We start from the raw sequence: 57,671 nt of genomic DNA on the forward strand, positions 1-57,671 counted from the left end.
CGTTAAAATGAGTTGTACCTACTTTTCCCTAGAGTTCTACACACCTATATCCACAGAAAAAGTGAATAAAATGTCGTGCGTAGCCCTGGGGGTGTTCATAACTTTGCTTATATCTGTGAGTTATCCCCGAGTTATCAGGTTTAGCTGGCTGATAAGCAGTGGTTTACCGCCTGTTGCTAGTGTGAAACAATCAGAGCATCTTTGAGTTTTAAGCTTATCGAGGTAGTCCGGTGATCGATGATGATGGCTACCGCCCGAACGTGGGTATCGTAATTTGTAATCGGCAGGGAGAAGTGTTGTGGGCCAGGCGTTACGGTCAGCACTCTTGGCAGTTCCCACAAGGGGGGATAAACCCCGGTGAAACACCAGAGCAGGCAATGTATCGCGAACTTTTTGAAGAGGTAGGACTTAACAAAAAGGATGTCCGAATTCTGGCTTCAACCCGTAACTGGTTACGTTACAAATTACCAAAGCGTTTGGTGCGTTGGGATACAAAGCCGGTGTGCATCGGCCAAAAACAACGATGGTTTCTACTACAGTTAATGTGTAATGAAGCCGATATCAACATGCAACGTAGCAGTACCCCGGAGTTTGATGGCTGGCGCTGGGTCAGTTATTGGTATCCGGTGCGTCAGGTGGTCTCTTTTAAACGTGATGTTTATCGTCGTGTGATGAAAGAATTTGCTGCAACCGTAATGCCTGTGCAGGAGGTTATTCCACCACGGGTACCGCCCGCTTATCGCCGTAAAAGAGGTTAAGTTAAGCCGATCATGCTCATGCGTTTGCGAGAAATAGTTGAGAAAGTGGCGATGGCAACCAGCCTGACGGATGCGTTAGAGCTGTTGGTCAATGAAACCTGTCTGGCGATGGACACGGAAGTCTGCTCGATATATCTGGCAGATAATGACCGCCGTTGTTACTACCTGATGGCGACACGGGGTTTGAAAAAGCCCCGTGGTCGCACCATTACGCTGGCTTTTGACGAAGGTATCGTCGGGCTGGTGGGGCGCTTGGCCGAACCCATTAACCTGGCCGATGCTCAGAGTCATCCCAGTTTTAAATATGTACCACAAGTTAAAGAGGATCGCTTCCGGGCGTTTCTCGGGGTACCTATTATTTATCGTCGGCAGTTGTTGGGTGTGTTGGTGGTACAGCAGCGCGAGCATCGTCAGTTTGATGAGAGCGAAGAGTCGTTCATGGTTACGCTGGCCACGCAACTGGCGGGGATCCTCTCCCAATCGCAACTGAATGCGATTTTTGGCCAATATCGTCAAACACGAATCCGCGCGCTGGCGGCGGCTCCTGGCGTGGCAGTGGCAGAAGGTTGGCAGGATACTTCACAACCGTCCCTTGATTTGGTTTATGAGGCCTCAACGCTCGATACTGTTCAGGAGCGTGAACGCCTGACTCAAGCATTGGAAGAGGCTGCGGCAGAATTCCGTCGCTTCAGTAAGCGTTTTGCTGCCAGCTCACAAAAAGAGAGCGCGGCAATTTTCGATCTCTATTCGCATCTGTTAAATGATGCCCGCCTGAAGCGTGAGCTTTTTGCGCAAATTGACGCCGGTTCGGTGGCTGAATGGGCCGTTAAACAAGTGGTTGAACAATTTGCCGCCCAATTTGCCAGCCTGCAAGACACCTATATGCGTGAGCGAGCCAGTGACCTGCGGGCATTAGGTCAGCGCTTGTTGTTCCACCTCGATGATAGCACCTCTGGGGCCAGCCAATGGCCTGAGCGTTTTATCCTGGTTGCCGATGAGTTAACCGCCACTCTATTAGCCGAGGTGCCACAAGATCGTCTGGCGGGGGTGGTGGTGCGTGATGGTGCCGCTAACTCGCATGCCGCGATTTTAGTGCGCGCCATGGGCATCCCAACGGTGATGGGCGCTGATATCCAGCCGGCTTTGCTGAACCAGCGGCTATTGATTGTTGATGGTTACCGTGGTGAGGTGCTGGTTGATCCCGAACCGGTACTGGTCAAAGAGTATCAGCGGCTGGTTACTGAAGAGATTGAGCTCAGCAAGCTGGCTGAAGACGATGTCGAACAACCTGCGGCCCTGAAAAGTGGTGAGCGGATTCAGGTGATGCTGAATGCGGGTCTTAGCCCGGAACATGAACAATTGCTGGGTGGGCGGGTTGATGGTGTTGGTCTATACCGCACTGAAATCCCTTTTATGTTGCAAAGCGGCTTCCCGTCGGAAGAGGAACAAGTTGCGCAATATCAAGGCATGTTACAGCTTTATCCCAACAAACCCGTCACGTTACGTACCTTGGATATCGGTGCCGATAAACAGTTGCCCTACATGCCCATCAGCGAAGAAAACCCATGCCTGGGTTGGCGCGGGATCCGTGTAACGCTCGATCAGCCAGAGATCTTCTTGATCCAGGTTCGAGCGATGCTGCGTGCCAATGCCGGAACCGGTAATTTGGGTATTCTATTGCCAATGATCACCAGCCTGGAAGAAGTCGATGAAGCTAAACGCCTGATCGATCGTGCCGGGCGTGAGGTTCAAGAAGTCTTGGGCTATAAATTGCCACAGCCTAAATTGGGGGTAATGATAGAAGTACCCGCGATGATCTTTATGCTGCCCTACCTCAAGTCGCGAGTAGATTTTATCTCAGTTGGCACCAACGATCTGACCCAATATTTGCTGGCAGTAGATCGCAATAATACTCGCGTTGCATCGCTGTATGACAGCCTGCATCCGGCGATGCTACAGGTGCTTAGCCATATTTTGACGCAGGCGACACAAGCGGGTTTGCAGGTGAGCCTTTGTGGTGAAATGGCGGGTGACCCGATGGGCGCGTTGTTGCTGGTCGGGCTGGGTTATCGCAATCTCAGTATGAACGGTCGCAGTGTGGCACGAATTAAATATCTGCTGCGCAATATCGATTTAACGGATGCAGCAGCATTGGCCGAACGGGTATTGAGCGCCCAAATGACCACTGATGTGCGTCATTTAACAGCAGCGTTTATGGAACGCAGGGGCTTAGGCGGCTTGATCCGCGGCGGGAAGTAAGCGTATCCCGTTGGCCCTTGGCGCTATAGCGTTGTTAGTGTCAGTCACTGGCGACTATTCCAAGGCTTTTTGGTTTGTTTGCGAGTGACATTCACTTTCTGGGGTTGCGCTGTTTACAGAACTTTTCTGTTTGGTGCAGCCCAGACCGGCCTAAGCCTATGCTATTATGCGCAACCTGTAGCCCTAACCGGGCAAGAACATTAATTTTCTCAAAATATGAGACATTTCGTGGTGATAGATGAGCAATAGCTATCTGGCGTTTCCTAAATTTGATCCGGTCATTTTTTCCATTGGCCCCGTTTCCCTTCATTGGTACGGTTTAATGTATCTGGTGGGTTTTGTCTTCGCTATGTGGTTGGCGGTTCGTCGGGCAAATAAACCGGGTAGTGGCTGGACCAAAGAAGAAGTCGAAAACCTGCTGTATGCGGGATTCCTCGGGGTATTTGTCGGTGGTCGTGTCGGTTATGTGCTGTTTTATAACCTGCCGATGTTCCTCGATAATCCACTGTACCTGTTTAAGGTATGGGATGGCGGTATGTCATTCCATGGCGGTTTGATTGGTGTCATTTGTGTGATGTTGTGGTTTGCCCGCCGCACTAAACGCAATTTCTTCCAGGTCGCTGACTTTATTGCTCCCCTTATTCCATTTGGTTTAGGCGCGGGCCGGCTCGGTAATTTTATCAACGGCGAGTTATGGGGCCGTGTGACTACCGATACCCCGTGGGCGATGTTATTCCCCACCTCTCGTGGCGAAGATATCGCCATCGTTGCTGCTGACCCGGCGAAATGGCAGGCGATATTCAATCAATACGGTGTACTGCCGCGTCATCCTTCGCAACTGTATGAAATGATTCTTGAAGGGGTGGTGTTATTTATCATCCTGAACCTATTTATCCGTAAGCCGCGTCCTATGGGCAGTGTTTCTGGCCTATTCCTGATTGGTTATGGTGCGTTCCGTATTATTGTGGAGTGTTTCCGCCAGCCAGATGCTCAACTCGGCTTGTTCGATGGCGTGATCAGCATGGGGCAGATACTCTCTGTACCTATGATTCTGGCCGGTATCATTATGATGATTTGGGCGTATCGTCGTCCTGCGCAACAACTTTCGTGAGGTAACATGAAACAGTATCTGGATTTGATGAAAAAAGTGCTGGAAGAAGGCACTCCAAAAGCTGACCGTACCGGTACCGGTACTGTGTCGATTTTCGGGCATCAGATGCGTTTCAATTTACAAGACGGTTTCCCACTGGTAACCACTAAGCGCTGCCATTTGCGCTCCATCATCCATGAGCTGTTATGGTTCCTCAATGGCGATACTAATATTGGCTATTTGAAGGAAAATAATGTCTCAATCTGGGATGAATGGGCTGACGAAAACGGCGACCTTGGCCCGGTTTACGGCAAGCAATGGCGGGCTTGGGGGGCTGCAGATGGTCGTAAGATTGACCAACTCAGCAACGTGGTAAAACAGCTTAAGCAGGATCCCGATTCACGCCGTATCATCGTCTCAGCATGGAATGTGGGTGAACTGGAGCAAATGGCACTGGCGCCGTGCCATGCTTTCTTCCAGTTCTACGTGGCAGATGGCAAGCTTTCTTGTCAACTGTATCAGCGTTCTTGTGATGTATTCCTCGGCTTGCCATTTAACATTGCCAGCTATGCTTTACTGGTGCATATGATGGCGCAGCAATGCGATTTGGACGTGGGTGATTTTGTCTGGACAGGGGGGGATACACACTTGTACAGCAACCATATTGAGCAGACAAATCTGCAATTAAGCCGTGAGCCACGGGCATTGCCGAAACTGATTATCAAACGGAAACCTGACTCTTTGTTTGATTACCGTTTTGAGGATTTTGAAATTGAGGGGTACGATCCTCACCCAGGAATTAAAGCACCGATTGCTATCTAATCTTTAGACCGGAGCCGCAATGGCTCCGGTTTTATACCCGTCACCTTTCAAGTTTCAGGGTGGCTGCTCCTGTTTACTCGGTCCATCCCCATATCCAGCCCTCGCCTCTGCTTGTTGCCTCCCTGCATCTGGAAAGCTATTGGGTATATTTTCGTCAAACCCTTTTCTTTGCTACCAGCATCCTTCCTGCAATAAAAATGCGAGCTGTGCCGCACTCTTTTCTGCATTTATGTCGTCGTAGATAAAATTTTGCGCACCGTTTCCAGCCCTGATAATTCGTCACTCGACCTCAAATTTCAGCCACGTAAACTTACGCCATGGACACCAATATAAGATTAACGAAAACTTACCTGACTCGTAGAAATTATCTTAAAAAACAAAAAGGTATCAGCCTGATTGAATTGCTGCTGGTGATTGTATTAGTGGGTATAACAGCACTTTGGGGGGCGCAAAGTTGGCATCATTACCGGCAGCGGGAACGGCTCGCAGACAGTGCTCGTCAGTTACTCGCCTTCTTAACACACTTACAAGCACAGGCTAATCGTCGCAATGACACAGAATTGCTGTGGATACAGCAGAATGGCCAGGGGTGCCTGGGAAGTGGTGATAAACCTACGGCTCGCTGTTCAGCACTTACCGACGGCGTGTTTATTCCACCTTACCCAGATGTCGCTATTGCGACTTCATTGCAAAAAGAGATGGGCTTCTTTGGTGTGAGGAATACGGCACAGGCAGGAAATATCATGCTCAGTAACCCGGCAGGGTCTATCCGGTTAGTTATTTCCAGTAGAGGGCGCTTAAGACTGTGTAGTGAGGGCCAGCCAATGTCAGGTATTCATATATGCTAATAATGGTCAAAAATATGCCAGCATCGCTCTGTTCTGGGCGGAAACGTATAACAGGTTTTACGCTACCGGAAATGATGTTGGCATTGAGCATTGGTAGTTTGATTATGCTTGGTGCTGCAGAGGTTTTCCCTAAGCTACGCGAACAAATATCAACCTTGCAGCAGCGCTATTATCTGGAGTTGGCACTGAGTCAGGTTATGGTTGTGCTAGAAAAAGATCTGCGGCGTGCAGGATTTTGCCATGGCGAGTGTCAGGGAAAAGCGGTTACAACCCATCATTATCCCGCAGAAGCGACAAATTCGTGTCTGATAGTTGCTTACGATCTCAATCGAAATGGTCGATGGGAAGGGGAGAAACATCAGGAGTCCGAATACTTTGGCTACCGCCTGCGTAAAAAAGCATTAGAGGGCCAACGTGGTGAACTGAATTGCGCTGGCAGTGGGTGGGAAAAGCTGCTTGATCCACAAGAGATAACGATAACCCATTTTTCTATTAGTCGGTTACCTCAGCAAACATCAAATCAGGTTTATCGGGTGCAATTAGCGGGGCAAAAAACAGGTAATCCGGTCATCCATCATCAGCTTACTTATACGATACGCGGGAACAATCTATGAAGCTGAATCATCAACGGGGGACCAGCACATTGGCAGCCGTCGCTACACTTTTCGCTCTTGGTTTATTTCTGCTGTCAGCACTACACCGTCAATTGGATAATATTCAACAGATTACATCTGAAGAACAGCACTATTTACGTGCTTTTAATCAGGCAACATCATCACTGAACTGGGGGATAAGTCAGGATTGGTCATTCAGTTTGCCATGGCGGGCAGGTTCAACATGGTATTGCATTCAGCAGCAATATGGCTTAAAGGCCTGTGTTAAACCAGCATCACTAAGCGGTTTTTTTATTCTCAGAGGGGAGAGTTACCCCCTCGGTTCGCAGCCACCCTTGATGCTTTATCAACGGGTCATGCTGAATATTGGCAAAGGGTATATGGGTCACTATCAACTGGTTAAGGCAGCTCATGGCTGGTTGGATTTCTGTCCTGATAAGGATGCACAGTTTTGCGATTACTAAAATGCTGCAATAGGTGCTTGTTGATGAAACGGAGTGACCAATACCATCCTCGCAACCAACGAGGGTTTAGCCTGCCTGAAGCCTTAATTGCGGCACTGTTTTTCTCTGTCTCGTTACTGGGGTTGTTGCAATACCATCAGGCTCTTTTACAGGGTTTCTCTTCTGTGTGGCAACAGCGTCAGGCATGGTTTCTGCTTCATCAACATATTGATAGTGCAGGGGAGGATAGACCTGATAGGGGATTTATATCGGGAATGAAGCCTAACTGGTTATATCGTCAGTCTATTAGCCGAATTGAAGGGGAATGCACCGAGCTTAATTTCACTCTTGCGGTACGGAAAAACCTGTCAGCAGAGTTAACCCGATGGTTTTGCTCTACGAATGGAAGTGGCTAACGGCATAGTTATCCCCCATAGATGCGACGTTGCTGAGGCGACAAACAAGGGGATCCTGATTGATGAACCGCCGAGGTATACAGATGAGCAACTATATCGGTCTTATAATAGAGATAACCTATTGCGCTCATTCATTATCAAGTTAGAGTATTAAGCCTCAGGATTTACCCACAAGTGATAATAAACTGGTTTAATCACTTATGGCTATTTTCCATAGTGCCTTAAGGGAGTAATCATGTTCACGGTTTATCATTCTAATCAATTAGATTTACTCAAAGCGCTAACGACTGCGCTGATAGAACGAGAGCCGTTGGATAACCCTTTCCAGCAAGAAGTGGTGCTAGTTCAAAGCCCAGGAATGGCACAATGGTTACAAATGCAACTGGCACAACAATTTAGTATTGCAGCTAATATTGAGTTTCCGCTGCCCGCAACCTTTATCTGGGATATGTTTACCCGTGTTTTGCCCGGAATCCCAAAAGAAAGCGCATTTAGCAAAGACGCCATGACATGGAAACTTATGTGGTTGCTGCCAGATTTACTGGAAAGCCCGGTATTTTCTCCCATGAAACGCTATTTAAGTGACGATAATGATAAGCGCAAAATCCATCAACTTGCAGCACGGGTTGCTGACCTTTTCGACCAATATTTAGTATATCGTCCTGAATGGCTTGCCAGTTGGGAACAGGGCCAACTCATTGACAATCTGGACGATGCTCAACTGTGGCAAGCCAAGTTGTGGGTGGAACTGACCAATTATACCCGCCAATTGGAACAGCCCGAATGGCACCGTGCCAATCTCTACCAGCGGTTTATCCGCACCCTGCTTGAAGCGGATGTCTGCCCCGCTGGGTTACCCAAGCGGGTATTTATTTGCGGCATATCGGCATTACCTCCTATCTATTTACAAGCCCTGCAAGCGCTGGGTAAACATATTGATATTCATCTGATGTTTACGAATCCTTGCCGCTATTTTTGGGGCGATATTCAGGATTATGCTTTTTTGGCTAAATTACAAAGCCGCAAACGTAGACATTATCGCGAATCAATTGAAGTCAATCTGTTCCGCCAGCCAGAGCAGGCTGAACAGCTCTTTAATACGAATGGTGAACAAGAACTCAGTAACCCATTATTAGCCTCGTGGGGGCGGCTCGGGCGGGATCATATGTATTTATTATCTCAGGTTGATGATATTCAAGAGGTCCACGCTTTTGTCGATATTGACCCTGATAATCTACTACATGGTATTCAGCACGATATGTTGGAGCTGGAAGACCACGCAATTATTGGCACCACGGCAGAATCCTTAGCGCGTAGCGACCAAAAGCGTCGATTAGATCTCAGTGATCGATCTCTTAGCCTGCATGTTTGCCATAGTCCTCAGCGAGAAGTTGAGGTTTTGCAAGATAACCTATTGAATTTATTCTCAACTAATCCTGAACTTACTCCACGCGATGTCATTGTGATGGTTGCCGATATTGACAGCTATACCCCTTATATTCAGGCCACATTTGGTAATGCGACAGGGAACCGCTATCTGCCGTTTGCGATTTCTGACCGTAAAGCCAGTCAGGCCCATCCGGCGCTACAGGCTTTTATTACCTTACTTGACCTCCCTCAAAGCCGTTTCACCTCTGAGCAAGTGTTGGCGCTGTTGGAGGTCCCTGCTTTAGCCAGTAAGTTTGGTATTACTGAAGATGGCTTGCGCCGCTTACGGCAATGGGTGGGGGAATCGGGTATTCGTTGGGGGCTGGATGATGACAATGTACGGGAACTCTCCTTACCCGCGACGGGTCAGCATACCTGGCACTTTGGTATAACCCGCATGTTGCTGGGTTATGCCATGGATAGCACCGCCGGAGATTGGCAGGGTGTTCTGCCATATGATGAGTCGAGTGGCTTAGCTGCGGAACTCGCTGGGCAATTGGCAGATATGTTGATGCAACTAAGCCAATGGCGGCAGCAATTAAGTGAACCCCGAGCACTCAGCGAATGGTTACCCCTGTGCCGCCAATTATTGGATACCTTCTTTGAACCCGATAATGACACTGAAGCGGTGTTGGTGCTGATTGAACAACAGTGGCAGAAGGTTATCAGCTACGGTATTGCCGCCCAATATCCCGATGTGGTGCCACTTAATCTGTTACGGGATGAACTGGCTTCGCGCTTGGATAATGAGCGCATCAGCCAGCGTTTCCTTGCCGGGCCAATCAACTTCTGTACTCTAATGCCTATGCGCTCGATCCCATTTAAAGTTGTTTGCTTATTGGGGATGAACGATGGCGTTTACCCACGAACGCTGCCGCCGCTGGGATTTGATTTGATGGCAAAGCAGGTTCGCCGTGGTGACCGTAGCCGCCGTGACGATGACCGCTATCTGTTCCTCGAAGCGCTACTTTCGGCTCAGCAACAGCTCTATATCAGCTATATCGGGCGCTCTATCCAGGATAACAGTAAGCGTTATCCATCAGTGCTGGTCAGTGAACTGATTGAATATATCTCACAAAGTTATCATTTACCGGGTGACGAAATGCTCAATGCTGATGAGAGCGCTCAGCGGGTGATTCAGCACTTACTCTGCTGGCATGCGCGGATGCCGTTTGCGGCAGAAAATTTTATTCAGCATAGCGAGTTACAGAGTTACGCTGCTGAATGGCTACCCTCTGCTGAGTCCAAAGGGCGACCGCATCCAGAGTTTAATCAGCCATTATCGCCTGAATCTTTATCTGAAATTACATTGGATGAGTTAATCCGTTTCTATCGCCACCCTGTGAGGGCATTCTTCCAGCTCCGGCTAGGAGTGAATTTTGTTATTGAAGAAACAGAATTACCTGATGAAGAGCCATTTACTTTAGATAACCTCAACCGCTATCAGTTTAATACTCAGTTACTGAATGCGTTGATAGATGAGGGAGACATCAATAGCGTGTTTACCCGAGCTCGAGCGGCCGGTAGCCTGCCTTATGGATCGTTCGGTGAGCTTTATTGGGAAAGCCAGCAAGAGGAAATGGTGCCATTAGCTGAACAGATTCGTAGCGAGCGCCTTGAGCATCATAGCATTGAGCTAAATATCGAATTGGGTGACATCACCCTTACAGGTTGGATTCATCAGGTTCAGGAAGATGGATTAATTCGTTGGCGTCCCGCGGCATTAACGGCGATAGACGGGCTTTTATTATGGATTGAACATCTGGTCTATTGTGCTGGTGGAGGTGAGGGGCAAAGCCGGATGTATGGTCGTAAAGGAACTGCATGGCGCTATGATTCTTTGGTCCGTGATGAGGCTCATCACTATTTACAACAGTTAATCAGTGGGTATCAGCAAGGAATGTGTGAACCACTGTTATTGCTGAGCAAAAGTGGTTGGGCATGGCTGAGCCAGTGCTTTGAACGCGAGTCAGGTCAGATTTTGTGGGATGAAGAAACACAAACTAAAGCCCGCATGAAACTTTTACAAGTTTGGCAGGGTGATCAGCGAGTTGCAGGTGAAGGTGAGGATAGCTATGTGCAAAGGGTGTTCCGCCTGATGGATAATCCACATCTCGACAAGATATTACATGAAACGGAACGTTATTTATTACCGATTGCCCGCCATAATAAGGCGTGAGAACTGCTGATGGCCAAACCAGGCTTTCATACATATCAATACCAGAAAGTTGGCTGCGGCTTTAAGCGGTAATTTTTAAGGGGTTAGGGGAGAAACGGAATGCATAAACAGTTTGCCCGCATCATGGGTATATTTTTCTTATTAGGTTTGCTGGCACCTCTTAGTTGGGCTGCTGCGCCTGCGTGGCAACCTCTGGCAGAAGCCATTCACAAAAGTGAACATGACCTGCGTAAATATCAGGCAATAAAGTTGCCTAATGGTATGACGGTATTGCTAGTTTCTGATGCGCAAGCACCTAAATCCCTGGCAGCACTGGCGTTGCCTGTCGGATCATTGGAAGATCCCAATAACCAGTTGGGCTTAGCTCATTATCTGGAACACATGTTATTGATGGGTTCTACGCGTTTTCCTGAACCAGGCAGTTTTGCCGAGTTTCTGAAAAAGCATGGCGGTAGCCATAATGCGAGTACGGCTTCTTATCGAACCGCCTTTTATTTTGAAATTGAAAATGATGCATTAGCTCCGGCAGTTGAGCGTTTAGCCGATGCTATTGCACAGCCTTTGTTAGACCCTATCAATGCTGATCGTGAACGTAATGCGGTCAATGCTGAATTGACGATGGCCCGCTCGCGCGATGGGATGCGCATGGCGCAAGTTAATGCTGAAACGCTTAATCCAGCACATCCTAGTGCGCGTTTTTCGGGGGGTAATCTTGATACGCTGAAAGACAAGCCTGATGGCAAATTACATGATGAGCTGCTGAGTTTTTATCATCGTTACTATTCTGCCAATTTGATGGTGGGGGTGCTGTATAGCAATCAGTCTCTGGAGCAGTTGGCACAATTAGCGGCTGATACCTTTGGCCGGATTCCGAATCGGGAGGCAAAAGTTCCTCCAATCACGGTACCTGCTGTAACACCGGACCAAACCGGTATTATTATTCATTATGTTCCAGCCCAACCACGTAAACAGTTAAAAATAGACTTTCGCATTGAGAACAATAGCGCAGAATTTCGCAGCAAAACAGATACCTATGTTAGCTATTTGATTGGTAATCGCAGTAAAGATACGTTGTCCGACTGGCTACAAAAACAGGGGCTGGCAGATGCTATTAATGCCGGTGCCGACCCAATGGTAGACCGTAATGGTGGGGTGTTCTCTATTTCGGTATCACTTACGGATAAAGGTCTGGCCAAACGTGACGTCGTGGTGGCCGCTATCTTTGATTACATCAAAATGTTGCAAAAAGACGGCATTAAACAGAGCTATTTCGATGAGATAGCCCATGTTTTAAATCTGGATTTCCGTTATCCCTCAATCACGCGGGATATGGATTACATCGAGTGGCTGGTGGATATGATGTTGCGAGTACCTGTCGCACATGTGCTTGATGCGCCCTATCTGGCGGATCATTATGATCCCAAAGCCATTGCTGCCCGGTTGGCTGAAATGACGCCAGAGAATGCGCGGATCTGGTTTGTCAGCCCTGAAGAGCCTCACAATAAAGTGGCCTATTTTGTTGATGCCCCTTATCAGGTCAATAAAATTAGCCCACAAGAGATGAAAGACTGGCAACAACTTGGGGAGAATATCACTCTGAGCCTACCGGCACTTAACCCCTACATCCCAGATGACTTTACGCTGATCAAAGCAGATAAAAATATCATCCGGCCACAGAATGTTGTGGAACAACCGGGGTTACGGGTGTTTTACATGCCAAGTCAGTATTTTGCTGATGAACCGAAAGCCGATATCGCGCTGGCTTTCCGCAATCCTCATGCGTTGGATACCGCCCGCCATCAGGTACTCTTCGCCCTGACTGATTATCTGGCCGGCCTTTCACTGGATGAACTGAGCTATCAGGCTTCGATCGGCGGAATCAGCTTCTCAACCGCCCCTAACAACGGTTTATATGTCAGTGCTAATGGCTTCACACAGCGGATGCCACAATTGCTAACCACGCTGGTTGAAGGTTATTCCAGCTTCACGCCAACAGAAGATCAATTAGTGCAGGCTAAATCTTGGTATCGCGAGCAGTTGGACGTGGCTGAGAAAGGCAAAGCTTATGAACTGGCGATTCAGCCAGCGAAATTGCTGTCTCATGTTCCTTATTCTGAACGCAGCGAACGGCGCAAATTGCTTGATACTATCAGCGTGCAAGATGTGCTGACTTATCGTGATAGCTTGCTGAAGCAATCTGCGCTGGAAGTATTGGCAGTGGGTAATATGACCACCCAGCAAGTTACCGCTCTGGCTGAATCGTTGAGAAAACAATTGGCTTTGACGGGAACCACTTGGTGGACCGGCGAGGATGTTGTTGTTGATAAGGCTCAACTGGCCAATATGGAGCGGCTTGGCAGCAGTTCTGATGCTGCGCTGGCGGCAGTCTATGTTCCAACCGGCTATACGGAAATTGATGGTATGGCGCGTAGTGCTTTGCTGGGGCAAATTGTTCAACCGTGGTTCTATGATCAATTACGAACCGAAGAGCAGCTCGGCTATGCGGTATTTGCCTTCCCGATGTCGGTTGGCCGCCAGTGGGGCTTGGGGTTCTTGCTGCAAAGTAACAGCAAGCAACCTGATTACCTTTATCAACGCTATCTTGCTTTCTATCCACAGGCAGAAAAGCGCCTGCGTGAAATGAAACCTGCTGATTTTGAACAATATAAACAAGGGTTAATTAACCAATTACTGCAACGACCACAAACTCTGGATGAAGAGGCTAGTCGTTACAGTAATGATTTCAATCGTAATAATTTTGCGTTTGATAGTCGCGAAAAAATGATTGCTCAGGTGAAGCAACTTAATAGCACTGTATTAGCTGATTTCTTCCAGCAAGCGGTTATTAAACCGCAAGGTCTGGCACTGCTTTCTCAAGTTAAAGGTCAGGGGCAAACGGCTGGCGGATATGCGGTGCTTAAAGGATGGACGACCTATCCGACAACATCTGCCTTGCAGGCTACCCTGCCGCAGAAGGTATTAGCTCCATGACATCAATGACTCCCCAGCGGCTGGAGCCGCTGACGCTCCCCTTATACGGTGAGAGGCTGATTGAAGCCTCTGCCGGTACTGGTAAGACTTTTACCATTGGGGTTCTTTATCTGCGATTGCTGCTTGGTTTGGGAGGGGAGGCAGCATTCAGTCGCCCCCTGACAGTAGAGGAAATCCTGGTGGTGACCTTTACTGAGGCGGCAACTGAAGAGTTGAGGGGGCGAATTCGCGACAATATCCATGGGTTGCGTATTGCTTGCGTACGGGGAGTCAGTGATGACCTAATGCATCAGGCTTTATTAACTGAAATTAGTGATCTGGGCGAGGCGGCAGCACAGTTACTTACTGCTGAGCGTCAGATGGATGAAGCCGCAATTTATACCATTCACGGTTTTTGTCAGAGAATGCTGACGAACAATGCTTTTGAATCTGGCATCTTGTTTGAACAAACATTGGTTCAGGATGAACAGCCCTTACGCAGACAGGCCTGTGCCGATTTTTGGCGGCGTCACTGCTATCCGCTTCCATTGGCTGTTGCACGCGCAGTCAGCCAGGAATGGAGCGGGCCGGAGGCATTGCTCAAAGACCTTGCTGCTTATTTACAAGGTGAAACACCAAAATTTCGGCAAGCACCTGGTGATGATGAAACGATACTCAGTCGGCATCAGCAAATAGTTGTGCAAATTGATACTGTCAAAGCGCAATGGCGTGCGGTGGCTCATGAGTTGGAAGCTTTAATTAGTGCATCTGGCGTTGATAAGCGCAGCTACAGCAGCCGATACTTACCTAACTGGCTAGAAAAGGTCGCTATATGGGCAGAGCAGGAAACCGGTGATTATCAGTTACCTAAAGAGCTGGAAAAGTTTCGCCAATCGATATTATCTGAGAAAACCAAAAAAGGTGCGATCCCCCAACACTCGGTGTTCAGTGCGATAGACCGCATCTTCGAACAACCTTTGACACTAAGAGATTTGATTTTAGCCCGTGCAATTAGCGAGATACGAACTTCCGTCCAGCAGGAGAAACAGCAGCGGGCAGAATTGGGTTTTGATGACTTGCTCAGTAAATTGGATGTGGCATTACAGCAGCCAGGTGGTGAGTTGTTAGCTCAATCTATTCGTACCCGTTATCCAGTTGCAATGATTGATGAGTTTCAGGATACCGATCCTCAGCAATACCGTATTTTCCACACGCTTTATGGTAACCAAGGTGAGTGTGGTTTATTACTGATTGGCGACCCTAAACAGGCTATTTATGCTTTCCGTGGCGCAGATATCTTTACCTATATTCGTGCTCGTTCAGAAGTAAGTGCCCACTACACGTTAGAGACCAATTGGCGTTCCTCTTTCCCGATGGTTCAATCAGTAAACAGGCTTTTTAGTTCGGTTGAGGTTCCTTTTCTGTTTGAACAAATCCCCTTTATCAAGGTGGCGGCGGCTGAAAAAAATAGCTGTCTATCTTTTGAAATTAAAGGGAAAAAACAACCAGCCATCTCTTTTTGGCTGCAACCGGGTGAAGGAGTTGGGGTTAGTGAATACCAGCAATTGATGGCCAGGCAGTGTGCCAGTCAAATCCGTGACTGGCTGGTGGATGGGCAGAATGGGCTGGCGCAATTAGTGACAACGACAGGCTCAAGGCCGGTTCAGGCATCTGATATTACTATTTTGGTTCGTAGCCGGGCAGAGGCTGCGCTGGTTCGAGATGCACTGAGTGCCTTAGCTATTCCATCGGTTTACTTATCCAATCGCGACAGTGTTTTTGATACTGCAGAAGCCAAAGATCTATTGTGGTTATTGCAAGCTGCATTGGCCCCTGAGCAGGAAAGAGCCTTACGCAGTGCGATGGCTACCGGGATGCTAGGGTTGGATGCACAGATGCTGGATGCATTGAATCACGATGAACGGGCTTGGGATTCTCTGGTCGATGAATTCGATGGCTATCGCCAACATTGGCAGCGCCGTGGTGTGCTTCCTATGCTGCGGGAAATAATGGCACAGCGCCATTTAGCTGAAAACTTGTTGGCGACCCCTGGTGGGGTGCGTCGGCTGACAGACTTACTGCATTTGGGAGAGTTATTACAAGAGGCCGCATCACAGCTTGATAGTGAGCACGCACTAATCCGTTGGCTGGCACAACAAATAGCACAACCAAATCATCAGTCAGATAATCAACAATTGCGTTTGGAAAGTGATCGCCATTTGGTACAGGTGATTACAATTCATAAATCAAAAGGGTTGGAGTATCCGTTGGTTTGGCTCCCTTTTGTCGGCAATTTCCGTCAGCAGCAGGACGTGCTATATCACGATCGTCATAGCTTTGAGGCTCTGCTTGATCTGAATGCTGATGAAGAGAGCCAGGCTTTGGCGGAAGAAGAGCGGTTGGCAGAAGACTTACGGTTACTCTACGTTGCGCTGACCCGCGCGGTTTATCATTGTAGTATCGGTATTGCGCCGCTAATTAAAGGCGGGCGGAAAAAACAGGGCGAAAGCGACATGCACCTTAGCGCTTTAGGCTATTTGGTTCAACATGGACAAGCTGGCGACGCGCAATATCTGGCGGATAAGTTGGCGGAGCTAACCACATTTTCGGGCGGTGATATTTCGGTCTCACTGGCGGAACGTCCTGACGCTACAGCTTGGCAGCCACGGCCTGAAGTTTTGCCAGAACTCGCCGCGCGCCAGTTTAACCGACAAATGCACGACTTTTGGCGGGTTACCAGTTATTCCGGCCTACAGCAGCATGGTGCCAAATCGCAGGTTCTGAATCTCCCTTTACAGGAGCTATTGCCACGGCTAGATAGTGATGCCGTCGGTGAGCAGGCACTCATCACCGCAGCCGATTTAACGCCCCATACCTTCCCGCGGGGGGCGGCACCGGGGACTTTCCTGCATGATTTACTTGAGCCATTAGATTTTAGCCAACCTATTGAGCCAGACTGGCTGGCGCAGCAACTACAGCAACAGGGCTTTGGTGAACAATGGTCGCCAATGTTGTATCAATGGCTAAGTGACATTATGCACGTCCCCCTTAACGATGCGGGCGTAACTCTGGCGGGATTGACGCCGGAGAGTAAGCAGGCGGAATTACAGTTTTATTTGCCTATCGATACTTTGTTACGCGCTAATCAATTAGATGCCTTAATCAAGCATTATGACCCGCTCTCACGTCAGTGTCCGGTGTTAGATTTTCAGCAAGTCAGAGGGATGCTTAAGGGCTTTATTGACTTGGTTTTCTGCTGGCAGGGTAAGTATTACTTATTAGATTACAAATCTAACTGGCTGGGGGAAGACAGTAGTGCTTATACCGCACAATTGATGGCCCAAGCGATGGCTGAGCATCGTTATGATCTGCAATATCAGCTTTATACCTTGGCTTTACACCGCTATTTACGTCATCGCTTGGGCGATTATGACTATCAACGGGACTTCGGGGGTGTCATTTATCTCTTCTTGCGTGGTGTCGATAAACAACATCCGGGTAACGGTATCTTTAGTTGTCGCCCTGAACAGGAGCTGATTGAAGGAATGGATTGTTTATTCAGTGGCAATGAGGTCGTTCTACTTTCAGGTCATGAAAGTGGTACAGCTCAGGCAGATGAGGATTCATCAAGATGATGGTTCTACTGGACCAAGCGGTTCGTGACCACTTACTACGCCCTCTGGATGTTCAATTTTCTCGCATGATTGCAGGGGATGATGACCCTATGCTGCAATTGGCGGCGGCTATTCTCAGCGCCGAGGCGGGAGCCGGGCATGTGTGCCTGCCATTAAGTTATCTGCAACCAGAACAACTGTTTGGTGGGCGGCAGGCTGGGTTATCTCAAGCATTATGGCTGGCTGCTGGTGCTCCAGAGCTGTCGCGTTGGATACAAGGATTAAATAATTCTCCAGCGGTCAGTGATGGCTCATTGCCAACGCCGTTGGTGTTGCAAAATGAACGTTTGTATCTCCAACGGATGTGGCAGTACGAAGGTGATGTGGTGCGGTTTATTGCCAGTGACAATACCGCTTTATTCGTTAATGAGGCCAGGGGGATTAACGAAAGCCTATTAACAGAGACACTGGACCGCCTATTTGGTCGGTCAGACACGGAGATTGACTGGCAAAAGGTGGCCGCCGCAGTAGCCGCTACTCGCCGTATCTCGGTGATTTCTGGTGGGCCGGGAACGGGGAAAACCACCACAGTAGCCAAGCTATTAACTGCGCTGATACAGCTTAGCCAAGGGCAGCGTTTACGTATCCAGCTTGCTGCCCCAACGGGTAAAGCCGCTGCGCGGCTGACTGAGTCATTGGGGAATGCCATCCGCCAACTCACACTTACAGATGCCGAGCGCAAGTTATTCCCAGATCAAGCATCCACTCTGCACCGTTTATTAGGTGCTCAACCAAACAGTCAACGTTTGCGTTATCACCGAGGTAATCCACTAAATCTTGATGTGCTGGTGGTAGATGAAGCGTCTATGGTGGATTTACCCATGATGGCGCGGCTAATTGCCGCTTTGCCCGCTAAAGCTCAAGTCATTTTCCTCGGGGACCGAGATCAGTTAGCTTCGGTTGAGGCCGGGGCGGTATTGGGGGATATTTGTCGCTTTGCTGAGTTGGGTTATAGCAAGGCTCGTGCAGAACAGTTAGCACGGCTGACAGGATGCACATTGGCCGGAAATATACCGATTGGAGCAGTCTCTACGGATACGGTCAATGTGCGTGATAGCTTGTGTTTATTGCGTAAGAGCTATCGGTTTGATGAGAAATCGGGTATCGGGCAGCTCGCTTTAGCGGTTAATGCAGGCAAGTATCGGGATGCATTATCAGTATTAAAGGGGGCCTATTCAGATATTGAACATTTTTCTCTGACGGATTCAGATGACTACCAACGGTTGCTGGAGGATTGCGTTGCGGGCTATCAGCATTACCTCCAATTGGCAGCTACAGGTGCGCATGCTGTGGATGTGCTGGCGGCATTTGGTCGTTATCAATTGTTGTGTGCATTGCGAAGTGGGCCATTTGGCGTCAGTGGCTTGAATGAGCGTATTGAGCAGTTGTTGCATCGCAAGAGGTTAATTGAGCGTGCACCTGGTCCATCTGGGCGTTGGTATGCCGGTCGGCCGGTGATGATCGGGCTTAATGACAGTGCGTTAGGTCTTTTTAATGGCGATATTGGTATCGCGTTATATGACGATGAAGGAGAGCTACGGGTGCATTTCCAGTTGCCGGATGGCAACATAAAATCGGTGCAACCCAGCCGTCTTCCCAGCCATGAAACGGCTTATGCCATGACAGTTCATAAGTCGCAAGGATCGGAGTTTGAACATACCGCCCTGGTATTACCGAATACTTTTATGCCGGTATTAACGCGCGAATTGGTTTATACCGCGATCACTCGCGCCCGCCAGCGTTTAACTCTGTATTGTAGCGATACGATATTGGGCAATGCGATATGCACACCGACTCTTCGTCTGAGTGGGTTAGTGGATCGTTTGAATGCATTGACGTGAGTTATACGTTTGCTGCTTGAAGCCACAAGGAACACGTTACGCGGACCATTCCTTGGTCTGGCAAGGGGGGCCGCTGCTTGCGGCCTCCCTGTAACGCTAATTATGTTGGGAATAAATTAAATAAAACCCTGATAAAGCATTTGGTCGCAATATTTATAATCAATACGGCTACAAATCAACCAACAGAATCTTTGAGCGCCGCTGATAGTTATACAGTTCCTGCTTCTGAATCGGTAAAACCTCTACTTCGGCAGGTGTAAAACCGCGTTCTTGGAACCAGTGAATACTGCGGGTGGTGAGTACAAACAGCTTTTTAAGCCCCATCTGCCGCGCTTGATTAGCAACGCGTTTTAATAGCATTTCTCCCCGAGAAGAGCTGCGATAGTCAGGATGTACTGCCACGCAGGCCATCTCACCTATTTGTTCTTCAGGGAACGGATAGAGCGCTGCACAGGCAATCGTCAAATTATCCCGTTCAATAATCGTGAATTTGTCGATTTCCATTTCAAGCTGCTCCCGCGAACGACGCACCAGAATGCCTTGTTGTTCCAGCGGGCGAATCAATTCAAGTATGCCACCAATATCATTGATGGTAGCGCGGCGCACTTGTTCAGCACTCTCCATAACAATCTGTGTACCGATACCATCGCGGGAGAATAGCTCTTGGACTAGCGCTCCATCCTCCTGATAACTCAGTAAATGGCTCCGGCGTACACCGCTACGGCAAGCTTTCACTGCACCACGTAGGAAGCGTACCGTGCCGGAGTTGTAATCACCCTCTTGTTCCAGATCTTCAATCCGTTTTTGAGCATCATTCGGGAACAGCTCTGAAATAATGTCACCTTCACTGTCAGTCACCCCTTGGGATGAACAGAAACCGATCATCTTTTCTGCTTTCAGTTTGATAGCCAACTGGGTGGCAACTTCTTCTGATGTGAGATTAAAGCTCTCGCCGGTCACCGATACAGCAACCGGGCCTAGTAACACGATTGCGCCATTATCTAATTGACGGTGAATTGCCTCTTCATCGATACGACGAATACGCCCGCTATGACAATAATCGACACCATCATCCACACCCAGCGGCTGAGCAATAATGAAGTTGCCACTGACTACATTAATATGCGCGCCTTGTAGCGGGGTATTATTGAGACTCATTGATAGTCTTGCAGTGATATCCAACTGCAATAGGCCGGCTGCTTGTTTCACCATTTCCAGAGTTCGGGCATCTGTTACCCTGGTATGCTTGTGATAAATAGGTTCGTAATGATGCTGTGCCAAATTGCTGTCGATCTGTGGGCGTGCACCGTATACCACGACCAACCTGATCCCAAGGCTATGCAACAAACCGATATCATTGACGATATTCGCGAAGTTTTCATGCTCAATCGCCTCGCCACCCAACATGACAACGAATGTCTTGCCACGGTGCGCGTTGATATAGGGAACTGAGTGGCGAAATCCCTGGACCAGTTCAGTACTACGTTCCTTCACGGCAGACCCTCTTTGAATTTTTATTCGGTATTTTTGTATTTTTATTCTTTTTTGACCAAGATGGCAAGCACCAAATTACTATCAAATGCATATGTATGGCGTATCTGTATTAATAAATTGAATAACATAAAAATGTTTTTCTAATGACAGCGTGGGATTGATTCGTTAAAGTTTTTGCACATAAATTTTTTTGTGCGCTTTTTATTCATATTTTGGTAGTTACTTTGGAGTTACATGGCAGATTCAAATCATAATCCTGGGCGTCGTCGTCTGTTGCAAGGTGCTGCGAGCGCCTGGATGCTGAGTGTTAGTCGAGTTGGATTTGCTGCTTCCTCACATATTATTGCAGTCCGGGTTTGGCCCTCTTCAACCTATACCCGAGTCACGCTGGAATCCAATACTCCGCTGAAGTATCGTCAGTTCGCTCTTACCAATCCTGATCGTATTGTGGTTGATATTGAAGGGGTACATTTAAATAGCGTCCTGAAACAGATAGCTAATCAGGTTCAGTCCGGTGACCCTTATCTGAAGCAAGCCCGAGTAGGGCAGTTTGATAAAAATACCGTCCGTTTGGTTTTGGAGTTGAAGCAAAGCATCAGCCCCCAGCTATTTACTCTAAAACCTTTTGCTGAATTTCGAAATCGTTTAGTGGTGGATTTATATCCCGCTCAGGGCAACAGCTCTGCTGAGGACGATCCATTGTTGGCATTATTGGAAGATTATAATAAAGGCGACGTGGAGCGTAGCTTACCCGCAGAGACACCAAAAGCAGGCAAAGCAGGGCGCGATAGACCGATAGTTATCATGTTGGATCCTGGTCACGGCGGGGAAGATCCTGGTGCTATTGGTAGAAATAAAACCCGTGAAAAAGACATTGTGCTACAAATTGCCCGTCGGTTACGGGCGTTAATTCAAAAAGAAGCCAATATGCGGGTGTTTATGACACGTAATGAAGATGTTTTTATCCCGTTGAAAGTGCGGGTAGCGAAGGCGCGCAAACTGCGGGCAGATTTATTCATTTCAATTCATGCGGATGCATTTACCAGTCAGGCGGCCAGAGGTTCCTCCGTTTTTGCGCTATCAACCAAGGGCGCAACCAGTACCGCCGCGCGTTTCCTGGCCCAGACACAGAATGAGGCCGACCAGATTGGGGGGGTTAGCAAAAGTGGTGATCGCTATCTGGACCATACCATGATTGATTTACTGCAAACGGCGACTATTAATGACAGCCTGAAGTTTGGTAAAGAAGTGCTGAATCGCATGGGGAAAATTAATACGCTGCATAAGAACCGTGTCGATCAGGCGGGGTTTGCTGTATTGAAAGCACCTGATATTCCTTCAATTTTGGTTGAAACAGCATTTATCAGTAATCTGGAAGAAGAGCGCAAACTACGTACCAGCCGTTTTCAGCAACAAGTCGCAGAATCTATTTTTGCTGGCATCAAAGCCTATTTTGCTAATGGTGGGGCGATGGCCCGACTTTAACGCGTAGGGCATTGTTATTGATTGAGAGATATACCCTAAATAATTCGAGTTGCAGGAAGGTGGCAACTGAGATAATCCCGATGAGTTGACGTTAGTCAATGATTCGGGTGAACGAAAGCAGCCAACACACATGCGGCTTGAAGTATGACGGGTATAAAGCCAGAAACAAAAAAACACCCTTAAGGGTGTCTGATGTTGATATGAAAATGATTAAGAATTGGTTGCGGGGGCCGGATTTGAACCGACGACCTTCGGGTTATGAGCCCGACGAGCTACCAGGCTGCTCCACCCCGCGTCCGTCTTAATACTATTTTCTATCTTACTACTACTTTTATTACTTAATGGTGTAATTGGTTGCGGGGGCCGGATTTGAACCGACGACCTTCGGGTTATGAGCCCGACGAGCTACCAGGCTGCTCCACCCCGCGTCCGTCTTAATACTATTTTCTATCTTACTACTACTTTTATTACTTAATGGTGTAATTGGTTGCGGGGGCCGGATTTGAACCGACGACCTTCGGGTTATGAGCCCGACGAGCTACCAGGCTGCTCCACCCCGCGTCCGTCACTACACTTTTATTTGCTTCTCACTACTATTCTACCTAATTCGTCTTAACTTTCAAGACTATCGAACGACATTTGATACTGCTGGTAGCCAGTATCGGTTGGTTGCGGGGGCCGGATTTGAACCGACGACCTTCGGGTTATGAGCCCGACGAGCTACCAGGCTGCTCCACCCCGCGTCCGATTGAGCGCACTATACTCTGGATGAGATCTGTTGCAAGTAGTTTTGCCACTTAATTAGGGTAAAGAGGTTTTTTCGATTAATTTATCAACTATCTGTTTCCTTTTTCCCCATAACGGGGTCAGGAGGATTTTTTTCCACCTGCTGATTCCTTTATCTATAGGTGTTTGTTATCGTTCGCCAGTAGATAAAATGAGTAAAAGAAGGCGTGAAATGACAAGTCGTTGGGGCAAATACCTACTAAGTGGAATAATGATTGCTGTTCTGGCGGGGTGCCAATCGCGGCCAACCGATCGTGGGCAGCAATATAAGGATGGGCGTCTGGAGCAATCACTGGAACTGGTGAATGAACCAAATGCAACAGGTAAGCCAGTTAACGCAAAAGATTATTCTGATCAGGTGAAAGTGATTAACCAATCTTCACCGGGTCTCTATAACCGCAATAGTAATACATTCAATGCGGTCGAAAACTGGATGTTGGCAGGGGCCGATACCAGCAAGCTAAGTTTATTTGGTTTGAATGCCTATCAGATGGAGGGGGTCGATAATTTCGGTAACGTACAGTTTACTGGCTACTACACTCCGGTGCTTCAGGCCCGTTATACGCCACAAGGTGAATTCCGCCACCCACTTTATCGGATGCCTGCTAAAGGAAAGCGTCGTTTACCCGATCGCGCTGCTATCTATGCAGGTGCATTGGATAACCGTAGTTTAGTTATCGCATACACCAATTCGCTGGTAGATAACTTTATGATGGAAGTGCAGGGCAGCGGCTATGTTGATTATGGCGATGGGCGACCACTGACCTTCTTCGGTTATGCAGGTAAAAATGGCCATGCTTACCGCAGTATTGGCAAAGTGCTGATTGATCGTGGCGAAGTCGCTAAAGCAGATATGTCGATGCAAGCCATCCGCCACTGGGCTGAAACCCATAGTGAAGCTGAGGTCAGAGAGCTTTTAGAGCAGAATCCGTCCTTTGTGTTCTTTAAACCAGAAATGTACGCGCCGGTGAAAGGGGCCAGTGCGGTTCCATTGATTGCCAAAGCGTCAGTTGCATCTGATCGTTCCTTGATTCCGCCAGGCACCACATTACTAGCTGAAGTGCCTTTGCTGGATAATCAGGGGAAATTCACGGGCCAATATCAGATGCGCCTGATGGTGGCATTGGATGTTGGTGGTGCGATTAAAGGCCAGCACTTTGATATCTATCAGGGGATTGGCCATGAAGCTGGGCAGGCCGCTGGGTTCTACAATCATTATGGTCGGGTTTGGGTACTGAAAAATGCCCAAAGCAGCGGACCGCTATTTACCGCTTATCAAGGTGGCAAAACAGTCGCGCCAGCGGGTAATGGTTTATCATTACTGGTGAATAATCAGGGTCAGTAAGCTTCCTTATTACCTGCAATTGCCGGTATACGGTCGGTTTCACTCTTTATCAGGCGGCCAATTGGCCGCTTTTGTCTTCATATCATCGATATTATTAACGTCATTTCGAAGCAATTAAGGTAACACATTGATGAACACAGCCTTTTCCGAAGCTTACCAACAGCGGTTTGGTGGCATAGCGCGTCTATATGGTCAGCAGGCGCTGGAACTGTTTTCGCAGGCGCATGTCTGTGTCATTGGTATTGGCGGTGTCGGCTCATGGGCAGCGGAAGCGCTGGCGCGCACGGGTATCGGCGCGATTACGTTGATTGATATGGATGATGTTTGCGTAACCAATACTAATCGTCAGATCCATGCCTTACGGCACAATGTTGGGCAAGCTAAAACCGAAGTGATGGCGGAACGTATTCTGGCTATCAATCCTGAATGCCGCGTGACGTGTATTGATGATTTTATTACTGCGGATAATGTCGCGGAACTTTTAAATAACAATTTTAGCTATGTCATTGATGCAATTGATAGTGTACGGCCTAAGGCGGCACTACTCTCTTATTGTCGCCGCTATAAAATCCCAGTAGTCACCACCGGTGGGGCCGGTGGGCAGTTCGATCCAACGCGTATTGAGGTAGTAGATCTGGCAAAAACCATTCAGGATCCGCTGGCGGCTAAGCTACGTGAAAGGTTGAAAAGTGACTTTAATGTGGTGAAAAACAGCAAAGGTAAACTGGGGATCGACTGTGTTTTTTCCAGCGAACCACTGGTTTATCCCCAGGCTGATGGATCAGTTTGTGCTTCGCGCAGTACAGCGGAAGGCCCAAAAAAAATGGACTGTACTTCAGGTTTTGGCTCGGTAACCATGGTTACTGCGACCTTTGGTTTTGTTGCTGTGTCCCATGCATTGAAAAAAATGATGGCGAAAGCAGCCCGTCAGGTGAAATAACTCCTACTCTATATATTGGGCGGCGATAGCCTTTACACCTTGCGCCAGCGCCAGTAAACCGCTGGCGCGCGAGGTGCTTAGCTGCTGGCGTAGCCCTAACTGCTCAAACAGCGCCAATGGGTCTTCTGCTAATACCTGCTGTGGGGTTTTCCCCTCCACCGCAGTTAAAATAACCGCCAGTAATCCACGAACAATACGGCCTTCGCTATCACCATAAAAATGTAAGCTGCCATCCGGCAGGCGTTGATGCCCCAGCCACACTCGATTTTCACATCCAGTTAGCTCCAGTTGATTCTGTTTTAGTGGCTCCGGCAATGACGGAAGCTGTTTTGCCAGCAAAATCAACTGACGATAACGATCTTCCCACTGTTTATGAACGCTGAATATCTCCAGCAGTTTAGCAGCAGTAATATCGTGACCAAAAGGGTGTGGGGCAATCATCATCTTCTCAATTAGACCGGTGGTTATTGGGCGAAATTATTATCTGTTAGTTCTTAATCTTGCAATAGTTCCAGAGCCTTAGCTATTGCGTTACACAATATATCAACATCGTTCGCGGTATTGTACGGTGCGAATGAGGCACGCAGGCTGCCACTTACCCCTAATGCTGCCATGAGTGGTTGTGCGCAATGTTGCCCGGCGCGTAGTGCGATGCCCTGTTCGGCCAATAACGTTACTAAATCGCTATGGTGCACACCATCGAAAGTAAACGCCAATAAACTAGATTGCTGGCAACGGAAGCTGCGAAAACCCGGTAATTTAGCCAGTTTATTCTCTGCCAATGTGGCTAAATTTTGGCTATAGGTTTCTGCTTCTGCCAGATCAATATGTTCGAGCCAACTAAGAACGGCAGAGAAACCAATGACGCCAGCAATATTTGGCGTACCAGCCTCAAAACGGTATGGCACCTCATGGGACGTAAATCCACCGAAAGAAGCATGAGTGAGCATTTTACCGCCACCGTGCCAGGCTGGCATCTCGTCGAGTAATTCAGACTTGCCGTACAGCACGCCTATGCCGGTCGGTCCATAGAGCTTGTGGGCTGAGAAAGCGTAGAAATCAATATCTAGCGCTTGAACGTCTGCCGGGTTATGCACAACACCTTGCGCCCCATCTACCATCACTACGCAGTTATATTGATGGGCAAGTTCGATTGCCTGAGCTAACTTGGGGCTACCACCCGTGACGTTAGACATCTGGCCCAGCGCCAATATGCGTGTTTTATCATTAAGCAATTGCGGTAATTGCTGTAGGTCGGGTAGGTGATCAAGGCCGATGGGTAATTTAACCATTCTGGCCCCTGTCTGCTCTGCAACCATAAGCCAGGGAATTAAATTGGCATGATGTTCAGCTTCACTGACAATAATTTCATCGCCCGTTTGCAGGCGAGGGCGGGCATAGCTTTGTGCTACTAAATTAATGGCTTCGGTAGTGCCTTTGGTCCAAATGATATTTTCTGCTGCGGGTGCATTGATAAAGTCGGCCACTTGTTGGCGGGTTTCCTCAAAACGAACCGTCAATGACAATGCTGATTGATGTTGGCTGCGATGTACTGTTGCAGAGTCCTGCTGATAAAACTGTTGCGTCGACTCAATCATGGCGCGGGGTTTCAGCGCAGTTGCCGCACTATCCAGATAGGTTATCTCATCACTAATAGCCGGGAATTCCTGACGAAAATCCGTGGGATTAAAGGCTTTCATACTGTTGTTCTCATCCTTTGGGTTACTTCGGAACTGTCTCATTTTGACTCATTTTGTTCATAATTTGCCCGCTAATGGCTCGGTTCACTGGAAATATGTCATAAGTGAGTTATGCTAAATAGTAACGGACATAACCATTTGTCTGGTAATGAAAATGAGTTTTTTAGCATTTTAATCTGCAAGGAGTCACCCATGAAAAAGACAGCTGCCGTAATTTCTGCACTTATGCTCACTTTTACCTTAGCAGCCTGTTCAAGCAACTATGTTATGCATACCAATGATGGTCGCACTATCGTTGCTGATGGTAAACCTAAAGTAGATGATGAAACCGGGATGATAAGCTACACCGATGCCAACGGCACCGAGCAGCAAATTAACCGTTCAGAAGTAAAAGAAATGGCTGAGGGTAAGTAGTTTAACGCGAAGTCACCGTTCAAAAGATGCCTAATACGGCAATCAAACCCTCTGCAACAACTTAAATTTAAGCTCTGACTATGTGCAATGCAAAGTCGCGTTTAAATTTAAGCGCTGAAAATAGGGTAAAAAAAAGCACCGCTAAAATAGCGGTGCTGCATAAAATCACTATGGACAGACAGGGTAAATGTACAGGAAGTGAAAAAAAACAGTAGCTTAGCTACTATGTCTGGACTACCAGACCATTTGCAAACACAACATCACAACCACAAAGCCAAAAGCATTTCAGTACCTGGATACTAAACCTACTTTTCGTTCCGGCTTGGGAAGTGCCGCCACTATAGGTATTTGCTGGCGCATCATCAACGGACAATTTATAATGTCTCGGATTATAAAAACTAATAAGTAAACAAAGGGTTTCATCTAAGGATGAGCCGTTATAAAAAAGTATCCAATTCATGTCAAAACGATTACCACCCCTGAACGCCTTGCGGGTTTTCGATGCGGCCGCACGCCACTTGAGTTTTACTAAAGCTGCTGATGAATTATTTGTCACGCAAGCGGCTGTTAGTCACCAGATAAAGTCCCTGGAGGATTTTCTCGGGCTAAAACTGTTCCGCCGTCGTAACCGCTCGCTGTTACTGACTGAGGAGGGGCAAAGCTACTACCTCGATATTAAAGAGATTTTTACCTCCATCAATGAAGCAACTCGTAAATTGCAGGCGCGTAGCGCGAAAGGCGCGCTCACTGTAAGCCTCCCTCCTAGCTTTGCTATTCAATGGCTGGTTCCTCGTCTATCTGGATTTAATGCGGCTTATCCGGGGATCGATGTCAGGATTCAGGCGGTGGATCGGGAGGAGGACAAACTTGCTGATGACGTTGATGTGGCTATTTTCTATGGTCGGGGTAATTGGACTGGTTTGCGTACTGAGCGTTTGTATGCAGAATTCTTACTTCCTGTTTGTGCGCCTACTTTATTAACGGGTGAGCATGGATTAAAAGTACCGGCAGATCTGGCTAATCATACGTTGTTGCATGATACTTCCCGCCGGGATTGGATGGCCTATACCCGTCAACTGGGTGTTCCTCAAATTAATGTGCAACAAGGTCCGATATTCAGCCATAGTGCTATGGTGGTTCAGGCTGCCGTTCACGGCCAAGGTATTGCGTTAGTGAATAACGTCATGGCTCAGGCAGAGATTGAAGCAGGGCGCTTGGTGTGCCCGTTTAATGATGTTTTGGTGAGTAAAAATGCTTTTTATCTGGTTTGTCATGACAGTCAGGCAGAACTAGGTAAAATAGCCGCCTTTCGTCAGTGGATATTGGCAAGAGCTGCCAGCGAGCAAGAAAAGTTACGCTTTCGCTATGAGAACTGATTAATCACCCTATCTGCGTAGTAATGACAACCCATTCACGATGGTAACCCGCTACGATAAAATGGGCTATTGTCGGGCGATATAACGATATACCCACGTCATTGGAGTCGCAGCTAGCATTTCTGCAATGTCGAGTACGAAGGGTATAACTCTATCTAATTTAAGGTTAATGACGATGAATGGTCGTTTAATGCTGATATTTGCCGCACTGAGCGGTTTTTTCTATGTCGCTTTCGGTGCCTTTGGTGCTCATGTATTGAGCGCCTCACTGGGGCCGAATGAGATGGCCTGGGTTCGTACTGGGCTGGAGTACCAAGGGTTCCATACGCTGGCGATTCTGGCGTTAGCTGTTGCGATGCAACGGCAAGTAAGTATTTGGTTTTACTGGAGTGGTGCCTTGTTAGCGCTCGGAACGCTACTCTTTAGCGGCAGTTTATACTGCCTGGCTCTATCGCACCTGAAACTGTGGGTATATATCACGCCAATCGGCGGCGTATGTTTTCTGGCGGGATGGATTTTGATGTTGATTGGCGCGCTGCGTCTAAGAAAAAGGGCAGAACGCCATGAATAATAAAATTGCTTTATATTGCCGCTCTGGCTTTGAGAAAGAGTGTGCGGCAGAAATTACTGCGAAAGCGGCACAGCTTGAAATCTTTGGTTTCGCTCGAGTAAAAGAAAACAGCGGTTATGTGTTGTTTGAGTGCTATCAGTTGGAAGATGCCGATCGCTTGATTCGTGAAGTGCCTTTTCGTGAGTTGATTTTTGCCCGCCAGATGATGGTGGTGGGTGAGTTATTAAAAGATTTGCCGCCGGAAGACCGTGTTTCACCGATTGTTGGGATGTTAGTCGGTGTTATTGAAAAAGCCGGTGAGTTACGTGTTGAAGTTCCTGATACCAATGAAAGCAAAGAGTTGCTTAAGTTTTGCCGTAAGTTAACGGTACCTTTACGCAGCGCAATGCGGGAACAAAAAATTCTTTCTGCCCGTGAAAATCCTCATCGGCCAGTGGTACACGTGTTCTTTATCGCGTCTGGTTGCTGTTATGTTGGCTACTCTTACAGCAATAATAACTCGCCGTTCTATATGGGTATCCCCCGTCTTAAGTTCCCATCTGACGCACCAAGCCGTTCAACCTTAAAACTGGAAGAAGCTTTTCATGTGTTTATCCCTGCGGATGAATGGGAGGAGCGTTTGGCCAGTGGTATGCATGCAGTTGATCTAGGTGCTTGCCCCGGTGGCTGGACCTACCAATTAGTGCAGCGCAGCATGATGGTTCAGGCTATTGATAATGGTGCGATGGCACAAAGCCTGATGGATACCGGACAGGTAACCCATCATCGCGTCGATGGTTTTAAATATGAGCCAACGCGTAGCAATATCTATTGGTTAGTATGCGATATGGTAGAAAAACCGGCTAAAGTGACGCAACTTATCATCAAGTGGTTGGTAAACGGTTGGTGCCGTGAGGCAATTTTCAACTTGAAATTACCGATGAAAAAACGTTTTGAAATCGTTTTGGAAAATATGGAAATGATGGATGAACAGTTGAAAGAAAACGGTATCAATGCCCATATTCAAGCTAAACAGCTCTATCATGACCGTGAGGAAGTGACGGTGCATGTGCGTCGTATCTGGTCCGGTGTGCCGGGGCGTCGGGATGAACGCCAATAGTCATATATCTTTGGTACTTGCAGCCGCAGTGGTTTAGCGGTGGCTCCAATTACTGGAATATGAGTATCGTGTTATCCGCAAGGGGCCATTTGGCCCCTTAATTTTAAGGTAACCTAAGTTGTTGCAAGTTACCGCTTAATGTCAAATCGGTTTTCAGTGTGGCGATTTGCTTACAGATAAATGCCATATCTTGGTGTTGCTGCAATTTCTTCCGCCATTTCTCCGGCACTGATTCCAGATCTTGATAAAGCGCTTCAAGGTTGCTGGCATGCTGCAATAGCAGTGCGGCAGTTTTGGCACCTATCCCCGCGATGCCCGGAATTTTGCTGCTGCTGATGCCCGCAAGCCCCCAATAGTCAGGCAGTTGGTGTGGCAATACACCAAACTCTTGTTTTACAAATGGCATATCCAGCCAGCGTTTTTGGAAGTAATCGCGAATCTGTACATTTGGCGCTAACAGTTGGCAGTAACCTTTGTCGGTGGAAACGATCGTCACTTGATGGCCGGCTCCACCAATTTTGGTCGCCAAAGTTGCCGCCAGATCATCGGCTTCATTGCCAGGAGAATGCCAGCAAGCGACCCCGAGTGAGCTAAACGCCTCACGGATCTGCGGCATTTCTTGTTGCAGGTTGTCCGGCATCGGTGAGCGGCCAGCTTTGTAATCAGGCAAGCATTGATGACGCCAACTATCGGAACGATCATCCTCATCAAACACGGCCACAGCGTGGGTGGGCTGGCTGTGCTGAATCAGTTGTTGCAACGCATGCTGGCAGGCATTAATGCAAGGTGAACCTTGTACGGCATGGATGCGACGAATCAGATTAAGTGCATCAACGATAAGAAGATGGATTTGCATAGCCTGTCTTATATAGTCATTAAGCCAGATTAATGTCGGGCAGCCACACGACTAAGTGCTGGCGCTGCCCGGTGAGGTATTACTAGTTAAGGCTTAGCTGCAAATTTCGTAGCAAGGGGTATAAGCAGTGCCAGGCAGTTTCATTCGATGCTGTGCAATAAATCCTTGCAGTAAGCTATCCATTTGTTTCATCAATTGTGGATCGCCATGCAATTTATAAGGCCCATAGGCTTCGATGGCATGAATTCCCACTTCTTTTACGTTACCCGCAACGATGCCTGAGAATGCACGGCGTAGTGCCGCAGCCAGTTCTTCAGGTGGCTGGTTATGAGACAGATTGAGATTCGCCATATTTTCATGACTCGGTTCAAACGGATGCTGTAAATCTGGCTTGATACGGATAGACCAGTTGAAGCTATAAGCATCCCCCGTATTACGGCGGTTCTCTTTCACCAGTGGCATCGCTTTTTTCATTTGACGGGCGACTTCAGCCGGGTCATCGATAATTATCTTGTAGTATTTGCGCGCGCCATCACCGAGAGTGTTTATGATGAACTCATCCACCACTCGGAAATAATCCGCGCTCTCTTTTGGTCCGGTTAAGATAAGTGGCAGTACCTGCTCACTGTTCTCTGGATCCATTAATATGCCTAGCAGATAGAGCAACTCTTCCGCTGTTCCTACGCCGCCTGGGAAAATAATGATGCCATGCGCGATGCGGACGAACGCTTCAAGCCGTTTCTCAATATCCGGCATGATAATCAATTCATTGACCAGCGGATTAGGTGGCTCTGCCGCAATGATGGAAGGCTCAGTCATACCAATAAAACGGCCATTTCTGTAACGTTGTTGGGCATGGCCAACGGCGGCACCCTTCATCGGTGCTTCCATCGCTCCTGGCCCACAGCCAGTGCAAATATTTAACTCTCGTAAACCCAGTTGGCTCCCCACTTTACGGGCATACAAGTATTCAGTTTCATTGATTGAATGGCCGCCCCAGCACACAATCATATTGGGGTCTTCATCAAGATGGAGGGCTCGGGCATTACGTAAAATAGAAAAGACCAGATTGGTCAAATGGCTGGAGCTTTCCATATCGAGATGTTGAAAACGCCCAGCGTTAACGATTTGACCATTCACAAACAAAATATCGCGTAACACCGCAAACAGATTTGCCTGTAATGAACGAATAATTTTGCCATCAACAAAAGCATGTTCTGGTGGATTTACCAGTTCGAGTTTTACACCTCGTTCACGGCGCAATACATTGATATCAAAAGTTTCATAGCGCGATAAAAGCTCTTTGCTGTTATCGGTTAGGCTGCCTGAATTGAGAACTGCCAAGGAGCAGTTACGGAATAAACGGTACAGATCACTGCTGGCTGTACGTTTGAGCATATCCACTTCGAGCTGTGATAACAGATCCATTGAGCCGAGTGGGCTGACATGTGTAATCAAAGTTACTCCTTTACACCCCGGAGGGTGGTAGTGTCCGTGTATACCCTTCGTACTTGACGTTGCTGGGTGTTGGCTGCCTACCAGCCACACCAATTACTTTGGGTATATCAGAATGCTGCTTTCTATTTTGCCGTGGAATATCATAGAGATCTTTAAGTATCTATCCCTGATTTCTCTACTGAAAATAGCGTGAAGATACGGTAATTAACCTTAACGTTGTCCCTCGGTTTTTGCCAATACTAACGTGCGTTGTGCTTAAATGTTGCGTACATGTACGCATATATTTATTGCCGGGCCATACGGCCAGTTGATGGAACAAAATCAGTATTGGAGCGCCAAGGGTTGATATCCAGTCCGCCACGGCGGGTATAACGAGCATAGACCGACAGTGTTTCAGGCTGACAAAAACGCATTATGTCGTTGAAGATACGCTCTACACACTGTTCGTGAAATTCATTATGGTGCCGGAAAGAGACCAGATAGCGTAGCAGTGCCTCTCGGTTAATCTGTGGGCCACTGTAGCTGATTTGTACTGATCCCCAATCTGGCTGGTGGGTAATCAGGCAGTTGGATTTGAGCAGATGACTGACCAGGCTCTCTTCTACTCTGTTGCTTGTGGTAGCCCCTTGCAGATAATCGGTGCTAAATTCATAGCTATTGATACGAATATCCTGTTGGTCGAGACATTCCCCCGAGAAATCGGCAATGGGTTGATGTGTTATTTCATTGAGTTGATATAGCGTGACACTGACATCACCTTGAGCGCAGGCCGCCAAATCGCGTTGCAATGTGGTGCGAACACTTTCCCAGTCAGCAAACACGGTTTGGTTAAAACTGTTGAGATAGAGTTTAAAGCTTTTGGATTCAATCAGATTAGTACTATCCGCATTCAGGCTGATTTCACCCACGGCAACTTGTGGCAGGCCATTACTGTTTAGCCAAGACAATTCATAGAGCGTCCAGATATCTGCACCATGAAAGGGCAGGTTATCTGGATATAAACCGAGAGGTTCACGGTTCATGCTGCGTGGCACAGCTTGCAACAAGGTGACGTCATAGTGATCGCGATAAGCGGTTGGTTTGCCCAGCGTCAGTTCCGCCAGAGCCTTATGGTCTTGATATGAAGACATGCTGTTCCCATGATGAGAGAAAGGTACAATAGCTTTAGTTTATCAATTTATGCCGCGTTTAACTGCATTTCTGAGTGGGGGGGTAGCACTCAGCAATACAGCGCAAGCTGCCGCGATACTGAGAATCGAGAATGGACCAGAATGTTTCAACGGCACTAAATAGCTTTACCCAACGTTATATCAATCTATGGCAGCAGCAGACCGGGCATCTGCCCGCCAGTGAAGAACTTTATGGTGTTCCTTCACCTTGCATCGTGGAAACTCAGGACAGTCAGGTATTTTGGTTGCCACAGCCAGCGGTTGCCGATGCCACATTGGCTAATATTGAACGGGCGTTGGAGATTCAGCTTCACCCGGATATTCATGCGTTTTACACCTGCCAATATGCTGGCGACATGATGGCTGATTTAGGTGATCACCGTTTTACGCTGCTACAAGTGTGGAGCGAAGATGATTTTATCCGTTTACAGGAGAATCTAATTGGTCATCTGGTCACGCAAAAAAGGCTGAAACTCTCGCCAACGCTGTTTTTGGCAACCACAGAGTCAGAGATGACAATGGCTTCATTGTGCAATGTCACAGGTAATGTGGTGTTAGAGCAATTTGGTAGTAGTAAGCGCACCCTGCTGGCATCAACTCTCATACATTTTCTTGATGCATTGCGTCCAGTATTACCTGAATAAGCAAGTGGTTATTGTTTATTCTGGTCAAGCCGGTGTGCGAGATCTCTCACACCGGCTGTGAGACATCACTTCTATTCTTTAACTGTAAAATTTTTGTGTCAAATTTATCTTCAATAAAATCATTTTGTTATAAACGTTCATTTTTTTATATGTAAAAGTATCAGCATCATTATTCTTACAGTGTCTTGCCACCCTTTGTCGATTAAGCGATCCTTCTAATCGCCGGATAGGATCTGGCGGAGAAGGACGGTATCTGGATGCTACCACTTCAGGATGAAGAACACAGGGACTGCTTAGGACGAGTGAAGGGATGTTTCAGGATGGAACAAAGGACACCTCCAGGATGGAGATTGAGAGCCGGTTCAGGATGAATGGTGGGTTAGGATAACCTCAGGATTAGCATCGGGATGGTGTAGGACACTGCGACGGATTGCTGGTTAGGATAACCACACGGAAAAGTTTTCATGGATTGAGCAGGGAGCATCACTTTTAGCGGGATAGCTATGAAACGAATTGAGGGGTACTGGTAAAACAGTACCCCTTTTTTTATGCTTATTTTGCCCAATAGCCTTCTGTTGTCTATGGCGTGAGTTTGGGCATCGCCTTCTTCAATGGTATGCTTGGCCGCCGTTGGACCAGCCCGGCGAATGGCTGTTTTTTGGTTGAGAGCATAATCATGAGTATAGAAAATCAGGTGCGTCAGAACTTACGGGATATTGAGCTTGCCATGCGAGCAATTGATCTTTGGCAAGTTGTTCCACCGCCAGCGGCAGCCTTCGAAAGTAATGAGCCTTTCAGTATCGATACCATGGATGCCGAGCAGTGGTTGCAATGGGTACTGATTCCCCGAATGTATGCATTGCTGGAATCGAATAACCCACTTCCGACACGTTTCGCCATTACGCCATACTTTGAAGAGGCATTAAGTGGTGATAGTCGGCCAGATTGCACCATACTGCTGGCACAATTACAGTGTCTCGATGATCTGTTGAATAAAGAAAGTAACTAATGCTGGAAATAATTTACCAAGATGAATATATAGTTGCGGTGAATAAACCCGCCGGTTGGCTGGTTCACCGTAGTTGGTTGGACAGTAATGAAACCGTATTTGTGATGCAAACGGTGCGCGACCAGATTGGCCAGCATGTTTATACCGTCCACCGTCTGGATCGCCCAACATCAGGTGTGCTGCTGATGGCGTTATCCAGTGATGTTGCCCGTGCTCTTTCGGCGCAGTTCGAACAGCACCAGATTCAGAAAACATACCATGCGGTGGTTCGTGGCTATGTGCTGGAAGGTGGTACGGTTGATTACGCGATGAGCGAAGAACTGGATAAAATCGCGGATAAACATTCCAAACAAGATAAAGCACCACAACCGTCAGTTACCCACTATCAGCCTTTGGCTCAAGTGGAAGTTCCTGTTGCTATTGGGCGCTATGACACATCACGCTTCAGTTTATTGGAGCTGAAACCGGAAACAGGGCGTAAGCATCAGTTACGGCGGCATATGGCACATATACGCCATCCAATTATTGGTGATAGTGCCCACGGTGATTTGCGTCAGAATAGAGGTATTGCCCAACACTTTGATTGCTCACGGCTCATGTTGCACGCTAGCCATTTACAATTGAATCATCCAGTCACTGGTGAGGTGCTTTCGCTTACGGCGCGTTGGGATGAATCCTGGCAAGGCTTGATGTCACACTTTGGCTGGTTGGGTATTACCCCTCATCTTGAAAGGGTTGAGTTTCCAGCGACCGAAGGTCAGGATAGTGAATAATTTTTTCTGGTTAAAAGGGAATATCTTTTATGGCTCAGGTCGGGATTTTTGTCGGCACTGTCTACGGTAATGCGTTGTTAGTGGCGGAAGAAGCTGAAAACATACTGAAAGAGCAGGGGCATGAGGTAACACTGTTTGAAGAGGGGACTTTAGAAGCCTGGCAGTATTATCGTCAACATTATGCACTGGTTATCACATCTACCACCGGACAAGGCGACTTCCCTGACAGCATAGCAGAACTGTTCGTCGCTGTTCGTGATCAGGTTGGGTTTCAGCCAGAGCTACGTTATGGCGTCATTGCACTAGGTGACAGCAGTTATGATAATTTCTGCGGCGCAGGGCGCGCATTTGATGAACTGCTGCAAGAGCAGGGGGCGACACGGATTGGTGAACGACTGGATATTGACGCGATGGAACACCCGGAGCCAGAAGTGGTTTCAGCGTTGTGGGTAGAAAAATGGGGCCGCTTGCTTAAGTAACATAGCTTCTGCTCAATGACGTATTGTGGCGTGCAGTGTGCTGCCACAATACGTGTTCAGCTAGATTTAGCGGCCGTTGGTCAGCTTTTCTAAATCTGATTCAATTTCTGAAATCTTATTGGCAACAACGCTTTCTAAATGGCGCAAGTCATCCAGGATTTTGCGTTTCAAATCCACTTCAATCTGATCGCGCTTACACAGTTGATCCAACTCATCAATGACGTAACGGAGGTTAGGATTGATTTCATTGATTTCTTTGTAACCATGTCCAGCGTTATCCGCCACCACAGTTTTGCGTTGGCGTGGATATTTGAATTTCACACTCTTAGCAAAAAACTCGCCTTTATCTTTGCGGAAATAAATTTTCAGAATGTCGTTATTGGCCTCCTGACGCAGGCTATAGCGATCGACATCTTCTGGTTGTGTGATTCCTAAGCTTTTCAGATTGTCATACATAGCGCCACCTTTTTGATTTTATATTCCACAGTTTATGATTATGACGGTAAATTTCGCCAAAGTATGTGATTGCAGGCGATAACTTCACAAAGCAAAAAAATAGCGGGTGATTAGCCCGCTATATTCATCTTAGTCGATGGTGCGTAATAACTCATTAATACCGACTTTTCCACGGGTTTTTGCGTCAACTTTCTTCACGATAACTGCACAGTACAGGCTGTAGCTACCGTCTTTCGAGGGCAGGTTACCGGAAACGACAACAGACCCGGCCGGAACGCGGCCATAGTGAATTTCACCAGTTTCGCGATCGTAAATACGGGTGCTTTGCCCAATAAATACGCCCATGGAGATAACGGAACCTTCTTCGACGATAACCCCTTCAACCACTTCTGAACGCGCACCGACAAAGCAGTTATCTTCAATGATGGTTGGGTTGGCTTGCAGTGGCTCAAGCACGCCACCAATGCCAACACCACCGGACAAGTGCACATTCTTACCAATTTGCGCGCAAGAACCGACAGTTGCCCAGGTATCGACCATGGTGCCTTCATCAACGAAAGCGCCAATATTCACATAAGAAGGCATCAGTACGGTATTACGAGCGATAAATGCGCCTTTACGTACGGTTGCTGGTGGTACGACACGGAAGCCTTCACGTTGGAAGCGCGCTTCATCGTAACCGGCGAATTTCATTGGTACTTTGTCGTAGTAACGCGTTTCTGCGCCTTCCATGACCTGGTTATCATTGATACGGAAAGACAGCAGTACCGCTTTCTTCAGCCATTGATGGGTAACCCACTGGCCGTCAATCTTTTCTGCCACCCGTAGTGCACCGGTATCAAGCAGATCAATCACGTGGTTAATCGCTTCGCGGGTTACGGTATCAACGTTGGCCGGCGTGATATCTGCACGGCGTTCGAAGGCGGTTTCAATAACGTTCTGTAGTTGCTGCATCCTGTTCCCTTCAAAATGGGTTGTAAGAAAAATTAATGACTAAAAAGTTATTTGTATCACAGTTTATCGTTCGGATTGAGGGTATCTGTCAACCGTTGTGCTAATTCGCGGCGGGTTTCAATACTTAAAGCGCGGCGATCTTTGTCTGCTAATACAAATAAATCCTCCACCCGCTCGCCAATAGTTGTGATACGTGCGCTATGCAGCGATAACCCTAAATCTGCAAATATCCCACCTACCCGAGCCAGTAAGCCCGGCTGGTCCAGTGCAATTAACTCCAGATAAGTACGGCGCTCGTTATGGGTTGGCAAGAAATTGGTTTCAGTCGGCACACTGAAATGCCGTAATTTAGGTGATAATCGCCTGACGCGCGGATGTTGATAATTCGGCTGGGTCATCGCTTGTTCTAAGGCATGACTAATGATGGGATGTCTATCTTGAGCCAGTGGGCTGCCATCTGGCTCCAATACGATAAAGGTATCCATCGCCATACCATCGCGGTTGGTGAAAATCTGTGCATCATGAACACTCAGATTGCGGCGATCCAGCTCACCGACCACCGCAGCAAACAGTGATGGGCGGTCAGGGCTCCAGATGAATATTTCGGTTCCCCCCCGTGTTGCCTGACGGCTAACTAACACCAGTGGCTTGGTTGAGTCATGCTCTAATAAGTGGCGGGCATGCCAGGCTAATTGATTGGGTGAATGACGCAGGAAATAATCAGCCCGGCAGCGGCTCCAGATGCGGTGCAATGCTTCTTCATCGATATTATCCATCCGCAGCAGCGCCAGAGCTTGTAGCCGGTGGTGACGGACACGTTCGCGCAAATCCGGGCTGTTTTGCATACCACGGCGTAACTGTTTTTCTGTGGCGAAATAAAGTTCGCGTAACAGGCTCTGTTTCCAGCTATTCCACAAATTTTCATTGGTGGCGCAAATATCAGCCACTGTCAGACTGACTAAATAGCGCAAGCGAGTTTCGCTTTGTACTTCGGCGGAGAATTGCTGAATAACCGCAGGGTCCTGAATATCCCGACGCTGAGCTGTCACTGACATCAAGAGGTGGCAACGAACTAACCAAGCCACAAGTTGAGCTTCGCGCGAGTTAAGGCCGTGCTGCTCGGCAAACTCCAATACATCGTGAGCGCCCAGTATTGAATGATCGCCTCCACGCCCTTTGGCAATATCGTGGAACAGTGCTGCTAGCAACAATAATTCAGGTTGAGGCAGGCGTGGGTAAAGCTCGACGCAGAGAGGATGGCGTGGCCGGGTTTTTTCATCGGCAAAGCTTTCGAGTTTAAGTAACACGCGGATAGTGTGCTCATCTACGGTGTAGGCGTGAAACAGGTCAAACTGCATCTGGCCAACGATACTGCCCCATTGTGGCATATAGGCCCACAGCACGCTGTGGCGATGCATCGGTAATAATGCCCGGGAAACCGCCCCAGGGTGGCGCAAAATGGCCATGAATAGCTTGCGGGCTTCAGGAATGTTACATAAAGGCTGTTTCAGATGCCGCCGGGCATGGCGTAAGCGGCGTACTGTGGTGGAATATATGCCTTTGATATCCTGATTGCGTACCATCAGATAGAACATGCGCATAATAGCTTCAGGCTGCTGGATAAATAAGTTCTCATCACGCAGATCTATTAAATCCCCGCGTAACTGAAATTCATCATCCAGTGGACGTGGTTTTTCATTGGTACCCAGCGCCAATATGGCTTCGTCAAACAGTTGTAGCAGCATGTTGTTCAGTTCGCTGACCCGACGGGTCATACGATAAAAATCTTTCATCATCCGTTCGACCGGTTCATTGCCTTCGCCCTGATATTGCAAAAGCTGAGCCACACTCAGTTGGCGGTCAAACAGCAGGCGGTTATCGTAGCGAGTTAATACCAAATGCAGCGCGAAACGGATGCGCCACAGAAAACTCTGGCTTTCAATCAGCTCATTGCGCTCAGCTTTGGTCAGAAAACCGAAATCAACCATCTCACTTAAGGATGTGGCACCAAAATGGCGGCGGGCTACCCATTGTAGGGTGTGGATATCCCGTAACCCACCAGGGCTACTTTTGATATCAGGCTCCAGGTTATAACTGGTGCCATGGTAGCGTTTATGCCGTTCTTGTTGTTCGGTGATTTTGGCATGGAAAAATTGCGGCGAGGGCCAGAAATTGTCGCTAAAAATGTGCTTTTGCATCTGTAAAAACAGGGCTACATCACCGCAAATCAAACGTGACTCAATCATATTGGTGGCGACAGTGAGGTCGGCTAACCCCTCGAGCAAACACTCTTCCAGTGTGCGCACGCTGTGGCCGACTTCCAGTTTCAGGTCCCATAGCAAAGTGATCAACTGGCCGACGCGTTGCGCATCTTCATCGCTTAGACGCTGCTTGCTGAGAACCAATACATCAATATCTGATAAGGGGTGCAGTTCACCACGGCCATAGCCGCCCACGGCAACCAGCGCGGTTTCAGCCACATCATCAAAACCATAAAATGTCCACAACCGCCGTAACAGGCGGTCAATGTAATCACTGCGCGCAGCAATTAATATCTCGGCACTGATTCCGCCATTGAATGCTTCCGCCTGCCAAAGTTGGAAAGTCTCAAGCCGCTGCTTGAGAATCGGGCAATTAAGGTCACTATCGAGATAAGTACTCGGTGGTGCGGGCTGCTCAGGAATGACCTTCGGTACCGCAGGGGATACAGAGTGCTCGGTGTGATTGTCAGACATATGTTTACCCGATAAATGCGACCTGATAAAAAGACGCAGCCCATAAAAAAGCCGGCGGCTGCCGGCTTGTCATTATTACTCGTGCGTTATGATGTTGGGGATGGTGTCATCCTTTCGCAACGTCATTATTTCGCAGCCGTTATCGGTTACCACAATAGTATGCTCGTACTGTGCCGACAAGCTGCGATCTTTAGTTTTTACCGTCCAGCCATCTTTCATGGTACGAATTCGGTAATCCCCTGCGTTGACCATAGGCTCAATGGTGAAAGCCATACCAGTTTGTAGGATTACGCCACCGTCGTCTGCATCGTAGTGCAGCACTTGTGGTTCTTCATGGAAACCTTCGCCAATACCGTGGCCACAATATTCACGCACCACAGAAAAGTTCTCCGCTTCCACAAATTTTTGGATCTCTTTACCCAGAGTGCGCAGGCGGATACCCGGTTTGACCATTTTGATTGCCAGGTACAGGCTCTCTTGAGTGACGCGGCACAGGCGCTCACCCAAAATGGTAGGTTTGCCGACGATAAACATTTTTGATGTATCGCCATGGAAACCGTCTTTAATAACAGTCACGTCGATATTGACGATGTCACCGTCTTTCAACACTTTCTCATCACTTGGAATGCCGTGACAAATAACTTCATTAATAGAAATACAAACCGATTTAGGAAAGCCGTGGTAACCCAGACAAGCAGAGATAGCCTGCTGATGGTTGGTGATATGATCGTGGCAGATACGATCGAGTTCACCAGTGGTTACCCCCGGTTTTACGTGAGGTTCAATGATCTCCAGCACTTCAGCAGCCAGGCGGCCAGCAACGCGCATTTTTTGAATATCTTCAGGTGTTTTTATTGAGATTGCCATGCAAAAGTGTCCGTAGGGGCTGTGAATACCAACCAGCCGCCGTAATATGAATAAGCAGGTAATAAATATCATATACCCTAAATAACCTGTCGCTAATGGTACCAGCCCTGCAATTAGCTGCCAAACTTTCGTTTGCAGTGACGACACTAAATGCAACAAAAGTTGGTGTGTTGCGGCCGTTTATGGTATAAAGCGCGCCGGCAAACCGCACTATTATGTTGTCGTTTCAGGTCCGATTTCAGGGCATGTCCTGATGGCAGGTAGCTGTTTAGCTGAGTAATACCAATCGCACTCATATGTGTAAATAACACACACGTGTCGACACATACGCCGGGGTGCCCTAAAGTTTTTGATGATTATCAATTTCTTATGGGGTCGGCGTTATGGGGCACGTGGAGGCATAACCCCAACTGATACTATAGAGGTTTTAATCATGGCAACTGTTTCCATGCGCGACATGCTCCAGGCCGGTGTTCACTTCGGTCACCAGACCCGTTACTGGAACCCGAAAATGAAGCCTTTCATCTTCGGCGCACGTAACAAAGTTCACATCATCAACCTGGAAAAGACCGTACCAATGTTCAACGAAGCTTTGGCTGAATTGAAAAAGATCTCTTCCCGTAAAGGTAAGATCTTGTTCGTTGGTACTAAACGCGCAGCAAGCGAAGCGGTAAAAGACGCTGCCAACAACTGCGACCAGTTCTTCGTGAACCATCGCTGGTTGGGCGGGATGCTGACTAACTGGAAAACTGTTCGTCAGTCCATCAAACGTTTGAAAGATTTGGAAATCCAGTCTCAAGACGGCACCTTTGACAAGCTGACCAAAAAAGAAGCGCTGATGCGTACTCGTGAACTGAACAAGCTGGAAAACAGCCTGGGCGGTATCAAAGACATGGGCGGTTTACCAGACGCTCTGTTTGTTGTTGATGCTGATCACGAACACATCGCTATCAAAGAAGCTAACAACCTGGGTATCCCGGTATTCTCTATCGTTGATACTAACTCCGATCCAGATGGCGTTGACTTTATCATCCCAGGTAACGATGACGCGATCCGTGCAGTTAAACTGTACCTGAACGCTGTTGCTACTGCCGTCACTGAAGGTCGTTCTCAAGACTTGGCCGTTCAAGCGGAAGAAAGCTTCGTAGAAGCTGAATAATAAGTCAGGCTCGTTGGAGCCCTTATTAACCAGGTATTGAAATATGTTGGTTAGGGGGCCTTTATAGGCCCCCTTTGCGTATCTAATGTGAGATCTTGTTTTCACAAGAGAACCGAGGAAATTTAAATGGTTGCTATTACCGCTGCTTTGGTAAAAGAACTGCGTGAGCGTACTGCCGCAGGCATGATGGAATGTAAAAAGGCGTTGGTTGAAGCTAACGGCGACATCGAGCTTGCCATCGACAATATGCGTAAATCTGGTCAGGCTAAAGCTGCCAAGAAAGCAGGCCGTATCGCTGCTGAAGGCATCATCCTGGCTCAACTTTCAGCCGACGGTAAGTTCGGTGTGATTCTGGAACTGAACTGCGAAACTGACTTTGTTGCTAAAGATGCTGGCTTCAAAGCATTTGGCGAAGAAGTTATCAACGCAGCTCTGGCTGACAAAATCACTAATATCGACGATCTGAAAGCTAAGTTTGAAGAGCAACGCGCCAATTTGGTAGCTAAAATCGGCGAGAACATCAATATTCGTCGTATTGCTGCTCTGGAAGGCGATGTTCTGGGTACTTATCTGCACGGCGCTCGTATCGGCGTTATGGTTGCAGCAACTGGCGCTGATGAAGAGCTGGTTAAGCACATTGCTATGCACATTGCTGCAAGCAAACCAGAATATGTTAAGCCAGACGATGTTCCTGCTGAAGTTGTTGCTCGCGAGCACCAAATCCAGTTGGACATTGCTATCGAATCCGGCAAACCACGTGAAATTGCTGAGAAGATGGTTGAAGGCCGTATGCGTAAGTTCACCGGCGAAGTTTCTCTGACTGGTCAGAACTTCGTTATGGACCCAAGCAAAACCGTTGGTGATTTGTTGAAAGAGAACAAAGCTGACGTAACAAACTTCATCCGCTTTGAAGTGGGCGAAGGCATTGAGAAAGTTGAGACTGACTTTGCTGCTGAAGTTGCAGCAATGAGCAAACAGTCTTAATGCTAAAAATGGGGCCGCCAATCGGCGGTTCCATTTTATCCACTCGATACCCGTCATACTTCAAATTACAGGTGCGTTGACTGCTTTCGTTCACTTCAGTCACTTACTTATGTAAGCTTCTGAGGATTCGCTCAGTTGTCGTCTTCCTGCAACTCGAATTATTTAGGGTATAAGCTTAGTCTTGTCAGTTTTCAACGCACGGTATTGCTTTGAACATTTGACGGTCAAGTTCCCAATATTTATTACTGCTGCTTAGGACAGAACACCATGGCAACCAATGCAAAACCCGTATATCAGCGTATCCTGCTTAAGCTTAGCGGCGAAGCCCTGCAAGGCGCGGAAGGTTTTGGTATCGACGCAAGCGTTTTGGATCGCATGGCTCAAGAAGTTAAAGAGCTGGTCGAATTGGGCATTCAGGTCGGTGTGGTCATTGGCGGTGGTAACCTATTCCGCGGTGCCGGTTTGGCACAAGCTGGGATGAACCGCGTAGTGGGCGACCACATGGGAATGCTGGCTACCGTAATGAACGGCCTGGCAATGCGAGATGCACTGCACCGTGCCTATGTGAACGCCCGCCTGATGTCTGCTATTCCACTTAATGGTGTGTGTGATAATTACAGTTGGGCTGAAGCTATCAGCTTGCTGCGTCATAACCGTGTGGTGATTTTTGCCGCAGGTACAGGTAACCCTTTCTTCACCACCGATTCCGCGGCCTGTCTGCGCGGTATCGAGATCGAAGCTGATGTGGTGCTGAAAGCGACGAAAGTTGATGGAGTTTACTCCGCAGATCCGGTTAAAAACCCTGACGCAACACTGTTTGAGCAGCTAACCTATCAGGATGTTCTGGAGCGCGAGCTAAAAGTTATGGATCTGGCGGCCTTCACTTTGGCCCGTGATCATAACTTGCCAATTCGTGTTTTCAATATGAACAAACCTGGCGCTCTGCGTCGCGTGGTGATGGGTGAGAATGAAGGGACGTTGATCACTAAAGAAGTGACAGCGATCGCTAAATAAGCGGCAGCCTGTATTGTCAGGGGCATGCGGCTTTCAGATATGCCCCCAATGCCTGCAACTGTTGGTTTGTATATTCACCGGCTATACTCATGCTATGGCCTGCCAAGTAACCAGTTTCCAAGGGTTCACAACGTGATTAACGAAATTAGAAAAGATACTGAAGTGCGTATGGAAAAATGCTTTGAAGCTTTCCAAAACCATATCAGTAAGATCCGTACCGGTCGTGCTTCTCCAAGTATTCTTGATGGCATTCAGGTTGAGTATTATGGCACTGCTACGCCATTGCGCCAGTTGGCTAACATTGTGGTTGAAGACTCCCGTACTCTGGCATTGACCGTGTTTGACCGCAGCCTTAGCGCCGCGGTTGAGAAAGCGATCATGACCTCCGATTTAGGGCTGAATCCTTCTTCCGCGGGTACCGTTATTCGTGTTCCACTGCCAGCATTGACAGAAGAGCGCCGTAAAGACTTGATCAAAGTTGTTCGTGCAGAAGCAGAGCAGGGCCGTGTATCGATTCGTAACGTGCGCCGTGATGCTAACGAAAAAGTGAAAGCTTTGTTGAAAGATAAAGAGATCAGTGAAGACGAAGACCGCCGTTCTCAAGATGATATCCAAAAGCTGACCGATGCTTTTATCAAGAAAGTTGATACTGCATTAGCGGCTAAAGAAGCTGAGTTGATGGATTTCTAATCCTGCCTGACAAAAAACAGAGCGTCGCTTAGGTGGCGCTTTGTTTTTAGCAGGATCACTATTTTGCCGATTCACTAGGTCAGTAGAGTCATGCGATATCGGCAGTAATACGCTATAAAATTGGGCCGAGGATATTTATTAGACCACCTGTTATTCGGGTCGGTTGCGCTCTCGCCTATCATAAAAACAGTTATTCAGAGCACTCTCATGAAGCAACTGACTATTCTTGGTTCTACTGGCTCCATCGGTAACAGCACTCTGGGTGTTGTCCGCGCTAATCCCGAATTATTCAACGTTACTGCACTTGTGGCTGGTCGCAATGTCGAGCAGATGGCAATGCAATGCCTCGAGTTTTCTCCTCGCTATGCCGCGATGTCAGATGAAATATCGGCCAAAGCGTTGCGCCAGTTATTGGCTGAGCACGGTTCGAAAACCGAAGTTTTTCATGGTGAAAAAGCGGCCGGTGAACTGGCTGCGTTAGACGATGTCGATCAAGTGATGGCGGCAATTGTCGGTGTGGCAGGCCTATCTTCAACGCTGGCGGCTATTCGTGCAGGTAAACAGGTATTACTGGCTAACAAAGAGTCACTGATTACCTGCGGCAAGCTTTTCATGGATGAAGTGAAACACAGCCATGCACAATTGCTGCCAATCGACAGCGAACATAATGCGATTTTTCAGAGTTTACCTGAGAAAATTCAGCGTAAATTAGGCTACTCTTCACTGAGTGAGAATGGCGTCTCGCGCATTATTTTAACTGGCTCAGGTGGCCCACTGCGTGAAATACCTTTATCACAATTTGCCGATGTCACACCAGATCAGGCTTGTGCTCATCCAAACTGGTCTATGGGGCGCAAAATTTCAGTCGACTCCGCGACTATGATGAACAAAGGGCTGGAGTATATCGAGGCGCGTTGGTTATTCAATGCCAGTGCAGAGCAGGTTGAGGTTATTTTGCATCCTCAATCTGTCATTCACTCGATGGTGCGTTATCACGATGGTAGTGTACTGGCCCAGATGGGGACCCCAGACATGCGTACCCCGATTGCACATGCGATGGCGTACCCAATGCGGGTTAATTCTGGTGTTGCACCACTCGATTTTTGCCAGATACGCGAGCTGACGTTCGCTGCGCCGGATTATCAGCGTTATCCTTGTCTAAAATTGGCAATCGATGCAAGCAATGCAGGGCAAGCTGCCACGACAGCGTTGAATGCCGCGAACGAAATATCCGTTATGGCATTTTTAGATTCACGCATTCGTTTCACTGATATTGCAGCCATCAACCTTAGGGTTGTGGAACAGTTATCATTGGCTGAACCCACTAGTGTGGATGAGGTGCTGATCATTGATCGTCAAGCCCGTGATACGGCAGCTCAAGCAATAGAAAAATTGAATCATTAAGTTGTATTGGCTGTTTTGGGAATTTGTTAGGGCAAGGCTGAGATGGTATAGTCTGCACCGTCAATGGATAGATAGACTGTTGATTAGTGGCCCAATAGGTATTTAAACCGTCTATTTTGGCTGTCACTTAAGAAGCCGTGACTTGGTACACGGCTTTTTTTGTGGGCTTACTGCCTAATGTTCGGGACGAACAATTGATTTATTGAGGAAATGAGTTCGCATTATGTCGTCTGTAAATGAAGATAGGGCTAACTTGTGCCCCCTGATTCCGCGTCATGTCGCTATCATTATGGATGGTAATGGGCGTTGGGCTAAAAATCGGGGTAAATTAAGGGTCTTCGGTCATAAAGCGGGAGTGAAGTCAGTTCGTCGTGCAGTAAGTTTTGCTGCCAGTCATCATTTGGATGCGCTCACGCTTTATGCTTTCAGTAGTGAAAACTGGAATCGCCCTGCTCAGGAAGTCACCGCTCTGATGGAGCTTTTTGTTCGTGCGCTGGACAGTGAAGTAAAAAGTCTGCATAAACATAATGTTCGTTTATCTGTTATTGGTGATATCAGTCGATTTAGTGAACGTTTGCAACAACGGATCCGTCGCTCAGAAGCGCTAACTGCCAACAATGACGGTCTGAAACTCAACATCGCTGCCAATTATGGTGGCCGTTGGGATATTATTCAGGGTGTGCGCCATTTAGCTGAGCAAGTACAGCAAGGTGAGTTGCAGCCCACAGATATCAGTGAAGAATCGCTAAACTCGCATATCTGCCTGCATGAGCAATCTGAGGTGGATTTAGTGATCAGAACCGGTGGTGAACATCGCATCAGTAATTTTTTGTTATGGCAAATTGCCTATGCTGAACTTTACTTTACTGATGTACTCTGGCCTGATTTTGATGAACATGTCTTTGAAGGTGCGCTGAATGCATTTGCACAACGCGAGCGTCGCTTCGGGGGAACTACACCTATCGATGCCACTGCATCCTAGGGGGAACTTTTGCTGAAGTATCGTCTCATAACTGCTTTGATTTTGATTCCGGTTGTCATTGGTGCCCTGTTCCTGCTTCCGCCGGTTGGTTTTGCTATTGTTACTCTCTTTGTCTGTATGCTTGCAGCCTGGGAGTGGGGGCAATTAGCCGGGTTCGCCAGTCGTTCTCAGCGTATTTGGTTAGCCATACTTTGTGGTTTTCTACTGATCTCAATGCTGCTTAGCCTTCCTGCCTATCAGCATTCTGCTCATCTACCACAAGTGAGTGTCCCTCTCTGGCTCTCTATGGGCTGGTGGGTCGCAGCATTGCTGTTGGTGCTTACTTACCCACGCTCTGCGGCGTTGTGGCGCGATTCACGTCTGTTACGTATAATTTTCGGCGTTCTGACTATTGTTCCCTTTTTCTGGGGCATGGTGGCATTACGTCAGTATGGCTATGAGCAGAACCATCATATCGGCGCCTGGTGGCTGCTGTATGTGATGCTTTTGGTATGGGGTGCGGATTCTGGCGCTTACATGTTTGGTAAATTATTCGGTAAACATAAATTAGCGCCTAAAGTATCACCAGGTAAAACCTGGGAAGGATTAATTGGCGGTTTACTGACATCAGCTCTGATATCATGGTTGTTCGGTCGTTATGCTCCGTTGGATATCATCCCGGAAAAACTGTTAATCTGTTCCGTGGTGGCTGCATTGGCCTCAGTACTTGGCGATTTGACCGAAAGTATGTTTAAACGTGAAGCGGGAATCAAAGACAGTGGTCATCTGATTCCTGGTCATGGTGGGATACTGGATCGTATCGATAGCCTGACCGCAGCTGTGCCGGTATTTGCCTGCTTAATGCTGTTAGTGTTTTAATCCGTCACTGACGGGGAGTTTAGGGAATATGATGAGCATACTCTGGAGCCTGGCCGCGTTTATTATCGCACTGGGGATCTTAATTACAGTGCATGAGTTCGGTCACTTTTGGGTGGCGCGGCGCTGTGGTGTCCGTGTCGAACGCTTTTCGATTGGTTTTGGTAAAGCGCTGTGGCGTCGGACGGATCGTCAAGGTACCGAGTATGTTATCGCCCTTATCCCGCTGGGCGGCTATGTTAAGATGCTAGATGAGCGTGTTGAAGCTGTTGCTCCTGAGCTTCGTCATCAATCTTTTAATAATAAAACTGTTTTGCAACGCGCGGCAATCGTCAGCGCGGGCCCTATTGCCAACTTCCTTTTTGCTGTCATTGCTTACTGGCTGGTGTTTATCATTGGTGTGCCAAGTGTGCGCCCGGTAGTGGGTGACATTTCGCCACAATCCATTGCTGCACAAGCCAATATTTCTCCAGGAATGGAACTTAAGTCTGTAGATGGTATCGAAACGCCTGACTGGGATTCTGTTCGTTTGGCCCTCGTCGGCAAAATCGGTGATAAACAAACACAGGTGGGTGTGGCACCATTTGGTTCTGCTAATGTGGTGCAAAAGACACTGGATCTGCAACAGTGGCAGTTCGAGCCTGATAAGCAAGATCCTGTCGTGGCGTTGGGTATTATTCCACGAGGCCCGCAGATTGAATCTGTCTTGGCTGAAGTTCAAACCGGGTCTGCGGCACAAAAGGCAGGTTTACAAGCAGGGGATAGGATAGTTAAAGTTGGTGGTCAGCCACTGGATCGTTGGCAAACATTTGTTTTACAGGTTCGTGATAACCCCGGTAAGCCACTGGTGTTAGATATTGAAAGGGGTGGTACCCCCTTGTCTTTAACCTTGATACCAGATACAAAATCGGTTGGAGAAAACCGCAATGAAGGTTTTGCGGGTGTAGTGCCGAAAGTTATACCGCTTCCGGATGAATATAGAACGATTCGCCAATATGGCCCGTTTACGGCACTCTACCAAGCTGGGGATAAAACCTGGCAGTTGATGCGGTTGACGGTAGGCATGTTGGGTAAACTGATTACTGGTGATGTTAAACTGAATAACTTGAGTGGCCCGATATCTATTGCACAAGGCGCTGGGGTTTCAGCTGAGTACGGATTGGTGTATTACCTGATGTTTTTGGCACTAATCAGTGTCAACTTAGGGATTATCAATTTGTTCCCGTTACCGGTATTAGATGGTGGACATCTGCTCTTCCTGGCGATAGAAAAGCTGAAGGGTGGGCCGGTTTCTGAGCGAGTACAGGACTTCAGTTATCGCATCGGCTCGATTTTGCTGGTGTTATTAATGGGGCTTGCACTTTTCAATGATTTCTCCCGTCTTTAACGGCTGGGGATAGGTTAGGAAGAACGCATAACAACGATGGCGATGAAAAAGTTGCTCATAGCGTCGCTGCTGTTTGGCAGCGCCACCGTATACGGTGCAGACGGGTTCGTAGTGAAAGATATTCATTTCGAAGGCCTGCAACGGGTCGCCGTCGGTGCGGCGTTACTTAATATGCCGGTTCGCGTAGGCGATACCGTCAGTGATGATGACATCGGTAAAACTATCCGTGCGTTGTTTGCTACAGGCAACTTCGAGGACGTTCGTGTCCTGCGCGATGGTGATACGCTGATTGTTCAAGTCAAAGAACGCCCAACGATTGCCAGCATCACTTTCTCCGGTAACAAAGCGGTGAAAGATGACATGCTTAAGCAGAATCTGGAAGCCTCTGGCGTCCGGGTTGGCGAAGCCCTGGACCGTACCACTATATCCAGCATTGAAAAAGGACTCGAAGACTTCTACTACAGTGTGGGTAAATACAGCGCTTCAGTGAAGGCTGTTGTTACACCGCTACCGCGTAATCGTGTTGATATCAAACTGGTCTTTACCGAAGGTGTCTCTGCAAAAATTCAGCAGATTAACATCGTAGGTAACCACAGTTTCACAACTGATGAGCTTATCTCACGCTTCCAATTGCGTGATGAAGTGCCATGGTGGAACGTGGTTGGTGATCGTAAATATCAGAAGCAGAAGCTCGCCGGTGATCTCGAAATCTTGCGCAGCTTCTACTTAGATCGCGGTTATGCCCGATTTAATATCGATTCTACTCAGGTGAGTTTGACGCCAGATAAAAAAGGCATCTATATCACCATCAACATTACCGAAGGCGATCAATACAAGCTTAATAGCGTTGTTGTGAGCGGTAATCTTGCAGGGCACCAATCTGAAGCTGATAAGCTGGCAGCGATTGAGCCGGGTGAATTGTATAACGGCAGTAAAGTCACACGCATTGAAGAAGACATCAAGAAGATGTTGGGCCGCTATGGTTATGCTTATCCGCGTGTGGTCTCTCAACCAGAAATTAACGATGCTGATAAAACAGTCAAACTGCATATCAACGTAGATGCGGGTAACCGTTTCTATGTCCGCAATGTTCGTTTCGAAGGTAATGACACCAGTAAAGACTCCGTATTGCGCCGTGAAATGCGCCAGATGGAAGGTGCATGGTTGGGTAATGATCAGGTCGAAGCGGGCAAAGAACGTTTAAACCGTCTGGGCTATTTCGAAACCGTTGATGTTGAAACTCAACGTGTTCCAGGAACTGCTGATCAGGTCGATGTCACTTATAAAGTCAAGGAACGCAATACCGGTAGTTTAAACTTTGGTATTGGTTACGGCACAGAAAGTGGTGTCAGCTTCCAGGTTGGGGTTCAGCAAGATAACTGGTTGGGTACTGGTAATACCGTCGGTATTAATGGTACGAAGAACGACTATCAGACTTATGCTGAATTTACCTTAACTGACCCTTACTTCACCGTTGATGGTGTAAGTCTGGGCGGGCGTATCTTCTATAATGATTTTAAAGCAGATAACGCAGACCTGTCTGGCTATACCAACAGCAGTTACGGTATTGACGGTACTTTAGGCTTCCCAATTAATGAGAATAACTCATTACGGGTTGGTTTAGGTTACGTCCATAACTCCCTGTCTGACATGGAACCACAAGTCGCGATGTGGCGATATCTTGACTCTGTTGGTCAAGATCCTAATCTGACTGATCGTGCCAGCTTCACAGCGGATGACTTCACACTGAATCTGGGTTGGACTTATAACAACCTTGACCGTGGTTTCTTCCCAACGTCAGGGGTTAAATCATCAGTTAATACCAAAGTGACGGTACCTGGCTCTGATAACGAGTTCTATAAAATCACTTTCGATACATCTGCTTACCAACCGTTAGATGAAGATCATTCATGGGTGCTCTTAGGCCGTGGTCGCTTGGGTTATGGCGACGGTATCGGTTCGAAAGAGATGCCATTCTATGAGAACTTCTATGCCGGTGGTTCCAGTACTGTCCGTGGTTTCCGATCAAATAATATCGGTCCTAAAGCGGCATACTATAATGCTAATGGGACCATCAGAGATTCAACCGATGCGGTTGGTGGTAACGCGATGGCGGTGGCCAGTTTAGAACTGATTACACCGACGCCGTTTATCAGTGAAAAATACTCAAACTCTGTACGGACCTCCTTCTTCATTGACTCAGGTACTGTATGGGATACTAATTGGGAAAATACCGCACTGACGCGTGCTGCTGGTGTACCTGATTACAGTAAGGCGAGTAATATTCGTGTGTCTGCCGGTGTGTCATTACAATGGATGTCGCCATTGGGTCCATTAGTGTTCTCATATGCTAAACCGGTTAAAGATTACGAAGGTGATAAGTCAGAGCAATTCCAGTTTAACATTGGTAAGACTTGGTAATTGATTGGCAAAGTAGTTCTGAATTTTAAAGACAGCACTGGTAGTTGAAATAACCTAAGGTAGCGCTAGTGAGTTTGGCGCTATTTTAGGCACTATTCAGTATTAAGTGCACTTCAAAGTGTCTCTGACACAAACGGGTAATGGTAAGGAGTTTATAGTGAAAAAGTGGTTGTGTGCCGCAGGTCTTGGTTTAGCATTGGCAGCTTCTGCCAGCGTTCAAGCCGCTGACAAGATTGCTATTGTTAACGTTTCCAGCATTTTCCAACAATTACCTGCGCGTGAAACCGTAGCTAAGCAGCTGGAGAATGAATTCAAAGGCCGTGCAACCGAACTGCAAGGAATGGAGCGCGACCTGCAAACTAAAATGCAGAAGCTGCAACGTGACGGTTCTACCATGAAAGCCAGTGATCGTACCAAGCTGGAAAGCGACGTAATGAAACAGCGTGAAACTTTCTCTACTAAAGCCCAGGCTTTTGAGCAAGATAATCGCCGTCGTCAGATGGAAGAGCGTAACAAAATTCTGAGCCGTATTCAGGATGCTGTTAAATCTGTTGCTAGCAAAGGTGGTTATGATGTGGTGATTGATGCAAATGCTGTTGCATATGCAGACCCTTCTAAAGATATCACTGCTGACGTGCTGAAACAGGTTAAATAAAACATGCCTTCAATTCGACTGGCTGATTTAGCTCAGCAGTTGGATGCACAGGTGTACGGTGATGGCTCACTCGTCATCACCGGCATCGCTTCTATGCATTCCGCCGAGCCTTCGCAAATCACGTTTTTGTCAAATAGCCGCTATCAAGAACAACTCGCTACTTGTAATGCAGGTGCGGTGGTATTGACTGAGGCTGACTTACCTTTCTGTAAATCTGCAGCTCTAGTGGTTAAAAATCCGTATTTAACCTATGCACGCATGGCTCAGATAATGGATACCACACCTCAACCGGCCCAGGATATTGCACCGAGTGCAGTTATCGCTCCACTGGTAACGTTGGGAGAGAAGGTTTCTATCGGTGCAAATGCAGTGATAGAGTCCGGTGTTGTGCTAGGCGATAATGTGGTTATCGGTGCTGGCTGCTTTATTGGCAAGAATACTCACATTGGTGCTGGTAGCCGTTTGTGGGCCAATGTTTCCGTTTATCATGAAGTTGTTATCGGGCAGAACTGCCTGATTCAATCCGGTACGGTCATTGGTGCAGATGGTTTTGGTTATGCAAATGATCGTGGTAATTGGATAAAAATTCCACAGCTCGGTTCAGTGCATATTGGTGACCGTGTTGAGATTGGCGCTTGTACCACGATTGACCGTGGCGCATTAGATAATACCATTATTGGTAATGGCGTCATCATTGATAACCAATGTCAGATTGCACATAACGTTGTGATTGGCGACAATACCGCAGTTGCGGGTGGTGTTATCATGGCAGGTAGTCTGAAAGTTGGCCGCTATTGTATGATAGGCGGCGCGAGTGTGATCAATGGTCATATGGAGATTTGTGACAAAGTCACAATCACCGGAATGGGAATGGTGATGCGCCCAATCACTGAACCTGGGTTATACTCCTCCGGCATTCCGTTACAACCAAATAAAGTTTGGCGCAAGACCGCTGCTTTAGTGATGAATATCGATGGAATTAATAAACGCTTAAAAGCTATTGAGCGTAAAATCGATAAAGAGTAGTCACTCAAGACCGATACTCTGAGTCAATAATTAAGCTTATTGGCAAGTGATGCCAAAAGTAGATACTTAAAGAAATTGGTGTCGCAGCCTGACAAAATAAATCAATCTTGATGAACTTATGTGGTCAAGTGATTCAGGTAAATACGTGCAGTTACGCCGTTGTTGCGTCAAGTTCGAAGGGTATACAGAGTTCCTAATTTGCGGCCTGCCTAATGCCTCCCTTTTGGGGCAGTGCAGGCCGTGTTGTTGATAGCATTAGTTTTTTAGACAGGAAGAGTATTTTGACTACTGACACTCATACTCTGCATATTGAAGAGATTTTGGATCTACTCCCGCACCGTTTTCCGTTCTTGCTGGTAGATCGTGTCCTTGATTTCGAAGAAGGAAAATTTCTGCGTGCAGTGAAGAACGTCTCTTTCAACGAGCCATTTTTCCAAGGCCATTTCCCGGGTAAACCTATCTTCCCAGGCGTGCTGATTTTAGAGGCGATGGCGCAGGCGACCGGTATCCTGGCATTTAAAAGCCGCGGTAAACTTGAGCCGGGTGAACTTTATTATTTTGCTGGTATTGATGAAGCTCGCTTCAAACGTCCGGTAGTGCCTGGTGATCAAATGATCATGGAAGTTCAGTTCGTTAAAGAACGCCGTGGTCTGACCCGTTTTACTGGTGTTGCGAAAGTCGATGGTGAAATCGTCTGTACTGCCACGATGATGTGTGCTCGTAGCAGGCCAGTAACCCCACCAGCAGAAGCTGTTGTTGCAAAGTCTGTTGTTGTCGAACCCGCAGTTAAGGAGTCCTGATACGTGATTGACAAAACCGCCATTATCCATCCAAGTTCTATCGTCGAAGAAGGTGCCATTATTGGTGCCGGCGTTCGTATTGGCCCCTTCTGCTTTGTCGGATCTCAGGTGGAAATTGGCGCTGGCACGGAACTGAAATCCCATGTCGTCGTTAATGGTGTAACCAAGATTGGCTGTGACAATCAGATTTACCAATTTGCCTCCATTGGTGAGGCGAATCAGGATCTGAAATATGCAGGCGAGCCTACTCGCGTTGAGATCGGTTCACGTAACCGTATCCGTGAAAGCGTATCTATCCACCGTGGTACGGTTCAAGGTGGTGGATTAACTAAAGTAGGCAGCGACAATTTGCTGATGATTAATGCCCATATCGCCCATGACTGTATCATTGGTGATCGTTGCATTCTTGCGAACAATGCAACTTTGGGTGGTCATGTGGAAATTGACGATTTTGCCATCATTGGCGGAATGACGGCTATCCATCAATTCTGCGTGATTGGTGCGCATGTGATGGTGGGCGGTTGTTCAGGCGTTGCTCAGGATGTGCCTCCTTATGTCATTGCTCAGGGCAACCATGCAACACCATTTGGTATCAATATTGAAGGGTTAAAACGTCGCGGTTTTGACAAAGAATCACTTCATGCGATCCGTAATGCTTACAAGTTGTTGTACCGCAGTGGTCGGACGCTGGATGAAGTGAAACCAGAAATTGCCGAATTGGCGGAGCAGGTTCCGGCGGTTAAGGCATTCAGTGATTTCTTTGCGCGCTCTACTCGCGGCATTATTCGCTAACTTATGCAAAATAGCCCATTAGCTGTTGATTGTCCGTCGAATACCGGGCGTCCTTTAACTATCGGTTTAGTAGCCGGAGAAACTTCTGGCGACATCTTAGGCGCTGGGTTGATTCGTGCGCTGAAAGCTCAGGTTCCCGATGCCCGCTTTGTTGGTGTTGCTGGGCCGCTGATGCAAGCTGAGGGATGTGAAGCCTGGTATGAGATGGAAGAGTTGGCAGTGATGGGCGTTGTTGAAGTATTAGAACGCTTGCCACGGTTACTCAAGATCCGCAAAGATCTGACCCAACGCTTTAGTGAACTCTCCCCAGATGTTTTCGTGGGTATCGATGCGCCTGATTTCAATATCACCCTCGAAGGGCGTTTGAAACAGCGTGGCATCCGAACCATTCATTATGTCAGCCCCTCTGTTTGGGCCTGGCGACAAAAACGCGTTTTCAAAATTGGTAAAGCGACCGATATGGTGTTGGCTTTTCTTCCTTTTGAAAAAGCGTTTTATGATCGTTTCAATGTTCCATGTCGCTTTATTGGTCATACCATGGCTGATGCCATGCCTTTAATCCCTGATAAGCAAGCGGCAAGAACAGAATTGGGGATTGCGCTACATGCGCCATGTCTGGCCCTGTTGCCGGGTAGTCGCCATTCAGAAGTGGAAATGCTCAGTGCCGATTTTCTGCGTACTGCAGCCATCTTGAGGCAACAACTGCCTGAGCTGGAAGTGCTGGTTCCATTGGTTAACAGCAAGCGTCGTGAGCAGTTTGAACGAATTAAAGCTGAAATTGCCCCTGACTTATCCGTCCATTTATTAGATGGCAATGCCCGGGTGGCGATGATTGCCAGTGATGCTACCTTGCTCGCCTCGGGTACTGCGGCGTTGGAATGCATGTTGGCTAAATGCCCCATGGTGGTCGGTTATCGTATGAAACCCTTCACTTTCTGGTTAGCAGAACGATTAGTTAAAACACCTTATGTCTCATTACCGAATCTGTTGGCAGGCGAAGAGCTAGTGACAGAATTGTTGCAGCAAGAGTGCCAACCACAAACATTAGCCGATGCATTGTTACCGCTATTACAAGGTGGTAGTGCAGTTGAGGCGTTAAAAGAACGTTTCCTGATTTTGCATCAGAGCATCCGTTGTGGCGCGGATGAACAGGCAGCACAGGCGGTATTGGAGTTAGCAGGTCGATGACAGATATTTTTATATACCCGCAGGCGAATTTGATTGCCGGTGTGGATGAAGTTGGCCGTGGCCCATTAGTGGGGGCTGTTGTCACTGCGGCGGTTATTCTCGATCCGACACGGCCAATTGTCGGTTTGGCAGACTCGAAAAAACTGAGTGAGAAGCGGCGTCTGTCACTTTATGACGAAATTACGGATAAGGCCCTGTCCTGGAGCCTTGGTCGCGCTGAGCCAGAAGAGATTGATCACCTAAATATATTGCATGCAACAATGCTGGCAATGCAAAGAGCAGTAGCAGGATTGCATATCACACCCGATTATGTGTTGATTGATGGTAATCGCTGTCCAAAACTGGCGATGCCGTCATTAGCC

48 protein-coding genes and 4 tRNA genes (1 of these 52 running past the window's edge) are annotated in these 57,671 nt (G+C 47.7%); 38 read left to right on the forward strand and 14 right to left on the reverse strand.

The features are described from left to right. Positions 1-230: 230 nt before the first annotated feature. The 12 genes from rppH (at position 231) to recD (ending at position 19,342) form a co-directional block, all read left to right on the forward strand. Complete coding sequence (gene rppH, locus V2A85_RS00440; RefSeq protein ID WP_083162862.1) at positions 231-758, forward strand: RNA pyrophosphohydrolase; 528 nt, start codon at positions 231-233, stop codon at positions 756-758. Positions 759-770: 12 nt separating this feature from the next. Continuing rightward, a complete protein-coding gene (gene ptsP / locus V2A85_RS00445; RefSeq protein ID WP_372559790.1) occupies positions 771-3,017 on the forward strand; it encodes a phosphoenolpyruvate--protein phosphotransferase in 2,247 nt (748 codons plus the stop codon). A 238-nt stretch (positions 3,018-3,255) separates the two neighbouring features. Continuing rightward, positions 3,256-4,128, forward strand: coding sequence for a prolipoprotein diacylglyceryl transferase (gene lgt, locus V2A85_RS00450; RefSeq protein ID WP_083162866.1), 873 nt, complete (start codon positions 3,256-3,258; stop codon positions 4,126-4,128). 6 nt (positions 4,129-4,134) lie between these two features. Further along, positions 4,135-4,929 carry a thymidylate synthase gene (thyA, locus tag V2A85_RS00455; protein WP_420070718.1) on the forward strand — a complete coding sequence of 265 codons (795 nt, stop codon included), beginning with the start codon at positions 4,135-4,137 and terminating at the stop codon, positions 4,927-4,929. Positions 4,930-5,246: 317 nt separating this feature from the next. Continuing rightward, positions 5,247-5,777 carry a prepilin peptidase-dependent protein gene (locus V2A85_RS00460; protein ID WP_372559789.1) on the forward strand — a complete coding sequence of 177 codons (531 nt, stop codon included), beginning with the start codon at positions 5,247-5,249 and terminating at the stop codon, positions 5,775-5,777. Beyond that, on the forward strand, positions 5,771-6,391 hold the full coding sequence (locus tag V2A85_RS00465; protein ID WP_420070719.1) for a prepilin peptidase-dependent protein: 621 nt from the start codon (positions 5,771-5,773) through the stop codon (positions 6,389-6,391). The genes V2A85_RS00460 and V2A85_RS00465 overlap by 7 nt, the downstream gene beginning before the upstream one ends. After that, positions 6,388-6,855 carry a YgdB family protein gene (locus V2A85_RS00470; RefSeq protein ID WP_372559787.1) on the forward strand — a complete coding sequence of 156 codons (468 nt, stop codon included), beginning with the start codon at positions 6,388-6,390 and terminating at the stop codon, positions 6,853-6,855. Before V2A85_RS00465 ends, V2A85_RS00470 begins: the two co-directional genes overlap by 4 nt. A gap of 23 nt (positions 6,856-6,878) precedes the next feature. Then, complete coding sequence (locus V2A85_RS00475; RefSeq protein WP_372559786.1) at positions 6,879-7,250, forward strand: prepilin-type N-terminal cleavage/methylation domain-containing protein; 372 nt, start codon at positions 6,879-6,881, stop codon at positions 7,248-7,250. A gap of 235 nt (positions 7,251-7,485) precedes the next feature. Continuing rightward, positions 7,486-10,857, forward strand: coding sequence for an exodeoxyribonuclease V subunit gamma (gene recC, locus V2A85_RS00480; protein ID WP_372559785.1), 3,372 nt, complete (start codon positions 7,486-7,488; stop codon positions 10,855-10,857). Between the two features lie 99 nt (positions 10,858-10,956). Further along, positions 10,957-13,848, forward strand: a complete 2,892-nt coding sequence (gene ptrA / locus V2A85_RS00485; RefSeq protein ID WP_372559784.1) for a pitrilysin — start codon at positions 10,957-10,959, stop codon at positions 13,846-13,848. After that, positions 13,845-17,462, forward strand: coding sequence for an exodeoxyribonuclease V subunit beta (gene recB / locus V2A85_RS00490; RefSeq protein WP_420070734.1), 3,618 nt, complete (start codon positions 13,845-13,847; stop codon positions 17,460-17,462). Before ptrA ends, recB begins: the two co-directional genes overlap by 4 nt. Then, a complete protein-coding gene (recD, locus tag V2A85_RS00495; protein ID WP_420070720.1) occupies positions 17,459-19,342 on the forward strand; it encodes an exodeoxyribonuclease V subunit alpha in 1,884 nt (627 codons plus the stop codon). The genes recB and recD overlap by 4 nt, the downstream gene beginning before the upstream one ends. A 168-nt stretch (positions 19,343-19,510) precedes the next feature. Here recD and argA read toward each other — a convergent pair whose 3' ends face one another. Further along, positions 19,511-20,836 (reverse strand): amino-acid N-acetyltransferase, encoded by a 1,326-nt coding sequence (gene argA, locus V2A85_RS00500; protein WP_372559782.1) that lies wholly within the window; start codon positions 20,834-20,836, stop codon positions 19,511-19,513. A gap of 234 nt (positions 20,837-21,070) precedes the next feature. Between argA and amiC the strand changes: the two genes are divergently transcribed. After that, a complete protein-coding gene (amiC, locus tag V2A85_RS00505) occupies positions 21,071-22,321 on the forward strand; it encodes an N-acetylmuramoyl-L-alanine amidase AmiC (protein ID WP_420070721.1) in 1,251 nt (416 codons plus the stop codon). Positions 22,322-22,539: 218 nt separating this feature from the next. Here amiC and V2A85_RS00510 read toward each other — a convergent pair. From V2A85_RS00510 to V2A85_RS00525, 4 genes are all read right to left on the reverse strand, one after another. Beyond that, positions 22,540-22,616 (reverse strand) — tRNA-Met (locus tag V2A85_RS00510). Positions 22,617-22,672: 56 nt separating this feature from the next. Beyond that, positions 22,673-22,749, reverse strand: a tRNA-Met gene (locus V2A85_RS00515). Between the two features lie 56 nt (positions 22,750-22,805). Further along, a tRNA-Met gene (locus V2A85_RS00520) sits at positions 22,806-22,882 on the reverse strand. A gap of 105 nt (positions 22,883-22,987) precedes the next feature. Then, positions 22,988-23,064: transfer RNA gene (locus V2A85_RS00525), tRNA-Met, on the reverse strand. 215 nt (positions 23,065-23,279) lie between these two features. On the opposite strand from V2A85_RS00525, the gene mltA reads away from it, so the two are divergent. Together mltA and tcdA are read left to right on the forward strand one after the other, a co-directional pair. Continuing rightward, positions 23,280-24,452, forward strand: coding sequence for a murein transglycosylase A (gene mltA / locus V2A85_RS00530; RefSeq protein ID WP_420070722.1), 1,173 nt, complete (start codon positions 23,280-23,282; stop codon positions 24,450-24,452). 130 nt (positions 24,453-24,582) lie between these two features. Beyond that, positions 24,583-25,392, forward strand: a complete 810-nt coding sequence (tcdA, locus tag V2A85_RS00535) for a tRNA cyclic N6-threonylcarbamoyladenosine(37) synthase TcdA (RefSeq protein WP_420070723.1) — start codon at positions 24,583-24,585, stop codon at positions 25,390-25,392. 3 nt (positions 25,393-25,395) lie between these two features. Here the strand turns inward: tcdA and csdE are convergent, their stop codons facing one another. Then, on the reverse strand, positions 25,396-25,836 hold the full coding sequence (gene csdE / locus V2A85_RS00540; RefSeq protein ID WP_420070724.1) for a cysteine desulfurase sulfur acceptor subunit CsdE: 441 nt from the start codon (positions 25,834-25,836) through the stop codon (positions 25,396-25,398). 50 nt (positions 25,837-25,886) lie between these two features. Continuing rightward, positions 25,887-27,092, reverse strand: coding sequence for a cysteine desulfurase CsdA (csdA, locus tag V2A85_RS00545; RefSeq protein ID WP_420070735.1), 1,206 nt, complete (start codon positions 27,090-27,092; stop codon positions 25,887-25,889). A 192-nt stretch (positions 27,093-27,284) separates the two neighbouring features. Between csdA and V2A85_RS00550 the strand changes: the two genes are divergently transcribed. From V2A85_RS00550 to rlmM, 4 genes are all read left to right on the forward strand, one after another. After that, positions 27,285-27,506 carry a YgdI/YgdR family lipoprotein gene (locus V2A85_RS00550; RefSeq protein ID WP_005166349.1) on the forward strand — a complete coding sequence of 74 codons (222 nt, stop codon included), beginning with the start codon at positions 27,285-27,287 and terminating at the stop codon, positions 27,504-27,506. Between the two features lie 458 nt (positions 27,507-27,964). Further along, complete coding sequence (locus tag V2A85_RS00555) at positions 27,965-28,882, forward strand: transcriptional regulator GcvA (protein ID WP_083162896.1); 918 nt, start codon at positions 27,965-27,967, stop codon at positions 28,880-28,882. A 175-nt stretch (positions 28,883-29,057) separates the two neighbouring features. Further along, on the forward strand, positions 29,058-29,453 hold the full coding sequence (locus V2A85_RS00560) for a DUF423 domain-containing protein (protein WP_083162898.1): 396 nt from the start codon (positions 29,058-29,060) through the stop codon (positions 29,451-29,453). After that, positions 29,446-30,552: a 23S rRNA (cytidine(2498)-2'-O)-methyltransferase RlmM gene (gene rlmM, locus V2A85_RS00565; RefSeq protein WP_083162900.1), complete on the forward strand. Its 1,107-nt coding sequence runs from the start codon at positions 29,446-29,448 to the stop codon at positions 30,550-30,552. Before V2A85_RS00560 ends, rlmM begins: the two co-directional genes overlap by 8 nt. A 103-nt stretch (positions 30,553-30,655) precedes the next feature. On the opposite strand, the gene xni is transcribed toward rlmM, so the two are convergent. The 3 genes from xni to queF all read right to left on the reverse strand — a co-directional run bounded on the left by xni (position 30,656) and on the right by queF (position 33,996). Continuing rightward, positions 30,656-31,408, reverse strand: a complete 753-nt coding sequence (gene xni / locus V2A85_RS00570) for a flap endonuclease Xni (protein WP_420070725.1) — start codon at positions 31,406-31,408, stop codon at positions 30,656-30,658. Between the two features lie 93 nt (positions 31,409-31,501). Further along, on the reverse strand, positions 31,502-32,866 hold the full coding sequence (ppnN, locus tag V2A85_RS00575) for a nucleotide 5'-monophosphate nucleosidase PpnN (protein ID WP_372559775.1): 1,365 nt from the start codon (positions 32,864-32,866) through the stop codon (positions 31,502-31,504). Between the two features lie 284 nt (positions 32,867-33,150). Further along, the gene (queF, locus tag V2A85_RS00580) at positions 33,151-33,996 is read right to left on the reverse strand and encodes an NADPH-dependent 7-cyano-7-deazaguanine reductase QueF (RefSeq protein WP_420070726.1); all 846 of its coding nucleotides are present in this window, start codon (positions 33,994-33,996) and stop codon (positions 33,151-33,153) included. A gap of 131 nt (positions 33,997-34,127) precedes the next feature. Between queF and syd the strand changes: the two genes are divergently transcribed. From syd to V2A85_RS00600, 4 genes are all read left to right on the forward strand, one after another. Further along, the gene (syd, locus tag V2A85_RS00585) at positions 34,128-34,679 is read left to right on the forward strand and encodes a SecY-interacting protein (RefSeq protein WP_083162908.1); all 552 of its coding nucleotides are present in this window, start codon (positions 34,128-34,130) and stop codon (positions 34,677-34,679) included. Positions 34,680-35,355: 676 nt separating this feature from the next. Then, complete coding sequence (locus V2A85_RS00590) at positions 35,356-35,688, forward strand: YqcC family protein (protein WP_083164106.1); 333 nt, start codon at positions 35,356-35,358, stop codon at positions 35,686-35,688. Continuing rightward, entirely contained in the window at positions 35,688-36,461 is a 774-nt protein-coding gene (gene truC / locus V2A85_RS00595) for a tRNA pseudouridine(65) synthase TruC (RefSeq protein WP_372559772.1), read from the forward strand. The genes V2A85_RS00590 and truC overlap by 1 nt, the downstream gene beginning before the upstream one ends. Positions 36,462-36,490: 29 nt before the next feature. Beyond that, positions 36,491-36,940 (forward strand): flavodoxin, encoded by a 450-nt coding sequence (locus tag V2A85_RS00600; RefSeq protein WP_420070727.1) that lies wholly within the window; start codon positions 36,491-36,493, stop codon positions 36,938-36,940. A 66-nt stretch (positions 36,941-37,006) separates the two neighbouring features. Here V2A85_RS00600 and V2A85_RS00605 read toward each other — a convergent pair whose 3' ends face one another. From V2A85_RS00605 to map, 4 genes are all read right to left on the reverse strand, one after another. Continuing rightward, positions 37,007-37,396, reverse strand: a complete 390-nt coding sequence (locus V2A85_RS00605; protein WP_004706707.1) for a DUF3461 family protein — start codon at positions 37,394-37,396, stop codon at positions 37,007-37,009. Positions 37,397-37,525: 129 nt separating this feature from the next. Beyond that, positions 37,526-38,350 carry a 2,3,4,5-tetrahydropyridine-2,6-dicarboxylate N-succinyltransferase gene (dapD, locus tag V2A85_RS00610; RefSeq protein WP_004391708.1) on the reverse strand — a complete coding sequence of 275 codons (825 nt, stop codon included), beginning with the start codon at positions 38,348-38,350 and terminating at the stop codon, positions 37,526-37,528. 56 nt (positions 38,351-38,406) lie between these two features. Then, a complete protein-coding gene (glnD, locus tag V2A85_RS00615; RefSeq protein WP_420070728.1) occupies positions 38,407-41,085 on the reverse strand; it encodes a bifunctional uridylyltransferase/uridylyl-removing protein GlnD in 2,679 nt (892 codons plus the stop codon). A gap of 75 nt (positions 41,086-41,160) precedes the next feature. Next, the gene (map, locus tag V2A85_RS00620) at positions 41,161-41,952 is read right to left on the reverse strand and encodes a type I methionyl aminopeptidase (protein WP_083162917.1); all 792 of its coding nucleotides are present in this window, start codon (positions 41,950-41,952) and stop codon (positions 41,161-41,163) included. 433 nt (positions 41,953-42,385) lie between these two features. Here map and rpsB point away from each other — a divergent pair, with 433 nt between their 5' ends. The 15 genes from rpsB to rnhB form a co-directional block, all read left to right on the forward strand. Continuing rightward, positions 42,386-43,111: a 30S ribosomal protein S2 gene (gene rpsB / locus V2A85_RS00625; RefSeq protein ID WP_083164108.1), complete on the forward strand. Its 726-nt coding sequence runs from the start codon at positions 42,386-42,388 to the stop codon at positions 43,109-43,111. 126 nt (positions 43,112-43,237) lie between these two features. Further along, on the forward strand, positions 43,238-44,095 hold the full coding sequence (tsf, locus tag V2A85_RS00630) for a translation elongation factor Ts (RefSeq protein ID WP_372559769.1): 858 nt from the start codon (positions 43,238-43,240) through the stop codon (positions 44,093-44,095). Positions 44,096-44,362: 267 nt separating this feature from the next. Continuing rightward, entirely contained in the window at positions 44,363-45,109 is a 747-nt protein-coding gene (pyrH, locus tag V2A85_RS00635) for a UMP kinase (protein ID WP_083162919.1), read from the forward strand. A gap of 132 nt (positions 45,110-45,241) precedes the next feature. After that, positions 45,242-45,799: a ribosome recycling factor gene (frr, locus tag V2A85_RS00640; RefSeq protein ID WP_083162921.1), complete on the forward strand. Its 558-nt coding sequence runs from the start codon at positions 45,242-45,244 to the stop codon at positions 45,797-45,799. A gap of 207 nt (positions 45,800-46,006) precedes the next feature. Continuing rightward, the gene (gene ispC / locus V2A85_RS00645) at positions 46,007-47,203 is read left to right on the forward strand and encodes a 1-deoxy-D-xylulose-5-phosphate reductoisomerase (RefSeq protein ID WP_372559768.1); all 1,197 of its coding nucleotides are present in this window, start codon (positions 46,007-46,009) and stop codon (positions 47,201-47,203) included. Positions 47,204-47,426: 223 nt separating this feature from the next. Beyond that, on the forward strand, positions 47,427-48,185 hold the full coding sequence (ispU, locus tag V2A85_RS00650; RefSeq protein ID WP_372559767.1) for a (2E,6E)-farnesyl-diphosphate-specific ditrans,polycis-undecaprenyl-diphosphate synthase: 759 nt from the start codon (positions 47,427-47,429) through the stop codon (positions 48,183-48,185). Between the two features lie 9 nt (positions 48,186-48,194). Then, entirely contained in the window at positions 48,195-49,043 is an 849-nt protein-coding gene (gene cdsA, locus V2A85_RS00655) for a phosphatidate cytidylyltransferase (protein ID WP_083162927.1), read from the forward strand. Between the two features lie 28 nt (positions 49,044-49,071). After that, complete coding sequence (rseP, locus tag V2A85_RS00660) at positions 49,072-50,427, forward strand: sigma E protease regulator RseP (protein ID WP_083162929.1); 1,356 nt, start codon at positions 49,072-49,074, stop codon at positions 50,425-50,427. Positions 50,428-50,463: 36 nt separating this feature from the next. Then, positions 50,464-52,848: an outer membrane protein assembly factor BamA gene (bamA, locus tag V2A85_RS00665; RefSeq protein ID WP_372559765.1), complete on the forward strand. Its 2,385-nt coding sequence runs from the start codon at positions 50,464-50,466 to the stop codon at positions 52,846-52,848. A gap of 157 nt (positions 52,849-53,005) precedes the next feature. Beyond that, entirely contained in the window at positions 53,006-53,503 is a 498-nt protein-coding gene (gene skp, locus V2A85_RS00670; RefSeq protein WP_032820361.1) for a molecular chaperone Skp, read from the forward strand. A 3-nt stretch (positions 53,504-53,506) separates the two neighbouring features. Continuing rightward, positions 53,507-54,529: a UDP-3-O-(3-hydroxymyristoyl)glucosamine N-acyltransferase gene (gene lpxD / locus V2A85_RS00675; RefSeq protein WP_372559764.1), complete on the forward strand. Its 1,023-nt coding sequence runs from the start codon at positions 53,507-53,509 to the stop codon at positions 54,527-54,529. A gap of 281 nt (positions 54,530-54,810) precedes the next feature. Next, a complete protein-coding gene (fabZ, locus tag V2A85_RS00680; RefSeq protein WP_083164110.1) occupies positions 54,811-55,329 on the forward strand; it encodes a 3-hydroxyacyl-ACP dehydratase FabZ in 519 nt (172 codons plus the stop codon). Positions 55,330-55,332: 3 nt separating this feature from the next. Further along, positions 55,333-56,121: an acyl-ACP--UDP-N-acetylglucosamine O-acyltransferase gene (gene lpxA, locus V2A85_RS00685; protein ID WP_083162935.1), complete on the forward strand. Its 789-nt coding sequence runs from the start codon at positions 55,333-55,335 to the stop codon at positions 56,119-56,121. 3 nt (positions 56,122-56,124) lie between these two features. Next, positions 56,125-57,309 carry a lipid-A-disaccharide synthase gene (lpxB, locus tag V2A85_RS00690; RefSeq protein ID WP_420070729.1) on the forward strand — a complete coding sequence of 395 codons (1,185 nt, stop codon included), beginning with the start codon at positions 56,125-56,127 and terminating at the stop codon, positions 57,307-57,309. Further along, on the forward strand, positions 57,306-57,671 hold the 5' portion of the coding sequence (gene rnhB, locus V2A85_RS00695; RefSeq protein ID WP_372559763.1) for a ribonuclease HII. The gene runs 231 nt beyond the window's last position; the window shows 366 of its 597 coding nt (coding positions 1-366); the start codon lies at positions 57,306-57,308; its stop codon lies beyond the right edge, outside the window. The genes lpxB and rnhB overlap by 4 nt, the downstream gene beginning before the upstream one ends.

It is taken from the genome of Yersinia sp. 1252 StPb PI (assembly GCF_048593885.1).
In the GTDB taxonomy this organism is placed as follows: Bacteria; Pseudomonadota; Gammaproteobacteria; order Enterobacterales; family Enterobacteriaceae; genus Yersinia; species Yersinia enterocolitica_E.

Bases quoted from the DNA above. Each gene is read 5' to 3' on its own strand.
- ptsP (WP_372559790.1), top strand. From the start codon at position 771: ATGCTCATGCGTTTGCGAGAAATAGTTGAGAAAGTGGCGATGGCAACC.
- lgt (WP_083162866.1), top strand. From the start codon at position 3,256: ATGAGCAATAGCTATCTGGCGTTTCCTAAATTTGATCCGGTCATTTTT.
- thyA (WP_420070718.1), top strand. From the start codon at position 4,135: ATGAAACAGTATCTGGATTTGATGAAAAAAGTGCTGGAAGAAGGCACT.
- V2A85_RS00460 (WP_372559789.1), top strand. From the start codon at position 5,247: ATGGACACCAATATAAGATTAACGAAAACTTACCTGACTCGTAGAAAT.
- V2A85_RS00465 (WP_420070719.1), top strand. From the start codon at position 5,771: ATGCTAATAATGGTCAAAAATATGCCAGCATCGCTCTGTTCTGGGCGG.
- V2A85_RS00470 (WP_372559787.1), top strand. From the start codon at position 6,388: ATGAAGCTGAATCATCAACGGGGGACCAGCACATTGGCAGCCGTCGCT.
- V2A85_RS00475 (WP_372559786.1), top strand. From the start codon at position 6,879: ATGAAACGGAGTGACCAATACCATCCTCGCAACCAACGAGGGTTTAGC.
- recC (WP_372559785.1), top strand. From the start codon at position 7,486: ATGTTCACGGTTTATCATTCTAATCAATTAGATTTACTCAAAGCGCTA.
- ptrA (WP_372559784.1), top strand. From the start codon at position 10,957: ATGCATAAACAGTTTGCCCGCATCATGGGTATATTTTTCTTATTAGGT.
- recB (WP_420070734.1), top strand. From the start codon at position 13,845: ATGACATCAATGACTCCCCAGCGGCTGGAGCCGCTGACGCTCCCCTTA.
- recD (WP_420070720.1), top strand. From the start codon at position 17,459: ATGATGGTTCTACTGGACCAAGCGGTTCGTGACCACTTACTACGCCCT.
- amiC (WP_420070721.1), top strand. From the start codon at position 21,071: ATGGCAGATTCAAATCATAATCCTGGGCGTCGTCGTCTGTTGCAAGGT.
- mltA (WP_420070722.1), top strand. From the start codon at position 23,280: ATGACAAGTCGTTGGGGCAAATACCTACTAAGTGGAATAATGATTGCT.
- tcdA (WP_420070723.1), top strand. From the start codon at position 24,583: ATGAACACAGCCTTTTCCGAAGCTTACCAACAGCGGTTTGGTGGCATA.
- csdE (WP_420070724.1), bottom strand. From the start codon at position 25,836: ATGATGATTGCCCCACACCCTTTTGGTCACGATATTACTGCTGCTAAA.
- csdA (WP_420070735.1), bottom strand. From the start codon at position 27,092: ATGAAAGCCTTTAATCCCACGGATTTTCGTCAGGAATTCCCGGCTATT.
- V2A85_RS00550 (WP_005166349.1), top strand. From the start codon at position 27,285: ATGAAAAAGACAGCTGCCGTAATTTCTGCACTTATGCTCACTTTTACC.
- V2A85_RS00555 (WP_083162896.1), top strand. From the start codon at position 27,965: ATGTCAAAACGATTACCACCCCTGAACGCCTTGCGGGTTTTCGATGCG.
- V2A85_RS00560 (WP_083162898.1), top strand. From the start codon at position 29,058: ATGAATGGTCGTTTAATGCTGATATTTGCCGCACTGAGCGGTTTTTTC.
- rlmM (WP_083162900.1), top strand. From the start codon at position 29,446: ATGAATAATAAAATTGCTTTATATTGCCGCTCTGGCTTTGAGAAAGAG.
- xni (WP_420070725.1), bottom strand. From the start codon at position 31,408: ATGCAAATCCATCTTCTTATCGTTGATGCACTTAATCTGATTCGTCGC.
- queF (WP_420070726.1), bottom strand. From the start codon at position 33,996: ATGTCTTCATATCAAGACCATAAGGCTCTGGCGGAACTGACGCTGGGC.
- syd (WP_083162908.1), top strand. From the start codon at position 34,128: ATGGACCAGAATGTTTCAACGGCACTAAATAGCTTTACCCAACGTTAT.
- V2A85_RS00590 (WP_083164106.1), top strand. From the start codon at position 35,356: ATGAGTATAGAAAATCAGGTGCGTCAGAACTTACGGGATATTGAGCTT.
- truC (WP_372559772.1), top strand. From the start codon at position 35,688: ATGCTGGAAATAATTTACCAAGATGAATATATAGTTGCGGTGAATAAA.
- V2A85_RS00600 (WP_420070727.1), top strand. From the start codon at position 36,491: ATGGCTCAGGTCGGGATTTTTGTCGGCACTGTCTACGGTAATGCGTTG.
- V2A85_RS00605 (WP_004706707.1), bottom strand. From the start codon at position 37,396: ATGTATGACAATCTGAAAAGCTTAGGAATCACACAACCAGAAGATGTC.
- dapD (WP_004391708.1), bottom strand. From the start codon at position 38,350: ATGCAGCAACTACAGAACGTTATTGAAACCGCCTTCGAACGCCGTGCA.
- glnD (WP_420070728.1), bottom strand. From the start codon at position 41,085: ATGTCTGACAATCACACCGAGCACTCTGTATCCCCTGCGGTACCGAAG.
- map (WP_083162917.1), bottom strand. From the start codon at position 41,952: ATGGCAATCTCAATAAAAACACCTGAAGATATTCAAAAAATGCGCGTT.
- rpsB (WP_083164108.1), top strand. From the start codon at position 42,386: ATGGCAACTGTTTCCATGCGCGACATGCTCCAGGCCGGTGTTCACTTC.
- tsf (WP_372559769.1), top strand. From the start codon at position 43,238: ATGGTTGCTATTACCGCTGCTTTGGTAAAAGAACTGCGTGAGCGTACT.
- pyrH (WP_083162919.1), top strand. From the start codon at position 44,363: ATGGCAACCAATGCAAAACCCGTATATCAGCGTATCCTGCTTAAGCTT.
- ispC (WP_372559768.1), top strand. From the start codon at position 46,007: ATGAAGCAACTGACTATTCTTGGTTCTACTGGCTCCATCGGTAACAGC.
- ispU (WP_372559767.1), top strand. From the start codon at position 47,427: ATGTCGTCTGTAAATGAAGATAGGGCTAACTTGTGCCCCCTGATTCCG.
- rseP (WP_083162929.1), top strand. From the start codon at position 49,072: ATGATGAGCATACTCTGGAGCCTGGCCGCGTTTATTATCGCACTGGGG.
- bamA (WP_372559765.1), top strand. From the start codon at position 50,464: ATGGCGATGAAAAAGTTGCTCATAGCGTCGCTGCTGTTTGGCAGCGCC.
- lpxD (WP_372559764.1), top strand. From the start codon at position 53,507: ATGCCTTCAATTCGACTGGCTGATTTAGCTCAGCAGTTGGATGCACAG.
- lpxB (WP_420070729.1), top strand. From the start codon at position 56,125: ATGCAAAATAGCCCATTAGCTGTTGATTGTCCGTCGAATACCGGGCGT.